Genomic DNA, 57,671 nt, shown 5'->3' on the forward strand with positions numbered 1-57,671 from the left:
CCCTGCCCGTCCGGGGGGCGCCGCCGGCCGCGGCCGTCACTTGCCGGCCCCCTCGGTGTCCGGTGCGCCGGCGGGTGTGAAGTGCAGGGTGATCCTGCGCCGGCAGATGCGCCACCCCTGCTCGCCGCGGACGATCACATCCTCGTAGGTCACGCTTCCGCACTCGCCGTCCGGGCCGACACCGATCCCCTTGGACCGCGCGTGGACCCGGCCGTCCCCGGCCTCGGTGAGGACGATGTTGCTGACGTGGTGGCCGATGGGCGCGCCCGGCTTGCCCGCACGCGTCCGCGCCATGTCCCGGAAGGCGGCCAGTCCGCGCAGCTCTCCGTGCCCGAGGTTCGAGGTCTCGTAGACGATGTCGTCGGTGAACAGCTCGTCCAGCCTGTCCAGTTCGCCGTTGTCGACCAAGTGCCCGTGCAGGGCGAGCAGTTCGGAGATGTCCAGACGGTCCTCGACACTGAGCGTCATCGCCGGTCCTTTCGTGAGATCCCGCTATGGTGCGGCCGTTATACGGGGAGAGATCCCCGGCCGCCCCGGCACAGCACCGGTCGCACCCCGGCACGGCCCGGCGAGTTCATTCCGCTGGAGCAACCGCGCGGCGGTCGTAGCGGAGCAGCACGACCCCGTTGCCGAACTCCCGGGTCTCCGCCAGACGGAGTGCGGTTCGGTTCGCCGAGCCCTGAAACAGGGGTTTGCCCCGGCCGATGAGGACCGGATGGACGTAGATGCGGTACTCGTCGATCAGGTCGTGCCGCATGAAGGTCTCGGCGAGATCGGCGCCCCCGAGACACAGGTCCCCGCCGGGCCGCGCCTTCAGGGCCCTGATCTCCTGCGCGTCGACCTCCCGCCTGATCGTGGTGTTCCAGTCCGCCCGCTCCAGGGTCCGGGAGAACACGATCTTGGGCATGTCCCGCCAGATACCGGCGAACTCCGCCTCGGGGCCGGTGACCGCCGGATCGGAGTCGGCGGTCGGCCAGTGGTCCGCCATGAGCTGATGGGTCACCCGGCCGTCCAGGAAGCCGCCCATGGTCCTGAGCTCGTCATTGAAGTGACGGTGCAGTTCGTCGTCGACCAGGTGCCAGTCGATCTCGCGGTCCGGCCCCTCCATGAAGCCGTCGAGGGACACCGACATCATCAGGATGATCTTCCTCATCATGCTCCTCTTCCGCCGGAGGCGTCGCGCCACACGGTTGCCCGGCACCAGAACAGTTGACGCCCCGGCCGCGCGCCCGGCAACGAGTGACACGCTTCGCGGGCGCGGTCCGCGCCGGGCTCGGCGTACGGTGGTGCCCCGAAGAGAAGAGGTTCCGAGTGAGAGTCGGTACGGCCCGGTCGGCCGCGGTGCAGTGGGTCACCGAGCACGCCCGGCCCGATCCCGGTTTCCGTGGCGCCTTCTTCAGCGGCTCCACGGTGGGCCTGCCGGACGACGCCGAACTCTCCCCGTACTCGGATGTGGACATCGTGGTCGTCACCGCCGACCCCGCCCCGCCCGTCAAGCCCGGCAAGCTCCGCTTCCGGGAGGCGCTGCTGGAGGTCAGCCTTCTGCCGTGGGACGAGCTCGCCTCGGCGGACGAGGTGCTCTCCTCGTACCACCTGGCGGGCAGCTTCCGCCGGGACACGGTCGTCGATGACCCCACGGGCCGGCTGCGCGAGCTGCGGGCGGACGTGTCGCGCCGGTTCGCCGAGCGGCCCTGGGTGCGCCGCAGGTGCCGGGACGCCGAACGCCGGATCGAGACCCGCCTCGCCGCCTTCGACACCGCCGCGCCCTTCCACGAACAGGTGATGTCCTGGCTGTTCCCCACCGGGGTCACCACCCATGTCCTGCTGGTCGCCGCGCTGCGCAACCCCACGATCCGGCTCCGCTACCCGGCGGCCCGCGAAGTCCTCGACGCGTACGGACAGGCACATCTGTACCCGGAGCTGCTGTCGCTCCTGGGGTGCGCACGGCTGTCGGCCGCCAGGACGGGGCACCACCTGGACGAGCTGGCCCGCACCTTCGACGCCGCGGCGGAGGTCGCCCGTACGCCGTTCTTCTTCAGCGGCGACATCACCGCCGGGGCCCGGCCGGTCGCGATCGACGGCAGCCGGTATCTCATCGAGCGGGGCGACCATCGCGAAGCGGTGTTCTGGATCATCGCGACCTTCGCGCGATGTCACACCGTACTGGCCGCGGACGCCCCCGAACTCCACCTGGCACGCCTCCCGTCCTTCCTGGAGGCGGTCGCCGATCTCGGCATCACATCGACCGACGACCTCCTCCGCCGGGGCGAGCAGGTCATCGGCTTCCTCCCCGGGCTCCGGCGCGCCGCCGGACAGATCCTGGCGGCCAACACCGGCATCACCGGCTGACGCGGGCGGCGGGCCGCGAGACCGGCGCGGGCGCGGCAGGACGGCGGAGCGGATCAGTAGTGGCCGGTCCGGCCGTCCAGGAGTTCCCTGATGGCGTCCAGGTGGCCCGCGTGCCGGGCGGTCTCCTCGATCATGTGGAACATGATCCAGCGCAGGCTCGCGCCCGACGCCTCGAAGTCCGGGTGCCGGCCCACGTCGTCGAGCGACCGCCCCTCGAAGATCTCGTTCGATACCGAGACCTGCCGGTCGTAGTCGTCGAGGAGCTTCGCGAGCGGAACGCCCTCGACCCTCATGTCGGCGTCCTCCGGCCCGTCGAACACCGGCCCCACGGCCGGCCGGCCCAGCAGGACGACCTCGAACCAGAGATGCTCGGCCCAGCGGAGGTGTGACATGACACCCGCCATCGTCATGAGCGGCGAGGACGGCAGAACGGCGCGGTGCGCGTCCGCCTCCGACAGCTCCTCGCACTTCCAGCGGGCGGTCGCGCGCTGCGTGTCGAGCCAGCCGACGAGCTGGGCCCGCTCGTCCGCTTCGAAGTCCGGGCGCATACGGGAGGGGTACGAGGAGAGCGACATGGACCTCGACGCTACCCGAGGCGATGTCACACCTCACACCGCTTTCCGGCGGATGCGACCGCCGAACTCCCCCTCCACCCGGGCCTTTCGCCCTGATACCTTGGCCACCATGTTCCTCTCCCGTGCGTAGGACCCCGTACTGACCGCACCCCTGATTCCGCCGGGTGCGGCACTTCGGTGTCCCCGCATACCCGCAGCGCCCTCTGCCGCGCTGCCCTCACGAGGAACATGTCGATGCTTTCCCCATCACCCGTGTCTTCGCGCACGCCTTCGTACGCCGCCGTCCTGCGTACCCCTCACGCCGCCCGCACCTTCGGTGCCGCTCTGCTGGGGCGGCTGTCGTACGGGATGGTCTCGCTCTCGCTGATGCTGGCGGTGAACGCGAGCACCGGCTCGTACTCCGTCGCCGGTGCCGTCATGGCGCTCTACGGGGCGACCAGTGTCTTCCTCTCCCCCAGCCGTGCCGCGCTGATCGACCGGCACGGGCCGCGCCGGGTCCTGCCGCCGATGGCCGGGATCTACGCGGCACTGCTCGCCGCCCTCGCGTACGCCACCTGGCGGCCGGGGGCCTCGGCGTTCCTGCTCGGGGCGTTGGTCTGCGCCGCGGGAGCCTTCACACCGCCGCTGGGGCCGGTGATGCGGACCCTGTGGAGCGGTCTCGTCGCCGACCGGGAGCTGTTGCGGCGCGCCTACAGCCTGGACGGTGTCGCCGAGGAACTCCTCTTCGTCAGCGGTCCGTTGCTGGTGGGGGTGGTGGTGAGGTTCGCCCCGCCCGCGGCCGGGATCGCGGTCAGCGCCGCGCTGATCCTCGTGGGCACGATGGCGCTGGTGTCCTCGCCGGCGGTACGCGGTACGGACGCCGCGCCGTCGGACGGCAGGGCGGCCGGACGGGATGACGCGCCGGCCGGGCAGCGGCTGCTCTCCATCGTCGGGCTGCGGCACGCGGTGATGGTGACGGCGGCCGTGGGGTTGTGCCTCGGGGGCCTGGACCTGCTCGTGGTTGCGTTCACCGAGCAGCATCACCGGGGCACGGGAGCGGTGTCGTGGGTGCTCGCCGCGCTGTCGGCCGGAAGCGCGGTCGGGGGGATCGCCTACGGCGCCGTCTCCTGGCGGGCGTCGAACCGGGTCAGGCTGCCGCTGCTGGCCGCCGGTCTGGGCGCCGCCGTGGTCGGGGCGGGGCTGTCGCCCGGTGTGTACGTGCTGGCCGCCCTCGCCGCGGTGGCCGGGCTGTTCATCGCGCCCGCGCTGACCACCGCGTATCTCATCGCGGATGAGTCGGTGGGCGCGGGCAGCCGTACCCGGGCGGGTGCCTGGGTGAACACGGCGGTCAACGCCGGGTCGTCGGTGGGCGCCGCGGTGGTGGGTCTGCTGGTGGACCGCCTGCCGCCGGCCGTCTGCTTCGCGGTCGCGGCGGTACCCGCCCTGTTGTGTGCGGCGGTTGTGACGCGCGGCGCGGTCAGCCGTTCTTGACCGTGGAGACGGGCACACCGGGTTCGCCCGGTGTGCTCCAGTCCTCCCACACGGCGGCCAGTTCCGCCTCGATCGCCGGTGCCACCGTGTCCAGCAGCCGTACCTGTGCCCCCGGCCCCGCCAGGTCCGTGCGGTACGGGTGCGGCCGGCCGCCCGGGTCGGTGCCGAGTGCGGTGACGGAGCCGATGATGCGGTTGGGGCCCAGGATTCCGGGGAGTTCCCGCATGTCCGGGTCCATGAGGTCCAGGTCCTCGACCAGCAGCTCGCCGCCGTCGTAGGTGGCGTGCGTGATCGCCCGGACACCGCCGCCCCGCTCGCCGGAGCGTCCCAGGACCAGGGTGTCGCGCCACAGCATCCGTGCCCCGGCCGCCAGTGCGACCGTCATCGAGCGCTCGACCACGGCACCGGTCGAGACCACGAACGGCCGTGCGTCCCAGCGCAGTTCGCCGCCCTCCGCGATGTCGATCCGGGCCCGCCAGCTCGACGTGCCGCCGCGATGGTCGTACGCGACCAGGCCGGACGGTTCGACCAGCTCCAGCCGGGCGCCGGGGCCGACCGAGATGTCCAGCAGCAGATCGTCTCCCGCGAGCAGGCCCGCCCGGGTGCCGACCAGAGCGATCCGCAGCCGGTCGGGGGACGGCAGCAGGGGCCGGGGGGCGAGGAAGGCACCCGGGCGCAGTTCGCGGGCGATGTGGCGGCCCGAGCCGTCGCGTTCCACGGCGACGACCGTGGAGCCGTTGGGGTCGGCGGCGGGATCGGCAGTTGTGGACGTCACGAGTGGTCGTGGCCGTGGCTGTGCGGAGCCATCGGGCCCGGGTCGGTGGGGACATGGGTTCCGGAACGGTGGCGTATCAGCAACTCCCGTACCCAGTCCGCGAGTTCGGCCACCGACGCCGGGTCGTGCTTGGAGAGCGCGAGGACCGGCAGGCCGTCGCGGGCCCGCGACGCGTCGGCGACCATCGCCGGTACGTCGACCTCCACGTGGGGCGCGAGGTCGGTCTTGTTGATGATCAGGAGGTCGGCGCCGGTGATGCCGGGGCCGCCCTTGCGGGCGACATCGCCGCCGCCCGCGACGTCGATGCAGAAGAGCTGGGCGTCGGCGAGGGCCGGGCTGAAGGTGGCGGTGAGGTTGTCGCCGCCGCTCTCGACGAGCACCAGATCGAGCGGTCCGTACGCCTCCTCCAGGTCCTCGACCGCGTCGAGGTTGGCACTGACGTCGTCCCGGATCGCGGTGTGCGGGCAGGCGCCGGTCTCGACGGCCCGGATGCGCTCGGTGGGCAGAACCCCGGCCGAGCGCAGGAACCGGGCGTCCTCGTCGGTGTAGATGTCGTTGGTGACGACGGCCATGGCGAGTTCACCGGCCAGCTCACGGCAGAGGGTGGCGAGGATCGAGCTCTTGCCGGTGCCGACGGGGCCGGCCACACCGAGGCGCAGGGCGCGACGCGGGTGGTCGTGCGGAGGGTGCGGGGTGTTGTGGTCGATGTGCTGGTCGGGCGTGGTGCCGAGGTGCTGGTCAGGCAAGGAAGAGTCTCCGTTCTCGTTGTGCGTGTTCGAGCGCCCACTGTTCGGTGAGCGGGGGTGTACGGGCGGGCAGCCCGGCCGGGGTCCGTACGGCGAGGGCCTCGGCCACCGCGGCCGCCGCGTGCGGCTCGGCGTCGAGGATCCAGGCGACCGAGTCCAGCGGGTCGCCGGGCAGCAGCTTGAGCGCCGCGGAGGTGATGGTCTGCAGTTCGTCGTAGACGACGCCCCGCGCCAGCTCCTCCTCCGTCACCTTCATGACGGCCCCGAGCGCGCCGAGTGCCACCGGCCGCAGCGGACGGGGGCTGATCCCGGCCAGGGCGGTGACCGCCGGGTGTCCGGGATCCAGCCTGCGGGCCAGGCGCCGCACACCGCGGCCGAGCGTCGCCGATGCCTCGCGCAGGGGCGCGGCCGGGGTCCGGGCGGCGAGGGCCTGTTGTACGGGGCCGTAGTCCACCGGGTCCTGCCCGGCGGCCCGCAGGGCGAGTACCGCGGCGGCTGCCTCGGTGACGGCCGCGGTGTGGAGCCGGGCCCGCAGCAGGGCGGGGATCCGGTCCCGGGTGAGGCCCGCCGCGACGGCCGGTTCGAGTCCGGCGCTGTAGGTGTACGCGCCGACCGGGAGCCGTCCGTCGCCGAGCAGCAGGTGTGCCAGGCCCGTCATCAGAACATGGAGTACCGCTGGGCCAGCGGCAGTTCGGTGGCGGGCGCGGGCTCCACGAGCTCTCCGTCGATCCGGATGGCGAAGGTCTCCGGGTCGACGTCGATGTCCGGGAGCGCCGTGTTGTTCGGCAGGTCCGCCTTGGTGAGGTGGCGAGTGGGGCGTACGGCGACCAACTCCCGTACCAGGCCGAGCCGTTCGGCCAGTCCGTCGTCCAGGGCCGCCGGGGAGACGAAGCTGACCGAGAGGTGCGGGGCGGCCTCGGCGGCGGCGGTGGGGCGCAGCAGGACGGGCTGGGTGGTGGGGATCGCGGCGTTGGCGTCGCCGAGCGGCGCGTACACCACCATGCCGCCCTTGATGACGGCGGCGGGGCGGATGCCGAAGAAGGCGGGATCCCAGAGCACCAGGTCGGCGAGCTTGCCCGGTTCGACGGAGCCGACGACATGGTCGATGCCGTGGGCGACCGCCGGGCAGATCGTGTACTTGGCGACGTAGCGGCGGGCGCGTTCGTTGTCGGCGGGCAGCTCGCTGCCGCGGTCCCCGAAGCGCTGCTTCATGGTGTGCGCGACCTGCCAGGTGCGGCAGATGACCTCGCCGATGCGGCCCATGGCCTGGGCGTCGGAGGAGGTGATGGAGAGCGCGCCGATGTCGTGCAGGACGTCCTCGGCGGCGATGGTGGTGGCGCGGATGCGGGACTCGGCGAAGGCGAGGTCCTCGGGGACGCGTGGGTTGAGGTGGTGGCAGACCATCAGCATGTCGAGGTGTTCGGCGACGGTGTTGACGGTGTGCGGCAGCGTCGGGTTGGTGGACGCCGGAAGGATGTTGGGGTGGGAGGCGACGGTGATGATGTCGGGTGCGTGACCGCCGCCCGCGCCCTCGGCGTGGAAGACGTGGATGCCGCGTCCGGCGATGGCGTCGAGGGTTCCTTCGACATAGCCGGCCTCGTTGAGGCTGTCGGCGTGCAGGGCGACCTGGAGGCCGTGGGCGTCGGCGGCCTTCAGTGCCGCGTCGATGGCGGCGGGGGTGGCACCCCAGTCCTCGTGGACCTTGTAGCCGCCCGCCCCGCCGAGCGCCGCCTCACGCAGGGCCTCCTCGCCCACGGTGGAGCCCTTGGCGAAGAGCATGACGTTGAGCGGAACCCGGTCCAGGGACCGGTGCATCATCGCGAGGTTCCAGGCGCCCGGGGTGACCGTGGTGGCCTTGGAGCCCTCGGTGGCGCCGGTGCCGCCGCCGATGACGGTGGTGGTGCCGGTGGCGAGGGCCTCGTGCAGGGTCTCCGGCATGAGGAAGTGGACGTGGGTGTCGACGGCTCCGGCGGTGAGGATGCGGCCCTCGCCGGAGACCACGTCGGTGCCGGGCCCGATGACCAGGTCGGGGTGGACGCCGTCGCTGATGTCGGGGTTTCCGGAGCGGCCGAGCGCGACGATGCGGCCGGCCCGGATGCCCACGTCGGTCTTGACGATGCCCCAGTGGTCGAGGACGACGGCATTGGTGATGACGAGGTCGAGGGCGCCGTCGGCGCGTGCGGCGGTGGACTGGGCCATGGATTCGCGGATGGACTTGCCGCCGCCGAACACGGCCTCGTCGCCGCCGAAGCAGCGGTCCTCCTCGACCTCGATCCAGAGGTCGGTGTCGGCGAGGCGGACGCGGTCGCCGGTGGTGGGGCCGTAGAGCGACGCGTAGGCGGCGCGGGTCATCTGTGCCATGTCACATGCCATCCGTTCGGGCGGCCCGGGTGCCCGGCACGACGATGCCGGGCACCTTCCGGCGGCCTCCCAGTTCGACGAGGGTGACCTCGGCACCCACTCCGGGCTCGAAGCGCAGAGAAGTACCGGAAGGAATGTCGAGCCGGAATCCTTCGGTCAGGAACCGGTCGAAGGAAAGCGCCGGATTCGCGTCGGGGAAATGCAGATGCGATCCGATTTGAATGGGGCGGTCGCCGTCATTCACCACGGTCACATGCAATTGAGTACGAGTGTCATTGATTTTCAGTTCGCCGGGTCCGGTCCGGATCTCACCCGGGATCACGGGATCGGCGAGGTGATCGTGACGAGCTTGCGCCCGTCCGGGAAGGTCGCCTCGACCTGGACGTCATGCAGCATCTCGGGAACACCTTCCAGCACGTCAGCGCGGGTGAGGACAGCCCGTCCCGCGGTCATCAGATCGCTGACGCGGGCACCCTCGCGGGCGCGTTCCACGGCCCAGCAGGAGAGCAGCGCGACGGCCTCGGGGTAGTTGAGCCGAACGCCACGATCCCGCCTGTCACGAGCGACCATTCCGGCGACGCTCAGCAGCAATTTCTCCGTGTCGGACGGAGTGAGAAACATTGGGAAACCTCCATGGCGGCAGTCCCCGGAATTCCCGGAAGCGCCCTGGCCACGTTCCTCTTATAAGCCTCCCGGCCACGCCGTGGCAACTTGCGGCGCTCCGCGATAAGTCCCTTTCTGCCCTTATCGCCCACCATATACGGGCAAAGTAGACAAATTTTGTCCATCAAGAAACAGTAAAGAGAGGCGGCCGCACACCCCGACGTGGGGTGCACGGCCGCCTCAAGAGCAAAGCTCAGCAGGTCACTTCAGGCCGAAGGCCCGGATGATCTCCTGGTCGACGCCCAGCCCGTCGGCAGCCTCGGCGTGCGCCTTCAGCGAGACGAACGAGCCGGCCTTCCTCGGGGTCTTGAACCGGGCGGTCCAGGAACCGGCCGCGTCCTTGTGGAGCTGCACCGCCTCCCAGGTCTTCCCGTCGTCGTAGCTGACCGACAGCGACGCCCCGCTGGCCTTCACCGCACCGTCCAGCCACTCCTGCGTACCGGAGGAGAGCCCGACCTCGGTCCACTTGCCGGCCTTGACGTCACCGGCCAGGTCGGTGTCGACCCGGTAGTCCAGCTGGAGCATCGGGATGTCGGCCTGGAACGGGCCGTTCTCGTCCATGGCACCCGAGACGAAGTTCCACTCGGTGTGGGTGCGGGTCGACGTCCGCCACTGGTCGCCGTCGCGGGCGGAGTCGAGGACGAAGCGGTACGGCAGCTTCTCGGGCGAGACGTCCCAGGCGAAGCCGGCCCGGCCCGCGACCTTCTTGATCAGGGTGTCGCCCTGGTAGAAGGCCGTGGTGGTGGTGTCGTACTCGTCCTCCGGCATGGAGCCCGAGTGGCCCGCGCCCGAGTCCGTCCATGCGGTGAAGTTGAACTGGATGTCGTTGTACACCGACCGGAACGGACCCCAGTAGCCGGTGCCCAGCCGGGGCCGGGTGATCGGCGCGAACCATTCGGCCGGGTAGGTACGGCCCGCCGTGTAGTCCAGCTCGCCGCTGCGCATCTCCTGCGCGGAACCCGACTCGTCGGCGTTGAGGACCGAGTGGTTCTCGTACCAGAACGAGGCGCCCGGCAGCGGGGTGACCCACTCGTCGCGGGTGCCGGGGAACTTCTCGTACTCCTCGAAGCCGATCCCCGGTCCGTAGTCCGGGATGTCGTAGCGGTAGCCGCCGCCGAGCACGCCCTTGTGGCCGTAGAAGGTGTTCTTCACCTTCGCCAGCTGACGGGCCGACGGGGCGTACGCCAGCGAGCGGTCCGGGACGACGCCGTCGTGGCGGTCGACCAGGTCGTACACGTAGCGGGCGAACTTCCGCTGCTCGATCGTCACCTTCGAACCGTGCCGGGCCGACTCGATCAGCTTCTCGCCCGCCAGGCGCTGGACCGAGGCGACCGGGACGGCGGTCTCGGTGCCGTAGGGGGCGTACGTCTCCATCGCGACGCCGTCGCCGTCGTTGACGACGAAGAGCGCCTCGGCGCCCGCGGCCACCGCGTTGGCCACCCGGTCGGCGGGGGCGACCGCGTCGCTGCGGCGGATGACGACCGCCTTGCCCTTGACGTTCAGGCCCTTGTAGTCGGCCTCGGCGCCGTTGCCCGCGAAGACGGAGGCGAGCTTCCGCGTGCCGCTCTCCGCGACCGGCGAACCGCCCTGCACGGTCACCGGGACATCACGGCCGCCGGCCGTCAGGTCGATCAGCTTCTCGCCCTGCCGCCAGCGGGTCAGGAACGAGAAGCTGCCCTGGGTGACCTTCTTGGTGGGGCTCGCCCACAGCTGGTCGTACGTCAACGGGATCTGGTACGCGTCGCGCTGGACGGTGCCGTCCGGTGCGGTACGTGCCATGTCATACCGCAGCTGCCGGGTCTCGGTCTCCTCGGGCGTCCGCACGCTCACCTTGCGGGCCTCGGAGGCGTCGAGGGTGACCGTGGACGGCTTGTCCAGGATGATCTCGGGGGCCGCGAGGAAGGCGAGGGCCTTGGAGTCCGCGCGGTCACCGGCGATGTCGGCGGCCGTCCACGCGGCGTAGTTGCCCGGCGGGAGCCGGAGCGTGGTCTCGCCCGACACCTGGACCGGCATCAGCTGGGGGTCGCCGAGAGCGCCGAGGACGACGACGCCGTCCATCGGCTTGCCGCCGCGGTCGCGGAGCTGAAGCTTCAGGTCGTACAGCTCCTGCTCCTTGTTCAGGGCGAAGCCGGTGTGGGCGAGGGTGGTGCCCGCCGCGTCCTTGGCGATGACCTGGCCGGAGAACTGGGTGTTGTTCGCGACCTTCGACGGGTCCAGCGAGAGCACGGCCTCGGCGGTCGAGCCGGCCGGGACGGTGAGCTGCTTCGCCGAGAGGGTGTACGCGTCGGCGTCCGTGTCCGTCGCCAGGTCGAGCGTGACGTCCTTCGCACCCGTGTTGCGGTACGTGATGGTCCGCTCGGCGACCGGGTCGGACGGGGAGTGCGGCCAGTCGTAGGAGGCGACCGCGACGGAGCCGGTGGCCTCGATCGTGGTGTCGACCGCCGCCTTCACATCGAGCCGGCCGGTGCCCTGCTCGTACGGGGTGTACCGGGCCAGTTGCTCGGACGAGCTCATCAGCGCGTCCTTGATCCGCTGACCCGACCAGTCGGGATGACGCTGCTTCAGAATCGCCGCCGCGCCCGCGACATGCGGGGTCGCCATCGACGTACCGGACATCGACTGGTACATGCCGTCGATGCCCGGGACGGACTGCGAGGCGGCCGCGTTGATGTCCACGCCCGGTGCGGAGAGGTCGGGCTTGAGTCCGTACGACCTGACCAGCGGGCCCATCGAGGAGAAGTCCGCGCGGTTGTCCTGCTTGTCGACGGCGGCGATGGTGAGCGCCTTCTGCGCCGAGCCCGGCGAGCCGATGGTGCCCGCGCCGTAGGCGTTGCCCGCGGCGATCACGAACAGCGGACCGCCGTCGGCGGAAAGGGCGTCGACCGCCTGGGACATGGGGTCGGAGCCGTCGTCCGGGATGCTGGAGCCGAGGCTCATGGAGACGACGTCGGCGCCCTCGGCCTTCGCCCACTCCATGGCCTCGATGATGCCGGAGTCGGCACCGGTGCCCTCGTCGCTGAGCACCTTGCCGACGATCAGGCCGGCGCCCGGGGCGACGCCCTTGTTGACGCCCTCGGAGGCCGCGCCGGAGCCCGCGATCGTGGAGGCGACGTGGGTGCCGTGGCCGTTGCGGTCGACGACCTCCTCGCCCGGCACGAAGCTCCTGGTCTCCAGGATGCGGTCCTTGACGTCCGGGTGCGTCGCGTCGATGCCGGTGTCCAGGACGGCGACCTTGGAGCCCTTGCCGTCGTACCCCTCGGCCCATGCCTGCGGGGCGTTGACCTGCGGCACGGAGTCCTTGAGCGCCGCCTCGGCCCGGCCGTCGAGCCAGAGCTTGGTGATGCCGCCGTCCAGCGAACGGGCCGCGGGGGTGGTGGTTATGCCGTTCCAGAAGGTGCGGGCGGTGCCCTTGTCCGCCTTCAGCGCGGCGCCGTGGATGCTTTCGAGGGTACGGACCTTCTCGGCACCTCGCGGGGCGGCGGGCAGCGAACGGCCCTTGCCCGCCGGGTAGGTGGCGATCACCGGGATGCCGCCCGACCGCTTGTCGTCGTACCCCATCTTCGCGAGCGCGGAGACATTGAACAGCCTGCGGTCCAGCTTCCCGGCCGCGAGCAGCGCGGTGGCCTCGTCGGGCAGTACGTAGATGTCGTCACCGGCCTGCTGGACGTGCACCCCGCCGACCGCGCCGTCGGGGCGGTCCACGGTGACGGTGTCCTGATTGCCGGCGCCGTCGGTGTAGTGCACGACATCGCCCGTGAGCAGGGTGATGTCGTACTCCTGGACGGAGGGAGCGCGCCGCTCGGCGGGCCGGGGCGCGTCCGTACCCGCGACGGAGGCGGCACCGGCCGCGGGGACCAGCGCACCGCTCATGAGGGCGACCGTGGTCGCCAGCAACAGCGCTCTGCGCCCCGTACGGGCGGATCTCGCCCGGCCGGAGGCGGAGGAAGGTGAAGGAGTCATGCTGCTGATCTACCGGCAAAAGCATGGCTACGGCCGAGTTAGCACCTGGCGTGAAACCGCCGTGGCGGGAACCCGCCCCGAGCGGCCGGGCTCCGGAAGCCGGTTCAGGCCACGGAAGTGATCACTCCGGTGGGCGGCTGACCGGCCTCGTGATGGATCGGGGTGTGCGCGCCCTTGAGCGGTACGCCACTGCCGCCGCGCCGGTCGGCGACGATTTCCGCGGCGATCGAGAGGGCGGTCTCCTCGGGGGTGCGCGCTCCGAGGTCGAGGCCGATCGGCGAGTGCAGCCTGGCCAGTTCCAGCTCCGTGACTCCGACGTCGCGCAGCCGGTCGTTGCGCTCCAGATGCGTGCGGCGCGACCCCATCGCCCCGACGTAGGCGACCGGCAGCCTCAACGCCAGTTCCAGCAGCGGGACATCGAACTTGGCGTCGTGGGTGAGGACGCACAGGACGGTGCGCGCGTCGACCTCGGTCTCCGCGAGATAGCGGTGCGGCCAGTCGACGACCAGTTCGTCGGCCTCGGGGAAGCGGGCCTTCGTCGCGAAGACCGGGCGGGCGTCGCACAATGTCACGTGGTACCCGAGGAACTTGCCCGCCCGGACCAGCGCCGAGGCGAAGTCGATGGCCCCGAAGACGATCATCCGGGGCGGCGGGACGCTCGATTCGACGAGCAGGGTGACCGGCTGCCCGCAGCGCGAGCCGTCGGTGCCGATGGTGACGGGGCCGGTGCGGCCGGCGTCCAGCATGGCGCGGGCATCGGCCGCCGCGGTGCGGTCCAGCTCCGGATGTCCGCCGAGCCCGCCCTCGTACGAGCCGTCGGGGCGGACGAGCAGGGGGCGGCCGAGGAGTCCGGCCGGCCCGTCGGTGATCCTGGCGAGTGCCGCCGCCGTCCCCCGGGCGGCGGCGGCGAGCGCGGCGGCGAACACCGTCCGTGCGGGGGCGTCCGCACGGACCGGTGTCACCAGGATGTCGATGACGCCGCCGCAGGTCAGTCCGACCGCGAAGGCGTCCTCGTCGCTGTAGCCAAACCGTTCGCGCACCGCGGCGCCGTCGGCCAGCGCCTGCTCGCACAGTTCGTAGACCGCGCCCTCCACACACCCGCCGGAGACCGACCCGATCGCCGTGCCGTCGCGGTCGACGGCGAGCGCGGCTCCGGGCTGCCGGGGCGCGCTGCCGCCGACCGCCACGACGGTGGCCACGGCGAATTCGCGTCCCTGCTCGACCCACCGGTTGAGCTCCTCGGCGATGTCCAGCATGGCGTTTCTCCTTCTACGGGTGTGCGGAGGGGCGGGCGGGGCCCGGTGCGGACCGGTACTACTTGGCGCCGATCCAGCTCTCGATCGGGCTGAGCGCGAAGTACACGACGAACACTCCGGTCAGTACCCACATGAAGACGCCCACCTCACGGAACTTGCCCTGCGCCGCCTTGATCGCGGCGAAGGAGATCACTCCGGCGCCGACACCGGCGGTGATCGAGTAGGTGAACGGCATCAGTGCCACGGTGAGGAAGACCGGCACGGCGACGGCTCGGTCGCTCCAGTCGACGTGGCGGGCATTCTGCATCATCATCGCGCCGATGACGACGAGCGCGGCGGCGGCGATCGGCCCCGGCACGATCTGGGCGAGCGGGGTGAAGAACAGTCCGGCGGCGAAGAGCACACCGGTGACGACGGAGGACAGGCCGGTCCGGGCACCTTCGCCGACGCCGGTCGCGGACTCGATGAAGACGGTCTGGCCGGAAGCCCCGGAGACGCCGCCGATCGCGCCGCCCGCGCCGTCGATGAACAGCGCCTTGGACAGGCCCGGCATCCGGCCCTTGCTGTCGGCGAGTCCGGCCTCGGTGCCGACCCCGATGATGGTCGCCATCGCGTCGAAGAAGCCGGCCAGCACCAGGGTGAAGACGATCATGCCGACGGTCATCACGCCGATGTCGCCCCAGCCGCCGAACTCGACATGGCCGAAGAGTCCGAAGTCGGGCATCGAGACCGCGCTGCCCTGCAGCTCGGGGGCGCTGCCGCCCCACGCCTTGGGGCTGATGTCGGTGACCGCGTTGACGATGACGGCGAGGACCGTGCCGACGACGATGCCGATCAGGATCGCGCCGGGCACATTGCGGGCCTGGAGCATGAAGATGAGCAGCAGGGTGACGCAGAAGAGCAGTACCGGCCAGCCGGTGAGCTGTCCGCCGGTGCCGAGCGTGACGGGGGCGCCCTTGCCGACGAAGCCGGCGTTGACCAGGCCGATCAGCGCGATGAACATGCCGATGCCGATGGTGATGCCGTGCTTCAGGGCCAGCGGTATCGCGTTCATGATGATCTCGCGCAGCCCGGTGACGACCAGCAGCACGATCACGGCGCCGTACATCACGCACATGCCCATGGCCTGCGGCCAGGTCATGTGGGGTGCCACCTGGGTGGCGAGCACGCCGGAGACGGAGAGTCCCGCGGCGAGGGCGAGGGGCACCTTGCCGATGAAGCCCATCAGCAGGGTGGAGACGGCCGCGGCCAGGGCGGTCGCGGTGATCAGTCCGGCGTGGCTGAGCCGGTGGCCCGCCGCGTCCGGCCCGGACAGCAGGAGCGGGTTGAGCAGAAGGATGTAACACATCGCCATGAAGGTGGTGATGCCGCCGCGCACTTCGCGTGCGACGGTGGAGCCACGGTCGGAGATGTGGAAGTACCGGTCGAGCCAGGACCTACCGGCGGGGACGCGCGAGCCTGGGCCCGCGTCCTCCGCACTCGTCCTGGGCTCCACTGACTGCTGGGTCATGATGCCTGACTCCCAAGGTTCACAGGGGCACCCGCGATGAAGAATCGATATGCGGGATTTGGGATGACTGCGCTGGCGGCACGACCCGGGGGACGGCCCGAGACGAACTGTTCATGCAGAGTGGAATGTGACGTGTGACGTGGTACCAGCCGCGTCACGTGGTACTGACGCCGCGACGTGGCGCATGTGCGGCGTCACCCGCACTGCGGGCACTGCTGTGTTGCCGTACTGCTGTGTTGCGGCACTGCTGTGTTGCGGCACTGCTGTGTTGCTGTACTGCTGTGTTGCGGTGTCGCGCTGTTGCGGTACTGCGGAACTCCGGGCGGTGCGGGCGACGGAAGTGTGACGTTCCTGGGAGGCACGCACCGCCCGGAGAGTTCGGCCGGAGCCGCGGCTCAGGTGCCGGTGAGGTGCTCGGGGCGTACCGGCGTCCGGTTGAGCTCCAGACCCGTCGCGTTCCGGATCGCCGCGAGGACGGCCGGGGTCGACGACAGGGTGGGGGCCTCGCCGATGCCACGGAGCCCGTACGGGGCGTGCTCGTCGGCGAGTTCGAGCACATCGACCGGGATGGTCGGGGTGTCGAGGATGGTGGGGATCAGATAATCCGTGAAGGACGGGTTGCGCACCTTCGCCGTCTTCGGGTCGACGATGATCTCCTCCATGACGGCGACGCCCAGGCCCTGGGTGGTTCCGCCCTGGATCTGGCCGACGACGGAGAGCGGATTGAGCGCCTTGCCGACGTCCTGGGCGCAGGCCAGTTCGATGACCTTGACCAGGCCCAGCTCGGTGTCGACCTCCACGACCGCGCGGTGGGCGGCGAAGGAGTACTGGACATGGCCGTTGCCCTGTCCGGTGCGCAGATCGAACGCCTCGGTGGGGCGGTGGCGCCACTCCAGCTCGATGTCGACCGCCTCGTCCTCCAGTACGTCGACCAGGTCGGCCAGTACCTCGCCGCCGTCGGTGACGACCTTGCCGCCCTCCAGGAGCAGATCGGCGGTGGCCCAGGCGGGGTGGTACGTACCGAACTTGCGTCGGCCGATCTCCAGGACCTTCTCGCGGACGGCCTCGCAGGAGTGCTTCACGGCGCCGCCGGTGACGTAGGTCTGCCGGGAGGCGGAGGTGGAGCCGGCCGAGCCGACCTGGGTGTCGGCCGGGTGGATGGTGACCTGGGCGACGCCGAGTTCGGTGCGGGCGATCTGGGCGTGCACGGTGACACCGCCCTGCCCGACCTCCGCCATGGCGGTGTGCACGGTGGCGACCGGCTCACCGGCGATGACCTCCATGCGGACCCGGGCGGTGGAGTAGTCGTCGAAGCCCTCGGAGAAGCCGACGTTCTTGAGACCGACCGCGTAGCCGATGCCGCGCACGACGCCTTCGCCATGGGTGGTGTTGGACAGTCCGCCGGGCAGTGCCCGTACGTCGGCCTGTTCGCCGGCCACCTCCCACTGCCGCTCGGGCGGCAGCGGCCTGGCCTTGACCCGGCGCAGCAGTTCGGCGACCGGGGCGGGCGAATCCACGACCTGTCCGGTCGGCAGCAGGGTGCCCTGTTCCATGGCGTTGAGCTGCCTGAACTCGACCGGGTCCATGCCCAGTTCGGCGGCGAGCTTGTCCATCTGCGCCTCGTAGGCGAAGCATGCCTGTACCGCGCCGAAGCCGCGCATCGCGCCGCACGGCGGGTTGTTGGTGTAGAGCGCGATGGCCTCGATGTCGACGTCGTCGATGACGTAGGGGCCGACGGAGAGCGAGGAGGCGTTGCCGACGACGGCCGGAGAGGCGGAAGCGTAGGCCCCGCCGTCCAGCACAATGCGACATTTCATATGTGTCAGCTTGCCGTCACGGGTGGCGCCGTGCTCGTACCAGAGCTTCGCCGGGTGCCGGTGGACATGGCCGAAGAAGGACTCGAACCGGTTGTAGACGATCTTGACCGGCTTGCCGGTGCGCAGGGCGAGCAGGCAGGCGTGGATCTGCATCGACAGGTCCTCGCGGCCGCCGAAGGCCCCGCCGACGCCGGAGAGCGTCATGCGGACCTTGTCCTCGGGCAGGCCCAGGACCGGGGCGATCTGGCGCAGGTCGGAGTGGAGCCACTGGGTGGCGACGTACAGGTCGACGCCGCCGTCCTCGGCGGGCACGGCCAGTCCGGACTCGGGGCCGAGGAAGGCCTGGTCCTGCATGCCGAAGACGTACTCGCCGCTCACGACGACATCGGCGTGGGCCGCCGCCGCGGCCGCGTCGCCGCGGACGATGGGCTGGCGGTGGACGATGTTGGGGTGCGGTACGTGCCCCGCGTGGTGGTCGTCGCGGCCCTCGTGGACGAGGATCGCGTCGGGGGCGGTCGCGGACGCCTCGTCGGTGATGACGGGCAGTTCGCGGTAGTCGATCCTGATCTTCGCGGCGGCGCGGCGGGCCGTCTCCGGGTGGTCGGCGGCGACGAGCGCCACAGGTTCGCCGTGGTGGCGGACCTTGCCGTGGGCGAGGACGGGGGTGTCCTGGATCTCCAGGCCGTAGTTCTTCACCGTGCTCGGCAGGTCGTCGTAGGTGAGTACGGCGTAGACGCCGGACGTGGCGAGCGCCTCCGAGGTGTCGATGGAGACGATCTCGGCGTGCGCGACCGTGGAGCGCAGGGTGTGGCCCCAGAGCATGTCCTCGTGCCACATGTCGGAGGAGTACGCGAACTCGCCGGTGACCTTGAGGATGCCGTCGGGGCGCAGCGTGGACTCGCCGATGCCGCCCTTGGTGCGGGTGCCCTGGTTGATGCTGGTGGGGTTGCCGGTTACGCCCATCGTCAGACCGTTTCTTCCGCGCGGGCGGCCGCGAGGCGGACCGCGTCGAGGATCTTCTCGTAGCCGGTGCAGCGGCAGAGGTTGCCGGAGAGCGCTTCGCGGATGTCCGCGTCGGACGGCTCCGGGTTGCGCTCCAGCAGCTCGTCGGCGGCGACCAGCAGGCCGGGAGTGCAGAAGCCGCACTGGACGGCTCCGGCGTCGATGAACGCCTGCTGGACCGGGGAGAGTTCACCGGTTTCCCGGCTGTCCTCACCGGCCGGCTTCGCCTCCCACCGCCGGGCCCTGTCGAGCGCCGTGCCGCACGCGCCGGGGGCGCAGCCGCTGCCGGGGTGCTGCTCGGAGCGGTGGGCGGCGAAGTCCGCGAGGCCCTCCACCGTGACGACCTCGCGGCCCTCCACCTGGCCGGCCGCGACCAGGCAGGAGCAGACCGGGACGCCGTCGAGGCGGACCGTGCAGGAGCCGCACTCGCCCTGCTCGCAGGCGTTCTTCGAGCCGGGCAGCCCCATCCGCTCGCGCAGCACGTAGAGGAGGGATTCGCCCTCCCAGACGTCGTCCGCCTCGTGCCTGCGGCCGTTGACCGTGAAATTGACGCGCATGATCAGGCAGCTCCTTCGGTGCTGCGGCCGTTGCCGCGGTACGACTCCCAGGTCCAGCCGAGGGTGCGGCGGGCCATGATCCCGACCGCGTGCCTGCGGTAGCTCGCGGTGCCGCGCACGTCGTCGATGGGGTTGCAGGCGCCTGCGGCGAGCGCGGCGAACTGTTTGGCGACGGACGGCGTGATGATCGCGCGGCTGTCCCAGAACCCGCCCTCCTCAAGTGCGGCGTTCAGGAAGTCCTCGGCCTCCTTCGCCCGTACGGGTGTGGGGGCGGCCGATCCGATTCCGGTGCGCACCGTGCGGGTCTCGGGGTGCAGGGCCAGGCCGAAGGCGCAGACGGCGATGACCATCGCGTTGCGGGTGCCGACCTTGGAGTACTGCTGCGGACCGTCGGCCTTCTTGATGTGCACGGCCCGGATCAGCTCGTCCGGTGCGAGGGCGTTGCGCTTGACGCCGGTGTAGAAGGCGTCGATCGGGATCATCCTGGTGCCGCGCACGGATTCGGCCTCGACCTCGGCGCCCGCGGCGAGGAGCGCCGGGTGGGCGTCCCCGGCGGGCGAGGCGGTGCCCAGGTTGCCTCCGACGCCGCCGCGGTTGCGGATCTGCGGCGAGGCGACGGTGTGCGAGGCGAGCGCCAGTCCGGGCAGCTCGGCGCGCAGATGCTCCATGATGTGGCTGTACGGGACGGAGGCGCCGAGCCGTACGCTCTCCTGGCCCACCTCCCACTCGGACAGCTCTCCGATGCGGTTCAGGTCCAGGAGGTATTCGGGCCGCCGGTGGTCGAAGTTGATCTCGACCATCACATCGGTGCCACCCGCGATGGGCACAGCCGTCGGGTGCTCGGCCTTGGCGGCGAGCGCCTCCTCCCAGCTGGCGGGGCGAAGGAAGTCCATGAGTGGCTCTCTTCTTCTCAATCGGGTCGTTCGCTGGGGCTGGGGACGGCCGGCCCTCGACTGGTCTTCCGTGTCGTTCATGTGTTGTTAACGCGGTGTGGGGCCAAGTACACAAGCCGTGGTCCAACCGGTGCAGTCACCGAAACCATGAAGGAGTTGGCTGGTCGATCTCCTCGTCTTGTAGATTCGAACGAATGGCGGGGATCGGTGACCTCACCGCAATACCCAGTTTTCACCCGCACCAACGAAAGAGATCGGCGGCGACGAGATGCGGCTGCGCGCACTGCTGGAGACCGACGCGCTGGGCCTGCGGCTGCTCGGCGGCGAGGACGAGCTGGACCGTTCGGTCCGCGGCGTGATGACCACGGACCTGCGGGATCCCAGCCGCTACCTGTCGGGGGGCGAGCTGGTCCTCACGGGTCTGGCCTGGCGCCGGGACGCGGCGGACTCGGAGCCGTTCGTACGGATCCTGGCCGGCGCCGGTGTCGCCGGGCTCGCGGCGGGCGAGGCGGAGCTGGGCGACATCCCCGCCGATCTGGTGGAGGCCTGTGCGCGGCACCGGCTGCCACTCTTCGCCGTCCATGAGACCGTCGCGTTCGCAACGATCACCGAGCATGTCGTGCGCCAGGTGTCCGGTGAGCGGGCGGGCGATCTGGCGGCGGTCGTGGACCGGCACCGCAGGCTGATGACCTCGGGCCCGGCGGGCGGCGGGCCCGAGGTGGTGCTCGATCTGCTCGGGACCGACCTCGACCTGCACGCCTGGGTGCTCTCCCCCACCGGCCGGCAGATCGCGGGCGCCGGTGAAACGTCACTGCCCGGCCCGGTCGGCGCCGCGCTCGCCGGCCACCATCTGGCCGCCACCCGCACCGGCCGCCGCGCCCCGCACCGGGCCACGGTCGACGGCACCGCGTATTCGCTCTTCCCGATCCGGAACACCGGCCGCGGCGCCCTTCCGGCCTCCCGCGACGTCCGTGAGTCGGTGCTCTCGGACTGGCTGCTGGCGGTCGAGGCGGACGCGAGCGACTGGCCGCCGGCCCGGCTGGACCTGCTCCAGGGCGTCACCCAGCTGATCGCCGTCGAGCGGGACCGCCGCGACGCGGCCCGGACGGTACGCCGCAGGCTCGCCCAGGAGGTCCTGGAGCTGGTCCAGACGGGCGCCCCGCCGGCCGAGATCGCCGCCAGGCTGCGCGTCGCGGCGCCGGTGCTGCTGCCGGGGCTCGGGAGCGCGCCGCACTGGCAGGTCGTGGTGGCGCGGGTCGATTGGGGCGACGTGGAGGGCCGGGCCGCGGGCGGCGCCCCGGCGGGCTCCGGCGCCTCGGGCTCCGGGATCGCGGGCGGCCCGGTCGCCCAGGCGCTGCTGGAGGAGATCCTGGTCGACCCCGCGGTCAGCGGCCCCGACTCGGCGGACCGGATCGCGGTCGCCCACACGGGCGAGGAGGCCGTCGCCCTCGTACCGCTGCCCGCCGTGGGCGCGCCCGCACCGGCCCAGGACGGCGAGCGCGCCGAGGGGCTGGACAAGGACCCGGCGCTCCATGCCGATGTGCTGCTGGCCGCCGTCCGCGAACCGCTCTCCGCGGGCCTCGCCGACGACGGGCGGCTGACCCTGGGCGTCAGCGCGGCCGTCCATTCGCCCGAGGGGCTGCGCGGCGCCCTGGAGGAGGCCCGGCACGCCCGCCGGGTGGCGGCGGCCCGCCCCGGCCGGGTCTGCGCCGCCGGGCACCACGAGCTGGCCTCGCACGTGCTGCTGCTGCCGTTCGTGCCGGACGACGTGCGCCGCGCGTTCACCGCACGCCTGCTCGATCCGCTGCGCGACTACGACCGGCGCCACCGCGCGGAGCTGATCCCGACGCTGGAGACGTTCCTGGACTGCGACGGTTCGTGGACCCGCTGCGCGGCCCGGCTCCACCTGCACGTCAACACGCTGCGCTACCGGGTCGGACGAATCGAGCAGTTGACGGGACGTGACCTTTCGCGGCTGGAGGACAAGCTCGATTTCTTCCTCGCCCTGCGTATGAGCTGATCTCCCGGCCCTGTCACGGCTGTTGGCTGCTCCGTTCGTTTGTGAAATCTTTCACCTGAGATTGGACGAACCCCTGGCCCGGCATGCGGATCCGTGCTGAGATGCCGCCAGACCCAACAGCTCGATGGCGCGCTCGGGGAGGGCAATGTGGCGCATACCGCCATGTCTGGTTCCGGAACGACAGCAGATGACGATCCGCCGCTCCAGACAGCGGTATGGCGGCTGCGGTCACGCGCCTGCTGGACGGACGCCGCCGCGCTGCTCGAACCCGGCGCCGCCACCGATCCGGCCGCCGCGCTCCAGCGGACCGCCCTGCTGACCGAACGGTGCCTGTACACCGGAAAGGGCTGGACCGACGCCGAGGACGCCCTGCGCACCGCGGAGGCACTGGCCCACGACGACGCCGAACGCGGCGCGGCCGCCTGTGAACGCGGCCATCTGGCCTACGCGTCGACACTCCTGGGGGTGCGGGACCGGGCCGACGAGGCCAGCGTCGCCCTGAGCCGGGCCGCGGCGCTGCTCGCCCCGTCCGCGCCGGGCCGCCCGCTGCTGGATTTCCGGCGGGGCCTGATCGCGCAGAACATCGCCGATTCGCCGCAGGCCGCGCGTGCCGCGTACCGCAGGGCCCACGCCGGCGCCACCGCCCAGGGCGACGCGCTGCTGCTCTCCTCCACCTGGCGCCATCTCGCCCTGCTGTCCCTGCGCGAGGGCGAACTGGCGGAGGCCCGGCACGGCTTCGCGGAGTCCCTGCGGATAAGGGAGGAGCTGGGCTATCTGATCGGTACGGCCCCGGCCCTCATCGCCCTCGCGGACTCCGAACCGGAGCCCGAAATGGCGACCCGGCTGCGCGCAGAGGCGGGCCGGCTGTTCCGGCTGCTCGGCGGCGTACCGACGTGGCTGGCCCCGCATCTGGACCCGCCGCCCGCGGAGACCGCCGAGGCGAACTGAGGCCGGGGGCCGGCCGGCCCGGACGCTCAGCCCTCGGCGCCCGCGAAGTGCTCCCGGACGAGCGACTGGACGACGGGCAGGTCCTGGGCGATCAGGGCGTCGAGCAGCGCGGTGTGTTCGGCGGCGTCGGCGAGGAGGTCGGCGCGACGGGTGGCGGGGTTGCTCCCCAGCGGCCACTGGGAGCGGCGGTGCAGCTCGTCGGCGACCATCACCAGCTGTTCGTTGCCGCAGAGCGCGAGGACCGCGCCGTGGAAGGCCCGGTCGGACTCGGCATAGCTCGCCCGGTCACCGACGGCCGCGGCGGCCACCGTGGCGTCGGCCAGCGGGCGCAGGGAGCACCAGGTGCCGGGCGGGACGGTACGGGCCAGCCGCAGCATCACGGGAACCTCGATCAAGGCCCGCACCTCGGCCAGCTCGGCAAGCTCGCGCGGACCACGCTCGGAGACCCGGAATCCCCGGTTCGGCACGACCTCGACCGCGCCCTCGATGGCCAGCTGCTGCATCGCCTCGCGGACCGGGGTGGCGGAGACCCCGAACCGGGCACCGAGGGCCGGAGCGGAGTAGACCTGTCCGGGTACCAGCCGGCCGTCGACCAGGGCGGCGCGCAGCGCCTCCAGGATCTGGCCGCGCACGGAGTGCCGCTGCACCACCGGCCGCGGGGCGAGCGGCTCGCCGTGGGTGTGCTCGCCGCGTGCCTGTTCGGGCACCCGGACGACCGCCGGGGCGGTCGCGGGCGCGGCAGTTCCGTACGCCTCACGCGCTCTGCCCAGCTCCACTCGGACCTCCTCGGCCTGCCGTGGGCGCGGCTCGCGTGCGCCCTGCCCCTTGTGCACGATAGGCGCAGGACGCCGCAGTTCAAACATCGATCCGTTCGGGTAAGGTAAGGCTTACCTGCAAACGGTCGCGATTCGGTGGTCCCTGCATGACACTCCCCGCCCTGCTCCCCGGCACCACGGCGTCCGCCGTGACGGACGCGTACGCGCGTCTCGCGGAGGTCTTTCCGGGCCTGCGTGCCCAGGTGCTGACGGATGACGAGACCGCTCCCGGCGGTGCCGGCTGGGTGGGCGCGGCCGAGCTCGCGGCGGGGGGCCCGGCGCTCGACGCCTTCCTCGACTGGGACCACGCCCAGGTGGTCCGGGACTACGGGCAGGAGCCCCGCCCCGACGTGGTCGCCAGCTTCGGACTGCACCGCTACGCGTGGCCCGCCTGTCTGCTGGTGACGGTGCCCTGGTTCCTGTACCGGCGGGTGCCCCGGGTTCCCGTCGGGGATGTGTCGTTCCAGCGGGCGCTGGGCCATCTGACCCTCCGGGTGAAGGAATTCGCCTGTCTGCCGGACGATCCGGCCGCGGTGCTGCCGGGCGCCCGGGTGGTGCCCGACGAGGCCGCGCTGCGGGCCGAGGTGCTCGCGGCGGTGGCCGACCACATCGGCCCGGTGCTCGACGGCTTCGGACCGCGGATGCGGCGCGGCAGGCGCGCACTGTGGGGCATGGCGACGGACGAGATCGTCGAGGGCCTCTGGTACGTCGCCCATCTGCTCGGCGAGGAGCGGCGGGCGATGGCGGAGCTGGAGGCGCTGCTGCCGGGCACCACGAAGCCCTACGTCGGCTCCGCGGGCTTCCGCGAACTGACCGGGCCGAACGGCGAGTCGCTGCCCACCCGCGACCGGGCGAGCTGCTGCCTCTTCTACACGCTGCGCCCCGAGGACACCTGCGTCACGTGCCCGCGCACCTGCGATGCCGACCGGGTACGGAAGCTGACGCCCGGTCACTGATCAACACCACCCGCGCGAGTAGTACAATTCGAACGCAACTCGTCGGACGCGTATGGTCATTCGACCGGATCCCCGTCATCCGTACGCCGTGCCGACCCAATGGCGTTCTCTTGCCCCGAAACCCCCCTGTGCATGATGGGGTTTCGGCAATCATGGCGCCCGAAATGCCCTACGCAACGCAAGGGACCGCGCATGAGACTGACCGACATATCGCTGAATTGGCTGCTTCCGGGCGCCGTGCTGCTCGTGGGAGTCCTGGCGGCGGTGGCGGTGGTCGCACGCGGCAAGCGTGCCGCTGACACATCCGCGGCCGACGACAGCTGGGAACGCAGCGAGGAGCGTCGCAGACGCAAGGAGGCCATGTACGCCTCCGCCTCGTACGTCCTGCTGTTCTGCTGTGCGGCGGTCGCCGCCGCACTCTCCTTCCACGGGCTCGTCGGCTTCGGCGAGCAGAACCTCGGCCTCTCCGGGGGCTGGGAGTACCTCGTCCCGTTCGGCCTCGACGGGGCGGCCATGTTCTGCTCCGTACTGGCGGTGCGCGAGGCCAGCCACGGTGACGCGGCGCTCGGCTCGCGCCTGCTCGTGTGGACGTTCGCGGGCGCCGCCGCCTGGTTCAACTGGGTGCACGCGCCGCGCGGTATCGACCACGCGGGCGCCCCGCACTTCTTCGCGGGGATGTCGCTCTCGGCGGCCGTGCTCTTCGACCGGGCGCTGAAGCAGACCCGCAGGGCCGCGCTGCGCGAGCAGGGCCTGGTGCCCCGCCCGCTGCCGCAGATCCGGATCGTACGGTGGCTGCGCGCCCCCCGGGAGACCTTCGGCGCCTGGTCGCTGATGCTGCTGGAAGGCGTACGCACCCTGGACGAGGCGGTCGACGAGGTACGTGAGGACAGGCGGGAGAAGGAGCAGAACCGCCTGCGCAGGAAGGACCAGGAGAAGCTGGACCGGGCCCACATCAAGGCGCTGAACCGGCAGAACCGGGCGTGGCGCCGGGTCGGCCGGGGCGGCACCCAGGTGGATGTCCAGGCCCTCGCCGCCACGCCGGGCTCGGCGCAGTCCGTCGTGGAGCCCGCCATATCCGAGCCGGGACAACTGCCTCTGCGCCCCCGGCCATCCCTGCAAGCCGTGACGGGTCCGAGCACCGGCAGCTCGGACCGGAGCCCCGATGATCCGGTCACCGTCGACCTCACCGCCGAGGACGACACCCAGGCACTGCCCCGGCTCGATTCGCTGGAGCGGAAACTGAAAGATCTGGAGCAGCAGTTCGGCTGAGGCCGGCAAGGCCCTGACGGCCCGGTCCATCCCGGTCCGTCAGGGCTTTTCGCTGCCCCGACACGTCCGTCGGGGCATTTCGCCGCTCCGCCGGATTTTGACGCTCGGTCAGAGTCTTTCGCCGTCCAGCTCGAACCAGACGACCTTGCCCAGCGTGTGAGCGCCGACGCCCCAGGCGTCCGCGAGACTCTGCACCAGGAGCAGCCCCCGGCCGTGCGTACCGTCGTCGGCGTTCGGTACGTACGACAGGGGCAGTCCGGACACGAAGTCGCGCACTTCCACGCGTAACTTGGCGGGCGCCACGCTCACCGTGACGACCGCGCCGTGCCGGGTGTGGATCAGCGCGTTGGTCACCAGCTCGCTGAGCAGGAGCTCCGCCACCCGGGTCGGCTCCTCCTTCCACCGGTAACGCAGGAACTCCCGTAACGCACATCTGACTTCGCCCACGGCCGCCAGATCGGTGTGGGCCAGCCGGCGATGCAGCCGGACCGGCTGCCGGTCCCGCGCTTCCGGCTCGTGTGCCCCCGGCTCGTGCGTGGCCTCGCCCTTCATGGAATCGGCATCTCCCTGACGCTCCATCGTCTCCCCCGCCCGCACAGTTCATCGCCCCCTGCTCGTGGTCCCGGTTTCCCGTGGTGTCCGCCGCTCGTCGAACTCCTTCGCGGAACACGTTCACGGGGATGCATGCCCCACAGACGGGCCGCCACGCTTGTCGACTCATCAATAAGTGAACAGAGAACCGGAACCGGCCCGCGGGCCACCGGACATCTGTCCGTCACATTTCCTACCTCCGGGTTAACTTCCAAAAAATTCACATCGGTTGGCGTTGACGGGACCGCGTCTACGCGCGTCATCATGGTGGTCATGCGAATCCCCCCACGGATCACCACGCTCGGTGGCGCAGCCGCCCTCCTGTCCGTCCTCCTCGTCGGCGGCCCGGTCACCTCGGCCACCGCCTCGACCCCGTCCACCGATTCGGTGGGCAGTATCTGTTACTCGGCACTGCCCTCCCAGGCACATGACACCCTCGACCTGATCGATGCGGGCGGCCCGTTCCCGTACTCCCAGGACGGCACCGTCTTCCAGAACCGGGAAGGCGTCCTGCCCGACCGGAGCACCGGCTACTACCACGAGTACACGGTCATCACGCCCAACTCCCCGACCCGCGGCGCGCGTCGGATCGTCACCGGCGAGCAGTCGCAGGAGGATTACTACACCGGTGACCACTACGCCACCTTCGACCTGATCGACCAGGGCTGCTGAAGCCCGGCCCCTCCGGACCGATCCGCGCCGTAGCCCCCCACCTGCGGCGCGGATCAAAGACCGGGGACACAGACGGACTTGTACCCTCCACCCATGACCGTGACCTATGTGATCGAAGGCTCCCGGGTCACCGGCCTGGAGCAGTTCTGGAAAGTGATCGGCGAGGCGGTGAACGGCCCGGACGGGTATTTCGGCCGCAACCTCGACGCTCTCGCGGACTGTCTCGGTGGCGGCATGGGCACGCCCGACGACGACGATTTCGTCTTCGAATGGCGTGACCACGCCTCCTCCGCGCGGGCCCTGGGCCATGCGGAGACGGCGCGATATCTGCGGCAGATCCTGAGCCGGGCGCATCCCACCAACCGGCCCGCGATGGGCAAGCGGCTCGACGAGGCCCTGGCCGGGCGGGGTCCGACGCTCTTCGACCTGATCGTGGAGATTCTGGCGGACGGCGCGGACCGCGGCACGCTGCGGCTGTCGTGAGCCTCGGGCCGTGTCCGACGGACGCGGCCCGGGGGACGGACGGCACCGGCCGGCCGAGCGGGACCATCGCTCGGCCGGCCGATACCATGGGGGCCGGAGGGATCAGAATTCGGTGGTGACCTTGGCGCCGTCGAACTTCTCGGTGCCGTAGAGGCTGATGAAGTGGTAACCCGGCGCCGGGTTGTTGACGGTCAGAGTGTGCTCGTTGCCCGCCCCGACGGACTTGTCGGTGTAGACCGCGGTCGTCGCCCAGTTCTCCGAGCTGTAGTAGAGGTCGGCGTCGCCCGTGCCGCCGGAGGCGGTGATCTTCAACTGGGTGGTGCCGGCCGGGATGACGACGGCCAGGTAGGCGTAGTCGCCCTTGACGGCCTTCAGCTCGCTGCGCATGCAGTTCTTGCCCAGCATCCTGGTGTCGGCATCCTTGCACTCGGTGATCTCACCGGGCGGGTTGGTGGACCCGCTGCCGCAGGCACCGGCCGCGCAGGCGGTCAGCCAGGTGTTCCAGTCGGCGTCGTAACTGCTCCCGATGGTCGAGGTGAGCAGGGTGCGGGCACCGTCCCAGTCGCCCTTGCGGTAGAGGCCGAGCAGGGTGTCGACGTCCGCGCGGTGCGACTCCAGCATGTAACGGACGGCCAGATAACCCCAGTTGTACACGCGGGTCTGGTCGGCGTTGTCGTAGGTGGTGTCGAACAGGGTGCGCAGGGTGTAGGTGTGGTTCGCGGCCTGGGCGGCGGCGTCGTCGTAGTTGACCTTGCGGTAGGAGTACGAGACGAACTCCGCGAAGCCCTCGACCCACCAGACGGTCGGCGTGGTCATTCCGGCGGCGAAGTCCCCGTACATGTTGAACCGGCCGTCGAGGTAGTGCGTGTACTCGTGGTTGAGGTTCCAGATCTGGAAGTCGGGGCGGGCCCACTCGGCCTCGTAGGCGATGAACCGGGGCTGGTTGCCCTCGGCCTTGGGGTCGCCCTCCAGGTACATGCCGCCGTTGTTGGTGTCGATACCGAAGATCACTCCGGCGTAGGTCTGGTAGTCGGTGCTGGAGTCGAAGGCCACGACCTCGATGGTCTTGTTGTTGTCGTCGGCGACCGCGCCGTTGTCCCGGGCCACCTCGTGGAAGTAGGCGTCCTGGGCGCGCAGGCTGGCGCAGCTGGCTTCGAGCTCCTCCGCGGTCATGTCCTGCGCCCGGATGGTGATGCTGTCGCTACAGGTGTGCTTCACCGGCAGGACGGCCTTCTCGAGACGCTGCGCGAGGTCACAGGCGCCGTAGGCCGCGCAGTTGTCCTTGTCGTAGGCGTCGACCATCTTGGCCAGATTGACCCAGAGCGGGGCGGTGGGGCCGTCGATGGAGCTCTTGCCCATCAGGTCGATCGCGAGCGGGCTCGCCTTGGCGCGCAGCGAGTCCTCCTTGAGGAAGCGGCCGAGTTCGAGTCCCGCGTTGGAGACCAGGAACGACTGCTTGGTGCCCAGCAGGTCGAGGTGGTTCGCGGCGAAGTCGCGCAGGGAGGTCAGCACGCTGGAATCGGCCTCGATGGCGCTGATGAACTCAGGCACCTGGTGACCGCGGAACATGATCGTGTATACGCTGTTCACGGCGTTGACCATGTACCAGGAGCCGTTGTACGACTCGTCGTAGTCGGCCAGCATCCGCTTGACGATGTTCAGGTAGCGGGCGTTCTCCGCGGCGCTGTCGACCAGGATGATCGCCTCGGACAGGCTCTCGCCGTTGGCGTCGGTGACGTCGAAGGCGTGCGAGGAGCCGAAGAAGCCGTCGAGCGCTCCCTGGATGGCCGTGCGCAGGCGCGGCCCGTACTCTCCGACGGTGTCGGGGTCGTAGTACTGCACGTAGTAGCCGGCCCGGAGGAAGAGGACCAGCTGGGGCATGCCGGTGCTGTCGTCGCCGGGGTAGGAGGCCGACGCGTCGCGCATGGCATCGGCGATGGTGACCATCTGGTCCTCGCGGAAGGCGTTGTAGCCGTCCTGGCCCTTGAGACGGAACAGCGTGTTGACGCAGTCGGTGGTCGCCGCCTTGACCTTCTCGACCAGGGCGCCACCGGTGTTGTTGGTGAAATCGGTGACGTTGCACTCGGCCGCCGCCTCGCCGGACTTCTTGGCGCGGGCCCGCTTCTCGGCCTTCATCGAAGGTGCCGGGTGGCTCGGAAGCGCGGCGGCCGGGTCGTCGTAGTCCCGCTTGAGCGCGTCCTTGGACGCGGAGAGCGGCGGCCGGTCGGCGGCCTTGAGCGACTTGCGTTCGACGTGAGCGGCATCGTCGGCGGGTGCCGTCAGCGCCTCGGCGGTGGGGCCGCCGGGGTCCTCGGTCCGGGGTTCCGCCCGCTTCTGGACGGCGTCCGAGAGGTGGGGGGTCACGGTCGACACGGCGGGGTGTTGCTCGACCGCCTGGCTCGGTGCCGTGAACAGGCCCACGCCCAGGCATGCCGCCAGGACCACAGTGGACAATCCGGTTATTTTCTGCCGAACCCTCAGGTTCTTCACGTGCCGCCTCCCAGCGGAGTGGTGACCGCGCAACAAGGCGCGGCTGTGGGGGAATGCAAGAGGTAGGTGCCGGACCGGGTCTGAACTGCACTGGCGTCGTGACATGAGCACGACTCCCTTCCCCTTGCGCGCTGTACAATGGCACATGTCACATGTTCTTCGGAACCCCTCTCGCGCACATTCATCCGCGCGACAACTTCTCGTCGCAGCACGGGATATGACACGCGACCCCGAACGCACCGGCCGCCACCACCGGTTTCCCGACCACCGCACCACCGTGTCCCCGGAGAGCCGGCATTCCGACCCCGGCCCCACAGAGCCCCCGAGGAGCAATGCCCGTGTCCCGTTCCTTCTCCGCGCCCCGCACCGGCAGCCACGATCTGCCGGTGTCACCCGCTCTGGACGCCTTCATGAGCACCGGGTGGGCCAAGTCCCCGCTGCCGGAGGATCTTCGCGTCCCCTCCATCGGTGCCACCCCCGCCCGCCGCGCCCGGCTGGCGGCCCGCTTCCCGGGCGAGCGCCTGATCATCCCGGCCGGTGCGCTCGCCGTCCGCTCCAACGACACCGATCACCGCTTCCGGCCGCACACCGGCTATGCCTGGCTCACCGGCCTCACCGGCGAGGACCAGGCAGGTCACGTCCTCGTCCTGGAACCGGACGGCGACGAGCGGCACGAAGCGGTGCTCTACCTGCGGCCCCGGTCACCGCGTACCGGTCAGGACTTCTACCGCGACCGCAGATACGGCGAGTTCTGGGTCGGACGCAGGCCCGATCTGACGGAGGCCGCCCGGCTGACCGGCATCCGCTGCGCGCATCTGGACGCCTGGGAGAAGCTGCTGACCGGGCCGCAGCCGCCGGTACGGGTGCTTTCCGGGGTGGATCCGTCCGTCGATGAAATCCTGCGTTCCTGCCGCGCGTTTCCGGTCGGGCGCTCGGCGCCGGCCGGGCTCGCAGCCGTGCTCAGCGAGCTTCGGCTCGTCAAGGATCCCTGGGAGACGGCGCAGTTGCAGCAGGCCGTCGATGCCACGACGATGGGGTTCGAGGATGTGGTGCGGAGCCTGCCGCAGGCGCTGCGCCACCCGCGCGGCGAGCGCTGGATCGAGGGCGTCTTCGATCTCCGGGCCCGGTCGGAGGGGAACGGCCCGGGCTACTCCACCATCGCCGCGGCCGGGGCGCACGCCTGTGTACTGCACTGGATCCGCAATGACGGACCGCTGGAGCGCGGGCAGTTGCTGCTCCTGGACGCCGGGGTGGAGACCGATTCGCTCTACACGGCCGACATCACCCGCACCCTGCCGCTGTCCGGCCGCTTCTCCCCCGTGCAGCGCACGGTGTACGAGCTGGTGCTTGCAGCGCAGGACGCGGGCATCGCGGCCCTGCGTCCGGGGGCACGGTTCCGTGACTTCCATCTGGCCGCCATGCGGGTCATCGCCGAGGGTCTGCACGAGTGGGGCGTGCTGCGGATGCCGGCGGACGAGGCGCTCCACGCGGACAACGGCTTCTACCGCCGGTACACGCTCTGCAGCAGCGGCCACATGCTCGGCATGGATGTGCACGACTGTGCGCAGGCGCGTGCCGACGCCTATCTGGACGGGCGCCTGGAACCCGGTCAGGTACTGACGGTGGAGCCCGGGCTCTACCTCCAGCCCGACGACGAGACGCTGCCCCGGCCGCTGCGCGGGATCGGGGTGCGGATCGAGGACGACCTCGTGATCACGGCGGACGGCGCCCGCCTCATGTCGTCCGCGCTGCCCCGCACCGCCGACGGCATCGAGGAGTGGATGGCCGCGCTGCTGGAGTCGCGGGCCTGAGGGCCGCTTCAACGGCCGTCCGGTGGACGGCCGTTGAAGAACGGAGCAGGTGGCGGCCGAGGGCGTCCACGGAGGAACGGCAAGCGGTGGATCAGGCCTCCGCGGCCGGCATCCTCACGCTTCTGATCCGCTTGCCTCCCGCGCCCGTGTCGTTGGGCTCATCCTCGGCCCAGAGGTTCCTGACATGTGACATATGAGCGAGCATGCACCGCTCCGCGCCCTCCGCGTTCCCCGCGATCAAGAGGTCGAGCAACTGGCCGTGTTCCTCCGCCGACTGGACCAGCAGCCCGCTCTCGTCGAGCCGGTTCAGCCCGAAGAGACGCGACCGCTTGCGCAGATTGCCGACCTCCTCCACCAGGCGGCGGTTTCCCGCCAGGCCGAGCAGTTCGAGATGGAAGCGGCGGTCGGCCTCCAGATAGCCGATGATGTCGTGCTCGGCGGCGGCAGCGACGATCGCCTGGGCGAGCGGCCGCAGCGCCTCCAGCTCCCTGGTGCGGCCCATCCTGGCGATGCGGCCGATGGTGGGGACTTCGATCATGACCCGCAGCTCGGTGAAGTCGTCGAGGTCCTGTTCGGTCAACTCCGTTATCCGGAAGCCCTTGTTGCGCACCGCTTCGACCAGGCCCTCGCGTGCCAGATCGAGCATGGCCTCGCGGACCGGGGTCGCGGAGACTCCGAAATCCGCGGCGAGCGCGGGGGCGGAGTAGATCATGCCCGGCCGGAGGTCGCCCGCGATCAGGGCCGCCCTGAGGGCGTTTGCCACCTGGTCACGCAAGTGCTCCTGCGCGGAGATGGCGTTGAGCGTCGTCAGGCGGGCCATATCTGTTCCTCCAGCGCCGTGCGGGGCCTCAGAATACAATGTCACGTTTCTACTGGGGCCCATCGCTCCGGTGCTGTGGACAACTCGCTCAGGGCGCCGTATTACGGTGCACCGCGGCGGCGACGGCAAGGTCCTCCCAGCCCATTCCGACGCTCTTGAAGAGCCGTGGCCGCCCCTCGAAGCCGGCCGGCGCTCCGCCGCGAGCACGGCCCGTCACCAGCTCGGCCAGGTTGGCGTGGATGTCCTCGGCCCGGAAAGCTCCCTCCGTCATCGGGATCAGCAGATCACCCGCCTCCGACAACGCGGCCGACCGTGATTCGACGATGACGGCGGAGCGGGCCACCAGAGCGGTGTCGACCTCCCGGGCATCGGGGGTGTGCGAGCCGACCGCGACGACCGTCGCCCCGTCCGGCACGAGGGCACCGTCGAACAGCGGAGTGGCGGAGGTGGTGCAGCAGAGCACCAGATCGGCCGTGGCGACCTCCGCGTCACCGGGCGCCTGTGCCGTACCGGCGTCCACGCCGAGGCGCCGGGCGTGCGCCGCCAGCGCTTCGGCCCGGTGCGGAGTGCGGCCGACCACGGTGACCCGTTCGACCCGACGTTCCGCGAGCACCCCGTCGAGGTGCCCGTACGCCTGGGGGCCCGTCCCGAAGAGCACCAGGTGGTGCACGACGGGACCGGTGAGGTGGCGGATCGCGAGTGCGGACACGGCCGGTGTGCGCAGGGTGGTGAGCGCGGCACCGTCGAGCAGGGCGAGCGGCAGCAGGGTGGGGGCGTCGAGCAGCAGATAGCTTCCGGTGATCCGGGGCAGGCCGCGGGCCGGATTGTCGCGGGCCACCCCGGCGATCTTCACGCCGGTCACCTGCTGTGTGGTGGCGGGCATGATCAGCAGCTCACCGCCGGGCACTGTGACATGGTGCCGGGCGGGGGCCGTCTCCGGATCCAGTCCCCCGCTCAGCGCCGCCTCCAGCGCGTCCACGGCACCGGTCGGTCCCAGGGCCTCGATGTCGGCGGCGCCGAGCAGGGGGAGATTCACAGCAGGAATCCTTCGGGGAAGGGGTCGGACGGGTTCAGGAAGAATTGTGCGGTACCGGTGAGCCAGGCGCGGCCGGTGACGGTGGGGACGACGGCCGGGAGCCCGCCCACGGTGGTCTCCTGGACGAGACGTCCGGTGAACGAGGTGCCGATGAACGACTCGTTCACGAAGTCGGTGTCCAGGGGGAGTTCACCGCGTGCGTGCAGTTGCGCCATGCGCGCCGAGGTGCCGGTCCCGCAGGGTGAGCGGTCGAACCAGCCGGGATGGATGGCCATCGCGTGCCGGGAGTGGCGGGCGTCGGACCCGGGCGCGATGAACTGCACATGCTTGAGGCCGTGGATGTCCGGGTCCTCGGGGTGGATGGGCCGCTCGGAGGCGTTGACCGCGTCCATCAGGGCGAGCCCGGCGGCCAGGATGTCGTCCTTGCGCGCCCGGTCGAAGGGCAGCTTGAGGTCGTTCAGCTGCACCATCGCGTAGAAGTTGCCGCCGTAGGCCAGGTCGTAGCGCACTGCCCCGTAGCCGGGTACGTCCACCGTCCGGTCGAGCGCGACGCTGAACGCCGGGACGTTGGTCAGGGTCACCGCGGTGGCCGCCCCGTCCTTCACCTGTACGTCGACGCTGACGAGCCCGGCCGGGGTGTCCAGCCGCACGGTGGTGACGGGTTCGGTGACCTCCACCATGCCGGTCTCCACCAGAACGGTGGCCACCCCGATGGTGCCGTGCCCGCACATCGGCAGATAGCCGGAGACCTCTATGAAGAGGACTCCGTAGTCCGCGTCCGGCCGGGTGGGCGGCTGGAGGATCGCGCCGCTCATGGAGGCGTGGCCGCGCGGCTCGTACATGAGCAGGGTGCGCACGGCGTCCCGGTGCTGCTGGAAATGGATGCGCCGCTCGGCCATCGTCGCACCGGGGATGGTGCCGATGCCTCCGGTGATGACGCGGGTGGGCATGCCCTCGGTGTGTGAGTCGACGGCATGGAAAATGTGACGTGTCTGCAAGGCTCCCCCTGGTTCGTCACGACGGACACGAAGAACACTCGAATCGGACGGAACGGCACATAATGAAACGGGCCGGGCCGCGCGCTCCGTCCGGGCGCACGGCGGCCGCTCCTGCCGCGTCGGGCGCCGGTCTCAGTTCAGGCCCCCGGCGAGTGCCTTCTCCGTCGCGGCGCGCACCGCGGCCACGTCGTCGTCGGGGAGGGGGAACCGCGGCGGCCGGGTACGGCCCCCGTGACGTCCGACGACGTCCATGGATGCCTTGATGGCCTGGACGAACTCCGGCTTCGAGTCCCATCGAAGCAGCGGGTGCAGTTCCCGGTACAGCGGCAGGGCGGTTGCCATGTCACCGGTGACAGCGGCCCGGTACAGATCGACACAGCAGGACGGCAGCATGTTGGGGCAGCCCGCGATCCACCCGACGGCCCCGGCGAGTGCCAGTTCCAGCAGCACGTCGTCGGCGCCCACCAGCACGTCGAGCCCGGGGGCCAGTTCGGCGATCTCGTAGGCCCTGCGGACGTCACCGCTGAACTCCTTGACGGCCACGATGCTGCCGTCCTGGTGGAGGCGGGCGAGCAGCTCCGGCGTCAGGTCCACCTTGGTGTCGTACGGGTTGTTGTACGCGACGACCGGCACGCCGACCTCGGCCACATCCGCGTAGTGGGCGCGCACCGCCGCCTCCTCACAGCGGTACCCGTTGGGCGGCAGGAGCAGTACGGAACCGGCACCCGCCTCCGCGGCCTGCTCCGCCCAGCGCCTCGACTCCGCGCTGCCGTAGGCGGCGACGCCCGGCATGACGCGGTTGCCGTCGCCCGCGGCTTCGACGGCGACCCGGACCACCTGCTCGCGTTCGCTGTCGGTCAGGGTCTGGTACTCCCCCAGTGAGCCGTTGGGCACCACTCCGTCGCAGCCCGCCTCGATGAGCTGCCGCACGTGGGTGGCGTAGGCGTCGTAGTCGATGGTGCAGTCGTCACGCAGGGTGATCGGGGTGGCGACCATGACCCCGTGCCAGGGGTGGGTGCGCGAGTCGGTGTTCGTCTGCATCGTGGCTCCTTGAGAGGTGTGACATGTCACGGTGTGGCGGATACGTGGAAACGCGGAAGTGGGAAGCGGAGAAAGAACAAGGGACAGCGGCCGGCGTACGCCGCCGGGCTGCGAGGCGGCGACCGGCAGCGGGACTACCCGGGGCCGGACAGGTCGGCGAGGGTGGAGAGTTTCACGGGGCAGGCCAGCGGGCGCCGGTCGGGTCCGCCCGGCTCCTGTCCGCCGCCGTGCGCGGCGGCGAGTTCCCGGACGGCGAATCCGCACGTCCGGCCCTGGCACCACCCCATTCCGGCCCGGGTGAGCAGTTTGACGGTCCTGGTGTCACCGGCTCCGAGCTCCTCGCAAGCGGTACGGATCCGGCCCGCGGTGACCTCTTCGCAGCGGCACACCTCCGTCCCGTCGGTCAGCCACTCGCGCCAGCCGGGCCCCGGCCGGTGCACGGCCCCCATCAGCGCGGCGAAGGCCCGCAGACGACGACGGGAGCGGAGCAGCGCCACGGCCCTGCGCGCTTCCGGCCCCCGCACTCCGTCCCGTACCTCACGGACGATGGAAAGTGCCGCCAACTCACCTTCGCACAGGGCGAGTTCCAGACCGCCGATGCCGCCGGACTCACCGGCCGCCCAGACCCCGGGAACGGTGGTCCTGAGCTGTTCGTCGAGGGTGATCGCGTGCGTGCCGTCGGGGCCCGGCCGCGTTCCGCAGCCGGCTGCCACGGCAAGGTCGAGCTGCGGCACCAGCCCGTGTCCCACGGCGAGCGCGTCGCAGGCGATCCGGCGGCCGGTCCCCGCGACGGGCCGCCACCGGCGGTCCACCCTGCTGACGGTGACCGCCTCCACCCGCTCGTCCCCGTGCACCTCGGTGACCGCCCGATGGCTCAGCACCCGCACCCGGGCACGGACCAGCTCCGCCGCGAACCGGGCCCCTTCCGCCGCCTTCCCCGGATTGGCCGCCAGCACCCGGGGGGCACGGGCGTACGCCCCGTACCCGGCGGCCTCGACCAGCGCCGGGACCTGCGCCCCCGCGCGCGTCAGCGAGACGGCGACCGCCTGGAGGAGCGGTCCGCTCCCCGCGACAACGATCCGGCTTCCCGGCAGCACCAGCCCCGATTTCAGCATCGCCTGGGCCCCCGCCGCGCCCACCACTCCCGGAAGTGTCCAGCCGGGGAAGGGCAGTTGGCGTTCCTGGGCGCCGGTCGCGAGGAGTATCCGGCGGGCCCGGACGGCGGTACGGGCCTCGTCGTCGGCTTCCCCGGTGATCGCGTGCAGGATCCAGTCCCCGCCACCGGTCCGTTCGACTGTCCACACCTGGTGGCCGGTGAGGTGGCGGATCGTGCCGGTGTCGCGGTGTGCGGCCAGCCGTGCGGAGAGTTCCGTGAAGGTGTGCCAGTCGTGGTGGAGGGCCCCGGGACGGGTGGCGCCGAGTCCGTCGGCCGGGATGCGGTAGTACTGCCCGCCGGGTGCGGCGGCCGCGTCCAGCAGGACCACGTCGAGCCCGTGGTCGGCGGCGGTGACGGCGGCGGCCAGGCCTGCCGGTCCGGCGCCCACCACGGCGAGTCCGGCGTGATCGGTCTCCCGCGCCCCGGGCTCATCGATCGAGTTCGGCATGGCCGTCGCCCTCCTGCGTGATCACCGTGTCGCCCGGTCCCGCGGGCAGCAGGCAGGCGCGCTGGTTGGGTCGGCCGTTGACGGTGGCCAGGCAGTCGTAGCAGGCGCCGATCCCGCAGAAGGCGCCTCGTGGCCGGCCGTGGACCCGGGTGGTGCGCCAGGTCAGGATGCCCGCCGACCAGAGTGCGGCGGCGATGGTCTGGCCCGGCAGTGCGCGGACCGGGCGGCCGTCGAAGGTCAGCTGGAACTCCGTCTCGGGCGCGGCCCCGACGAGTTCGGCGGGGGTACGTGCGCGGGTGCGTCTCACTGGGTCCTCTCCTGGGGCGCGGGCGCCCCGCTCGCCACCGTCATGTGACATGGCATGTGGCATCGAAGCGGTCGGGGGCGAAGGGTCCGAGATCGAGTGCGGGCCGCTCTCCCCGGATCGCGTCCGCGACGAGCAGTCCGGTCGCGGGCGCCAGCCCGATCCCGGCGCCCTCGTGGCCGCAGGCGTGGAAGAGCCCCGGCACCCGGGGGTCCGGTCCGATCGCGGGCAGGTGGTCGGGCAGGTAGGGGCGGAATCCGTGGTAGGCACGCATCACCCGTACGTCGGCGAGCGCGGGGAAGAGGGCTGCGGCGCCCGCCGCCAGCCGGGCGATCACCGGAACGGACAACGTCCGGTCGAAACCGACCCGTTCGCGGCTGGCCCCGATGAGCACCGGCCCCGCGGGGGTTCCCTCCACCACGGGCGAGGTCTGGAGCGCCGCCGACCCGCTCGACACGTCGGCCACGTACTCCGCCGCGTAGACCTTGTGCCGGATCAGCCGGGGCAGTGGCTCGGTGACCAGCACGAACCCTCTGCGCGGCAGGACCGGCAGGTTCACCCCGGCCAGTGCGGCCAGGTCGCCGCCCCAGGTGCCCGCCGCGTTGACCACGACGGGGGCGTGCAGCTCGCCCCGTGCCGTGCGTACCCCGCGTACGGCGCCCTCCCGGTCCCGGAGGATCTCGATCACTTCCTCCCCCGGGCGCACCAGCGCACCCGCCTTAGCGGCTGCGCGCAGCAACTCGGCCGCCGCCAGCGCCGGTTGGACCTGGGCGTCCTGCGGGTAGTGACAGCCGCCGGCCAGGTTCGGCGCGAGGTGGGGCTCGATGTCGCGGAGTCGGTCGGAAGTGATGTGGCACGCCTCGACGCCCGCGGCCCGCTGGCCGTCGGCCGTTGTGGCCAGGGTGGCCAGGGAGTCCTCGGACGCCGCGACGACCACACCGCCCTTGAGTTCGTACTCGATGTCCGTGGGCAGTTCCTCGGACAGCTGCCGCCACAAGGAGGCGGAGAGCAGGGCGAGTTCAAGCTCCGGTCCGGGCACTTTGTCGGAGACCAGGAGGTTTCCCTCGCCGGTTCCGGTGGTGCCGCCGGCCACCGGTCCGCGGTCGACGACGGCTATGGAGAGTCCGGACCGGGAGATGTAGTAGGCGCAGGCGGCGCCGACCATTCCGGCCCCGACGATGACGGCATCCAGGGGGCGTCTCGTGAGCACGACAGTAATATGTCACATTGCTCAAGGGTCGCCAAGGGCGCGCACAGGGCCGGTTGATCAACCGTCACTCCCCCGCACCGCCCGCAGGGGTGCCGGATCGGCCGCCGGGGAAGTGGAGCCATGAACACCCGCAGGCGCCGACCCCTTGGAGCCGTGATGCACGACGACCGCACCCTGGTGGAGGACCGCCTCGAACGGGCCCTTCACCAGTTCATCCGCCCCGCCCAGTACCCGGCCCGCACCCCGCTCGCGCTCTCCGTCCGGCACATCCCCGGTGAGCCCGTTCCGGTGGCTCAGGTCCTCCAGGAATCGTTCGAGCCGTTCCGCACCGGCAGCGAGTGGGGGAAGCCCTGGTCCACCAGCTGGTTCCGGCTGGAGGGGACCGTGCCGGAGAAGTGGGCGGGGCGTCGGGTCGAGGTCGTCGTGGATCCCGGCTTCTCCGGTCAGGGGCCGGGGTTCCAGGCCGAGGGCATGCTGTACGGCACCGACGGCGTCCCGATCAAGGGCATCCATCCGCGCAATCGCCATCTGACGGTGGCCGCCCCGGCGGCGGGCGGCGAGCCGGTCGCGCTGCTGCTGGAGGCGGCGGCCAACCCCGCTGTACTGGAACACGGCTTCGCGCCGACATCGCTCGGGGACGTGCGGACGGCGGGCGACCGGCCGCTCCACCGGTTCGCCGCCGCGGACCTGGCGGTACTGGACGAGACGGTCTGGCATCTGGTCCTGGACATCGAGGTGCTCTGCGAACTGATGCGGGAACTCCCCGTGGAGCGCTCCCGGCGGTACGAGATCCTGCGCGCTCTGGAACGCATGCTGGACGCGCTGGATCTGCACGATGTGGCGGGCACGGCGCGGGCCGGCCGGGAGGAACTGGCCGAAGTGCTCTCCCGCCCGGCCGCGGCGAGCGCTCACCGGATCTCAGCCACCGGTCATGCACACATCGACTCGGCCTGGCTGTGGCCGCTGCGCGAGACGGTGCGCAAGGCGTCGCGCACCTTCGCCAATGTCACCGCGCTGGCCCAGGACTATCCGGAGCTGGTCTTCGCGGCCTCGCAGGCCCAGCAGTACGCCTGGGTGAAGGAGCACCAGCCGCACATCTGGGAGCGCGTCAGGCAGGCCGTGGCCGACGGGCAGTGGGCGCCCGTGGGGTCGATGTGGGTGGAGTCCGATGCCAATATGCCCGGCGGCGAGGCACTGGCCCGGCAGCTGGTGCACGGCAAGCGGTTCTTCCGGCAGGAGCTGGGGGTGGAGACCGAGGAGATCTGGCTGCCGGACAGCTTCGGCTACACGGCGGCCTTCCCGCAACTGGCCCGTCTCGCGGGGGTGAAATGGTTCCTGACCCAGAAATTGTCCTGGAACCAGAGCAATAAAATGCCACATCACACCTTCTGGTGGGAGGGCATCGACGGGACCAGGGTCTTCACCCACTTCCCGCCCGTGGACACCTACAACGCCCAGTTCCACGGCAGTGAACTCGCCCATGCCGAACGGAACTTCGCGGAGAAGGGGCTGGCCACTCGCTCGCTCGTCCCGTTCGGCTGGGGTGACGGCGGGGGCGGGCCCACCCGCGAGATGCTGGAGAAGGCACGCCGGCTCAGGGACCTGGAGGGCTCACCGAAGGTCGCCGTCGAGCGGCCGGCGGCGTTCTTCGCGGCGGCCGAGGAGGAGTACGGGGCACAGGCTCCGGTCTGGTCGGGCGAGCTGTACCTGGAGCTGCACCGGGCCACGTACACCACCCAGGCCAAGACCAAGCAGGGCAACCGCCGCAGCGAACACCTGCTCCGTGAGGCGGAGTTGTGGGCGACGGCCGCAGCCCTGCGCAACCCCGGCGAGCGCTACCGCTATCCGTACGAGGCGTTGGACCGGCTGTGGGAGACGGTCCTGCTGCATCAGTTCCATGACATCCTGCCCGGCTCGTCGATCGCCTGGGTGCACCGCGAGGCCCGCGAGACCTACGAGCGGGTGCGGGCGGAACTGGCGGATCTGGTGGCGGACGCGGTGGCGGCGCTGAGCGGGGCCGAGGGTCTGGTGGCGCTCAACTCGTCCCCGTACCACCGCCGTCAGGTGGTCGAGCTGGACCCGGAGGCGGCCGCGGTGCTTCCGTCCGGCGCGCGGGTGCAGCACCTGGGCGGCGGCCGTACGGTGGTGCTGGCCGACTCACCCGGGCTCGGCGCCGGTCCGCTGAACGGCTCGGCGGTGCCGGAGCACCCCGTCTCCGCGACCGGTTCGGCGGCCGAGGGTCTCGTGCTCGACAACGGGCTGCTGCGGGTGGTGATCGACGCCGACGGGCTGATCGCCGCCGTCCGCGATCTCGGTGCGGGGCGGGACGTCCTCGCTCCCGGCCACCGGGCCAACCTCCTCCAGCTGCACCCCGACCACCCCAACCGCTGGGACGCCTGGGACATCGACCGGCACTACCGCCGCACCCGGACCGACCTCACCGATGCGGACTCCGTCGAGCTGGTGGAGGAGGGGCCGTTGCGGGCCGCGGTCCGCGTCCGGCGGTCCTTCGGGCAGTCACATGTCACACAGGAGATCCGGCTGAGCGCCGGCAGCCGTCGGATCGACATCGAGACCGAGGTCGACTGGCGGGAGTCGGAAAAGGTCCTCAAGGCGGCGTTCCCGCTCGATGTACACGCCGAACGGTCCACCTCCGAGATCCAGTTCGGCCATGTCCACCGCCCCACGCACGACAACACCGGCTGGGACGCCGCCCGCTTCGAGATCTGCGCCCATCGCTGGCTGCGGGTCGCCGAGCCGGGGTACGGCGTGACATTGCTCAACGACTCGACGTACGGACACGACGTGACCCGGACCCCGCACGCTTCGGGCCTCGGCACGACCGTACGGCTGACGCTGCTGCGCGCCCCGCACAGCCCCGACCCCGGGACCGACCTCGGCCGGCACCGGTTCGGATACTCGCTGGCGCCGGGCGGCGAGATCACGGACGCGGTACGGGAAGGGCTCGCGCTCAATCTGCCGCTGCGGGCCGCGGTGGCGCCGGTACTGCCGTCGCTGGTCGACACGGGACATCCGGCGGTCACGGTGGAGTCGGTGAAGCTCGCCGAGGACCGCGGCGGCGATGTGATCGTGCGGCTCTACGAGTCGGCGGGCGGCCGCGCCGGCACCACACTGCGGGTCGGGTTCCCCGTCGTCCGGGCCCAGGTCACCGATCTGCTGGAGCGGCCGTTGCGCGAGGCGGACACCGACGAGCACGGTCTCGTACTGTCGCTCCGGCCGTTCCAGATCCTGACGCTGCGCCTGACTCCGGCGTGACGGTCGCCGCACACCGACCCGCCCTGCCCCGGACCTCGTTCAGGGGCGGGGCACGTTCCGCAGGTTGGAGCGGGCCATCTGGAGCATCCGGCCCACTCCCCCGTCCAGCACGATCTTGCTGGCGGAGAGCGCGAAGCCGGTCACCATCTCGGCGCTGATCTTCGGCGGGATGGAGAGGGCGTTGGGGTCGGTGACGACATCGACGAGCGCCGGACCCTTGTGCTTGAACGCGTCCTTGAGCGCGCCTTCGAGCTGCTTGGGCTTCTCCACGCGAACGCCGTACGCCCCGCAGGCACGGGCGACCGCGGCGAAGTCCGGGTTCTTGTTGGTCGTGCCGAACGACGGCAGGCCCGCGACCAGCATCTCCAACTCGACCATGCCGAGCGAGGAGTTGTTGAACAGTACGACCTTCACCGGCAGGTCGTACTGCACCAGGGTCAGGAAGTCACCCATCAGCATGGTGAATCCGCCGTCGCCGGACATCGAGACCACCTGGCGGTTCCGGTCGGTGAACTGGGCACCGATGGCCTGCGGAAGTGCGTTGGCCATCGAGCCGTGGCTGAACGATCCGATGACGCGGCGCTTGCCGTTGGGGGTGAGATATCGCGCGGCCCACACATTGCACATACCGGTGTCGACGGTGAACACGGCGTCGTCGTCGGCGAGTTCGTCCAGCACCGAGGCGACGTACTCCGGATGGATCGGGACGTGTTTCTCGACCTTGCGGGTGTACGCCTTGACCACGCCCTCCAGCGCTTCGGCGTGCTTCTTCAGCATCCGGTCGAGGAACTTGCGGTCGGTCTTCTCCTTCACCTGCGGCGTCAGGCAGCGCAGGGTCTCGCGGACATCGCCCCAGACCGCGAGATCCAGCTTGGAGCGGCGTCCCAGGTGCTCGGGGCGCACATCGACCTGGACGATCTTCACATCGGTCGGGAGGAAGGCGTTGTACGGGAAGTCGGTGCCGAGCAGGATCAGGAGGTCGCACTCGTTGGTCGCCTCGTAGGCGGCGCCGTAGCCGAGCAGACCACTCATGCCGACGTCGTACGGGTTGTCGTACTGGATCCACTCCTTGCCGCGCAGCGCGTGCCCGACCGGGGCCTTCACCCGTTCGGCGAACTCCATCACCTCGGCGTGGGCGCCCGCCGTGCCGCTGCCGCAGAACAATGTCACACGCTTCGCCCCGTCGACCATCCGGCGGAGTTTGTCGATCTCCTCGTCACCGGGCCGGACCGTCGGCCGCGAGGTGACCAGCGCGTGCTCGATGGACTTCTCCGGGGCGGGCTGCGATGCAATGTCACCCGGCATCGTGACGACGCTGACCCCGCCCCGGCCGATCGCGTGCTGAATCGCCGTCTGGAGCAGCCGGGGCATCTGCTGCGGGTTGGAGATCATCTCGTTGTAGTGGCTGCACTCCTGGAAGAGCAGTTCCGGGTGGGTCTCCTGGAAGTAGCCCAGTCCGATCTCGCCCGACGGGATGTGCGAGGCGAGGGCGAGTACCGGGGCCATGGAGCGGTGGGCGTCGTAGAGGCCGTTGATGAGGTGCAGATTGCCGGGGCCGCAGGATCCCGCGCAGGCCGCCAGCGAGCCCGTGACCTGGGCCTCCGCGCCGGCGGCGAAAGCTGCGGTCTCCTCGTGCCTGACCTGGATCCAGTCGATGGCCCGGTTACGGCGGATGGCGTCGACGACCGGGTTGAGGCTGTCGCCGACGACACCGTACATACGCCTGACGCCCGCCCGGACGAGGATGTCGACGAACTGCTCCGACACGTTCTGCTTGGCCATGGGTGCGTACCCTTTCCGCGCTTCGGCTTCCGGACTCCGCATCCATCAACCCATGGCGCACGCGGTTACGCCTCCCAGACGCCCACACTCGTACGGTCGTCGGAGTACCCCTTCACCCGGAGCTGGGTGTCCGCGAGGAAGGCCACGAGCCCCGGTGCCTCCTCGGTCGCCCAGCGTCCGGCTAGCTCCTCGGCCAGCGCCGGCTCGCCCCGCAGCGGTTCGGCCAGCCCGGGGCTGCACAGCAGCAGGGCGTCTCCCTGCCGGGCCACCGAACCCCGGAAGCGGAACGGTTCTGCGGGCGGGTCGGGCGGAGACTCGGCATACGGTCCCGAAGGCGTGGTGATGGCCAGGTCCATGGTGAGGTGGTCGCCGTCGGGCCCGCCCTCGGAAGACGGGGCCCCGGGCCCGGTCCTGGGGTCCGTGGCACTGTCCCCGGCATCCCCGGCGCCCCCGGTGTCCCCGACTGCCGGGATTTCCGGTTCGAGGTCGTGCCAGACGCCGTCGCGCAGCCGGAAGAGGCCACCGGCGCCGATGCCGAAGAAGACCCGCGTACGGCAGTCCGGATCCGCCGGCAGCAGGAGGCAGCGCAGCCCCGCCGTGTACTGCTGCGGCGCCACCCCCAGCTCGGCGGCGCGGGCCCGCAGCTTGCCGTACGTCCGGTCGGTGAGGCGGTTGAGCCCGGACTTGAGGTCCCCTCGGCGGCCCGCCCTTATGTCCTCGGAGAGCCGGACGTGGCTGCGGCCGACCGCTGCGCCGATCCAGCGGCAGGCGTCGGCGGCAGCCAGGTGTGCCGAGCCGGCGGCGCGGGCGCCGGTGGCGACGGCGACCAGGACCAGGGCGCGTTCGTCGGTGCCGAAGCGTGCCGTGAGCAGCGCGTCGCGGCGGGGCTCGCCGCGAAACCGGGCGGAATCCCCGCGCACGGAGACGGCGCGCAGGGTGTACGTGCCGTAACGGGCGCCGTCGAGCACGGTGTCGGCCACCAGGCCGTCCAGCTCCTGCGGGGCGGTGGCGGGCAGCGCAGTGGGCTCGGGGTCGTACGTGGGCGGCCGGTCACCCACATGGCCGATCACGGGGCGGGAAGCGGGGCCGGCTTCGCGCCCGGCCTCCGGCGCGGGTGCGGTGGAGGCGGCGGGTGCGGTGTACGCAGCAGCCGGCGCCGGCGGGGCGGCGGGCCTCTCGGCCACCGGCCGCCTCGGCAGAGGCGGCGCCGAAAGCGGCGGCGGCGTGGCCTGCTGCTCCGGAGCAAGCCGTTCCGCCGCAGCCGGGGCGGTGGTCAGCTGCTCAACGGCCCGCGTCGGCTCAGGCACGGGCTCAGGTACGGACGGAGGCACCGGCGGAGACGCGGACGGAGGCACGGATAAAGGCACGGACGGAGACACGGACGGAGGCGGAGGTTCCGCAGGAATCGGCGGGGCGGCGAAGGTACGCGGTTGCGCCGGGCCGGACGGGGCCGTCCCCGGCCCGCCCACGGTCGCGACAGGCGGCTCCCACGGAGCACGCTCCCGTACCGTCTCCCCCCACACCGGCCGGGATCCCACCACCGGATCCACCACCGGAACAACCCCGGGCGCGACCACCGGGTCCGCCTCGGGCATCACCGCGGAAGGCTCCCCCGCACCCCCGTCGGATCCCCCATAGGCCCGAGCCCCGGTCCCGGATGCGGCCCCGCCACCGGGCCCCTCGTCGAATCCCCTTCCGGACGTCCTGCCCCGGCCCCCAGCCCCGGCCCCGCCCGGACTCACCGCGTCCGACGCCGAGTCGAAGCGGTCGTCGAGACTGTCGGCCGCGTCGCTCGTCCCGGTGTCCCGGGCACTCTCGTCGTACAGCCTGCGCCACCAGTCGTCCTCGTTGGCGGCGGGCTTCTCCCCCTGCTGACTCATGCCCTTATTGTCGACCGCGAGGGCCGTACGAAAACGGGTCATCCGGAAAAAGTGGCCGCGAACATGGGTCCGCCGGGCGCCCCCACCCCCCACGGGAAGGACGCCCGGCGGACCGGTCAGTTGGTGATCAACGCACGGCGTACGCGTCGTTCACGGTCTGGATGACGGAGTTGCCGTTGGCGTCCGTCAGTTCGGTCTTCAGGGTGACCGGCTTGCCGGCCGCGCCCGCGTGGTTCACGGTCGCGGTCCAACGGCCGCCCTGCTGTGCGGTGGTGGCGTCGTTCCAGGTCTCCCCGCCGTCGTACGAGTACGAGACCTTGGCGGCGACCAGCTTGCCGGGCGTGTAGCCGGCGTGGCCGCTGACGCTCAGGCCGATCTTCTGGCCGTCCTTCGCCGCGAGGGTCTTGAGCCCGTCCGTGTCCAGGTCGTAGCCCGGGAAGAGCAGCGGGATCCCCTGGGAGTAGGCGTTCTCGTCCCGCTTCGAACGGAACTTCCAGGTGGTCTCGGTGCGGGTGGACCGCTTCCACACGGCGGCGGGCTGACCGGTCCTCGTGGTCATCATGGTGAGCTCGTACGCGGCGTCCTCAGCCGGGACGGTGAACACCCCGGACGGCCAGCCGGACTCGCCGAGGACCTGGTCACCGCTGGTCAGGCGCATGCCGCCCATGTCGCCGAAGGAGCCCTGGAGACCGGCGTGCTCGCTGTCGCTCCAGAAGCCCGGGGCGACGCCGATCAGGTTGTCCTGACGCTCGGCGGCGAGCAGGAGCTTGCCGGCGGCGTCGCGCGGGGCGGCCGGGGCCGGGATGCCCCGGTACCAGTTCTCCGTGCGCTTCGAGCCCGCCTGGTAGGTGCGCGGCTGGTCGACCATCAGCTCGCCCCAGGGGAAGCTGGAGGAGAGGTACCGCACCCAGGCGGTGTCGCCCGCCGAGTAGAACTCGGTGCGCTTGCCGGGGGCGGCGACGACGTCACCGGCCGCGGAGAAGGCACCGCCGTACGGCCGGTTGATGATCATCGTGTCGACGTAGTCGGCGGCGACGCCCATGGCCTCGTAGTTGGCCGTGACCTTGCCGAGCTTGGTGTCGCGGACCTTGTAGGTGCGGTCCGAGGTGATCGGGCCGGTCTCGGGGAACGCGAGGTTGTAGACGAACGGGCTGACCGCGGTGGCCTTCCAGTTCAGCTCGACCGGGCCGTCGGCCAGGGCGGCCTTCAGCGCGCCGGCCTCGCCCGCCTCGATGCCGAGTGCGGGCAGCGCGGAGGGGGCGTAGCCGACGGACGGCTGCCAGGGCCCCGCGGAGGGGCGGTGGGCGATGACGGCCTTCGCGCCCGCGGCCTTGGCGTCGCGCGTCAGGGCGTACACGTTGTTGTCGCCGTCGCCGACCTCGACCAGGGCGATCTTTCCGGCGACGCCCGCGGCCTTCAGCTCGTCGGGGGTACCCGTACCGGCGTCGACGAGCGCGGCCTCGCCCTTGCCGTCGAGGTTGACGGAGCCGGTGCTCGCCGTCCTCGGGTGCAGTTCGGCGCCGCCGACGACCGACAGCTTCTCGATCTGCGGGGCGTAGGCGCGCCAGAAGCTGGCGAACTCGAAGTCGCCGTCACTGGCCCTGCCCTGCACGTCGGCCAGGTAGTTCTTGACCGCGGAGCCACCGGTGATGGAGCCGGAGTGCAGCCAGACATCGTCCCAGCTGCGGCCGAACGCGAGCGTCGTGGAACGGTTCTCGGAGGCGCGGTCCTCGGTCTTCACCTGGATCCGGTGGGCCTTGCGGGCGTCCAGGACCAGGGTGGTGTCCTTGGTGACGTTCAGCTGCGGCCGCGCGAGGTAGGCGACGGACTCCTCCATGTTGCCGGTGGCGTCCGCCGGGTCGGGCGAGGAGACGAAGCTGGACACGAAGTACGCGCCGGGGCGCACCTGGTAGACCTGGTCGGTGGCGCCGTCGTTGAAGCGGCGCTCGCCGCTGGAGGTGTCGGTACCGATCACGTCGAGCGAGGAGATGCCGGCGGCGGGCTTGCCGGTGCGGTCGACGAGCTTGACCCGCAGGGTGACGGTCTCGGCCCCGACGTACAGCGAGAACGGGGTGGAGACCTTGGCGCCGCCGGGGCCGGTGGCCAGCACGCGTCCGGTGACATCGCCGTACTGGGCGGCCTTCAGCTTGGCCGTCGGGTCGATCCGCAACGGGACCTTGACGGTGGCTCCGGCCGGGACCGTGACGGTGCTCGCGCCGGGCTTCGCCACCGAGGAGCGGACGGCTGAGCCGTCGTTGCCGGTGACGCCCTGGACCTTCAGCGACAACTTCACCGGCTTGGTGCCGGAGTTGGTGTACGGGATGTCGACCGTGGTCCGGTCGGAGCGGTCCTGCGGCCAGTTGAAGGTACCGCCCTGGACGGCGGGGGCGCCGACGAGGGTGGTGTCGATGGCGGCCTTGACGTCGAGGCGGCCGCCGCCGGTCTCGCGTACGTCGCCGGGGATGTCGCTCTTCGCGGACGAGACGAGGGCTGCCTTGATCTGCTGGGCGGTCCAGTCGGGGTGACGCTGCTTCACGATCGCCGCTGCGCCCGCGACATGCGGGGTGGCCATCGACGTACCGGACATCGACTGGTACGCGTAGACGCCCCGGCCGCCTGCCGCGGCGGCCGAGATGTTGACGCCGGGGGCGGTGATCTCGGGCTTGAGGGTGTGCGATCCGATGACCGGGCCACGGCTGGAGAACTGTGCCGTGGTGTCGTCACGGTCGACGGCGCCGACGGTCAGCACGCTCGGGGCGCAGCCGGGCGAGGAGACGGTGTTGAACGTCGGGCCCGCGTTGCCGGCCGCGATCACGAACAAGGTGCCCTTGTTCTGCGCGAGTTCCTCGGCGGCGACGCTCATCGGGTCGGTGCAGTCGGTCGGTTCGGGGCTGCCGAGGCTCATGGAGACGACGTCGGCCTTCTGGTCGACGGCCCACTGCATGCCGGCGATGATCCAGGACTCGGCGCCGGAGCCGCTGTCGTTGAGGACCTTGCCCGCGAGCAGGTCGGCGCCGGGGGCGACGCCCTTCTTCTTGCCTCCGCTGGCCGCGCCGGAGCCGCCGACGGTGGAGATGGTGTGGGTGCCGTGGCCCTGGCGGTCGTCGGTGGAGTCGGAGTCGGTGAAGTTCTCCGAGGCGGCGACCCGACCCTTGAGGTCGGGGTGCTCGGCGTCGACACCGGTGTCGAGGACGGCGACCTTGGTGCCCTTGCCGTCGTATCCGGCGGCCCAGGCGAGGTCGGCACCGACCTGCTTTGTCGACTTGTCGAGGGTGGCCTGAACCTTGCGGTCGAGCCAGAGCTTCTTCATGCCGGAGGTCGAGAAGGAGCGGGCGCCGCGGGTGACGTCCGCCCAGAAGTCGGCGGCCTTCTCCTTGTCCGCCTTGAGCGCGACACCGTCGATGGCGTCGAGCGCGAGTCCGCGCTTCGCGCCGCGCGGGGTGGCGAACGTGGAGCGGGCCCGATCCTTGCCGTAGACCGCGATCAGCGGCAGCGACTTGGTGTGCCCGTCGTCGTAGCCCTGCCGGATGAGGCCGGTGACGTTGAAGAGTTCTTCGTCGACCTTGCCCGCGGCGAGCGCGGCGGCGGCGGTCTCGGGGTAGACGTAGAGGTCCTTGCCGGACTGCCTGGTCTGCACCAGGGGAACGGTGCCGTCCTCGCGGGGCAGCGCGGCGGCGGAGGCGGCCCCCGAACTGTCCTTGCTCACCAGGATCTTGTCACCGGTGACCAGCGTCACGGTGACCGGCTTGTCCTTCTTGGCTTCGGCGGCCGAACTGCCGGTCAGTGCTCTCTTCCCTGTCGCGTCGTCCTGCGGCGCTGCCGTGGACGGTGCGATCGCGGTGACGGCCAGGACGGCGGCGGTGGCCGCCCCCAGCGCCGTACGCGATATCGGACGCATCGCTCTCCCCAAGTGAATCCGGAACCAACCAGCGCAAACCGCAGTCTTCCGGAGGTTGTTGGTACTTCGGTGGCGCCACATTGGCAGAGCGCCGGGCGATAAAGGGATGATGTACACGGCGGGTTTACGCCGTGGCCGCTTTCCGCCATGGACGGACACCCGTCGACAGCGACATCGTGCGGAATCAACGCGTCCGGGAGGGGTCCGGGGATGCTTGGAGCCATAGGGCTCGACGAGATACAGGAGTCGGCGTACCGCGCGCTCGTGGCGGTGGGAGCCGCGGAGGTCTCCGATCTCGCGCACCGGCTGGCGCTTCCCGAACCGGACACCGAGCGGGCCCTGCGCAGGCTGGAGCAGCACGGTCTGGCCGCGCAGGCGTCGGCGCGCACCGGGCGTTGGGTGGCGGCCCCGCCGGGCGTGGCGCTCGGGGCGCTGCTGACCCAGCAGCGCCATGAGCTGGAGCAGGCGGAGCTGGCGGCGGCGCTGCTCGCCGAGGAGTACCGGGCGGAGGCCGCCGAGCCGGCCGTGCACGATCTGGTCGAGGTGGTGACCGGGGCGAGCGCGGTCACTCACCGCTTCCACCAGTTGCAGCTCGGTGCGGCGAGCGAGGTGTGCGCCCTGGTCACCGGGAAGCCGATCGCGGTCAGCGGAATGGAGAACGAGGCGGAGGAGCGGGCCGCGACGCGCGGGGTGTCGTACCGGGTGGTGGTCGAGCGCGAGCTGCTCTCGCTGCCGTCCGGGATCATGGAGCTGTCGGCGGCACTGAGCCGGGACGAGCAGTGCCGGGTGATCGACCGGGTGCCGACCAAGCTGGTCGTCGCCGACAGCGCCCTGGCGATGGTGCCGCTGACCGGACGCGGCGCCGAGCCCGCCGCCCTGGTGGTCCATGCCTCCGGGCTGCTGGAGTCGCTGATGGGGCTCTTCGAGGCGGTCTGGCGCGAGGCGATGCCGCTCAGGCTGGGCGAGAGCAACCGGCCCGAGGACGAGGCGACGGGGCCCGATCCGACGGACCTGGAGATCCTGTCACTGCTGCTGGCCGGGCTGACGGACGCGAGCGTGGCGAAACAGCTGGAGCTGGGGCTGCGGACCGTACAGCGACGGGTGAAGGGCCTGATGGAGCTGACCGGCGTGTCGACCCGGCTGCAGCTGGGCTGGCACGCGTACGAGCGGGGCTGGGTCGCCCGCACACCACGGTTCTGAAGCGGCCCGGCACGGCGGCCGCGGCTGCGCACCACCACGGCTGCGACCCGGCCCTGAGCTGGGCCGACGGCCACCGTCCCCGGGTGCGCTGACGGGCGGGACCGGCCGGACTCCGGCAGGCTGGTCAGATGAGCGTGTGGCAACTCGTCGCCGTCGGCCTCGTCATGCTCCTCGGCCTGCTGGGCGTGCTGGTGCCGGGGGCGCCCGGGCAGGCGATCGTCTGGGCCGCCGTGCTGTGGTGGGCGCTGACCGACATGACGCCGGTCGCCTGGGGCGTGCTCATCGGCGCCACGGCGCTGCTGCTGCTGAACCAGGCGCTGAAGCCGCTGCTGCCGCCGCGCCGCCCGCGCGAGACGGGGGCGCCGCGCAAGACCCTGATGCTGGGCGGGGTCGGCGCGATCGTGGGCTTCTTCGTGGTGCCGGTGATCGGCGCGGTCGCCGGTTACGTGGGGACCATCTACGGGGCGGAGCGACTGCGGCTCGGCAGCCACGGGGCGGGGTGGACATCGGTGCGCTCGGTGATGCGGGCGACCGGCTATTCGGTACTCGTCGAGCTCTTCGCGTGCCTGCTGGTGGCTGGAGCCTGGCTGGGCGCGGTGATCTGGGGCTGATCACGTCCCGCCCTTGCGACATCAGGCTGGACGCTGTCCAGATACACGGAAACACATCGGATCTCTCCTGCTCCATTGACGCAGCATTGACCCACGCCTACCTTCCCTGAGGGTATAGCTCGGATGAATTGAAGCGCCTGCGTACGAGTCGCCAGGAGAAGCCTTGCCCACAGCACCGGACCCCTCCCGCCCGCCCCGCACCGAAGCCTCTTCCCCGTCCCGGCCCGCCCCTTCGCGCAGATCGGTGCTCGCCACCGGCACCGCGATCGGCGGCGCACTCGTGGCGGCCGGCACCTCCGTCCCCGCCCTCGCCGCCGCCCCGGCCGCCCCCGCCCCCACCCCCACCACCGTGCGCTCCCCCGACGACAGCTGGCGCACCGTCCTCGACGACGCCGACCTGCTCTGGCAGAAGCTGCCGAAGACCTGGTACGAGGGCCCGTACCTGGGCAACGGCCGCCTCGGCTCCGGCATCTACGCGGAACCCGGCGCCACCACCCGGGCCGTCCGCTTCAACGTCCAGCACTCCGAGGTCCAGGACCACCGTCCCGAGTTCGGTTCGCTCTTCGGCCTCGCCCGCCTCCCCATCGGCCACTTCACCCTGGAACCGGTCGGCACCATCACCGGCATCGAGTGGTGGATGCGGCTGCGCACCGCCGAATTCGAAGGCACCGTCACCACGACCGCGGGCACCCTGGAACTCCGCGCCTTCGTCCACTCCACCAACGATCTGCTCGCCGTGGAGATCACCCCGAGCCCGGGCGAGCGGGACTTCCGGTGGGTCTTCCACCCGGCCGAGGCGATCAGCCCGCGTGCCGCCTTCAAGCCGGTCCCGGACGGCTACACCGGAAATCCCGAGGCGGTGATCGAACAGCACGGCGGGACCACCGCCGCCGTCCAGCCGCTGCTCGCGGGCGGCGAGCACGTCACCGCCTGGCGCGAACGCACCCGGGGCGCGGCCCGCACCCTGTACGTCTCGGTCGCACACTCCCACCCCGCAGCAACGGCCCGCGACCGTGCGCTGCGCACCGTCAGGACCGCCTCCGCACTCCCGTACGGCCCGCTCGCCGCACCCCACCGCACCTGGTGGGACCGGTTCTACCGCAAGAGCTTCCTCTCCCTGCCCGACGCCCGGTTGCAGCGCTTCTACTGGATCCAGCTCTACAAGACCGCGTCGGCGGCCCGCAAGGACGCCCCGGTGATGGCCACCTCCGGCCCCTGGCTGGAGCCCACGCCCTGGCCCAACACCTGGTGGAACCTCAACGTCCAGCTGGAGTACTGGCTGATCCACGGCTCCAATCACCTGGAACTGGACGCCGTCACCCGAGCCCTGAGCGAATTCCGGGACCAGCTCTCGCGCGAGGTCGCCGCCCCCTACCGGGCCGACTCGGCAGGCATCCCCCGGACCACCGACCCCCAACTGGTCAACGGCGCCTCGGTGACCGACGGCGGCTACGGGGTCGGCATCCCCGGACAGGACCCGCCCACCCCCGAGGTCGGCAATCTGACCTGGGCGCTGCACAACGTCTGGCTCTCGTACCGCCACACCATGGACGAGTCGATCCTGCGCGACACGCTCTTCCCGCTGCTGCGCAAGGCCGTCAACTACTACCTGCACTTCCTCACGCCGGGCGCGGACGGAAGGCTGCACCTGCCGGCGACGTTCTCCCCCGAGTACGGAGTCAACGCCCCGGACTGCAACTACGACCTGATGCTGCTGCGCTGGGGCTGCCGCACCCTGCTCGAATCGGCCGGCCGGCTCGGCGTCCGCGACCCGCTGACCGCCCGCTGGCAGGAGGTCCTCGCCCGGCTGGCGCCGTACCCGGTCGACGGCAACGGGTTCATGATCGGCGCCGGGGTGCCGTTCGCGAAATCGCACCGTCACTACTCCCACATGCTCGCGGTGTACCCGCTGTACGAGCTGACCGGCGCGACGGCCGACGAGCGCGCCCTGATCGAGAAGTCACTCACCCACTGGGTGGGCTTCGAAGGCGCCCTCCAGGGCTATACGTTCACCGGCGCCGCGTCGATGTCCGCGCTGCTCGGCAAGGGCGAGGACGCGCTGAAGTACCTGGAGGAGCTGATGAGCCGCTTCATCCAGGCGAACACCATGTACAAGGAGTCGGGCCCGGTCATCGAGACCCCGCTCTCGGCCGCCCAGTCCCTGCACGACATGGTCTGCCAGTCGTGGGGCGACACGATCAGGGTCTTCCCGGCACTGCCCGCCGACTGGCGGGAGCTGACCGTGCACGGCTTCCGGACCCAGGGCGCGTTCCTGCTCAGTGCGGTACGCCAGGAGGGCCGGACCCGCTGGGTACGGCTGACCAGCGAGGCCGGCGCACCCTGCGTCGTGCGCCATGGCATCGACGGCCCGGTGGAGATCCGCGACCGGCACGGACGGCCGCTGGACCACGAGACGGCGGCCGACGGCACGGTACGCATCCGCCTCCGCAAGGGCGACTCGGCCCTGATCACGGCGCGGGGCGACCGACCGGACCTGACCATCCGCCCGGTGACGGCGAACGCCCCCGCACCGCGCTGGGGCCTGCCTGCGTAGGCCCGCTCACAACAGCCCCAGGTGACGCGCCGCGTAGGAACGCCAGGGCCGCCACCGGTCCGCCTCGGGCCTGCCGTCCGGATCCACATCCGGATCACCGAGCGCACGCATCCTGATGAGCGCCGCGGCTGCCGGGCCGATCCCCGGCAGCCGCAGCAGCGCCTGCTCGGCCTCGTCGCGGTCGGCCCCGGCGTCCAGCCGTACGTCCCCGTCGGCCAGCGCGGCCGCCAGCGCCCGCAGCTCCGGGCCGCCCGCCGCACCGGCCAGCACCCCCGGCTCGGGGAACACATGCGTCAGCCCGCCGCACGGCACGTCCAGGACCTTCCCGTACGCCTCCACCAGCCGCTCCGACTCCGCCCGCCCCACCAGCGTCCGTACGGCGAACTCATCCGGGTCCGCAGCGCCCGGCGAACGCAGCCCGGGGCGGGCGGCCACGCCCGGTGCGAGCAGCGGGTCGGCGCCGAGCCGGTCGTCGACGGCGTACGGATCGGCATCCAGGTCGAACAGGCGCCGCAGCCGCTGGACGGCCGTCGTCAGGTCCCGCAGGTCCGTGAGGTGGATCCGGGCATCGAGCCAGGCCCCGTCGGATCGTTCGTCCACAGCCACGATGCCCGTGCCGTACGGAAGCCGCAGAGTGCGCCGGTAGGTACGGTCACCCGTCGCACCGCTGATCTCCTCGATCCGGGCGACCGGCTCGCCGGCCAGGAGATCGAAGACCTCGCGGGCCGCGTACGGCCCCCGGTGGGCGAGCCGCAACGGGATCCCGGTGGTGCGCGCCTCCCGGACCGCCGCTCCCAGCCCCGTCCCGGCCTCGGCCCGCAGCGCGCTCGGGGTACGGGCGTAGATCTGCCGGATCGTGTCGTTGAACTGGCGCACACTGGCGAAGCCGGCCGCGAAGGCGATCTCCGTCACGGGCAGCCCGGTCGTCTGGAGCAGCACCCGCGACGTGTGGGCCCGCTGGGCACGGGCGAGGGCGACGGGACCGGCGCCCAGCTCGGCGTTGAGCTGCCGCTGCACCTGGCGCGAGCTGTAGCCGAGCCGGTGCGCGAGACCGGGCACGCCCTCCCGGTCGACCACCCCGTCGCCGATCATCCGCATGGCGCGGCCCACGACATCGGCCCGCACATTCCATTCCGCCGAGCCCGGCACGGCGTCCGGCCGGCAGCGCCGGCAGGCCCGGAAGCCCTGGCCCTGCGCGGCGGCCGCGGTCGGGTAGAAGCGGACGTTCTTGCGCTTGGGCGTGACGGCGGGGCAGCTCGGCCGGCAGTAGATCCCGGTCGTCTCGACGGCGAAGAAGAACTCCCCGTCGAAACGCGCGTCGCGGCTGCTCACCGCCTCGTACCTGGTCTGTTCGTCCATCACACCGTCCAGTGTGCGGCACCCACCGGTGCCGCACTGGCGGTTTTCGGACGTGGACCGGCGGGTCCGCGACCATGGCCGGCCGCGGACCGGGAACCACCGTCTACCGCACCCGGCCCCGCTTCGCCTCCATGGCGAACCGGCCCTCGGCGCCCTTGCGCTTCCACTCGCGCAGCATCTCCGACCGCATCCGGGCGTCGGTCTTGGCGACGATGCGCTGGTTCTCGCGGATCAGCTTGCGGAAGCTGTCGAGGCGCCGTTCGTGCAGCGAACCGTCCTCGATCGCGGCGAGCACCGCGCAGCCCGGCTCCGAATCATGGGCGCAGTCGTGGAACCGGCACTGCTCGGCCAGCTCCTCGATCTCCGAGAAGACCTGGCCGACACCGGCCTCCGCGTCCCAGAGCCCGACCCCGCGCAACCCGGGGGTGTCGATCAGCACGCCCCCGGAGGGCAGGAGCAGCAGGTTGCGGGTGGTGGTGGTGTGCCGGCCCTTGCCGTCGACGTCACGCGCGGCCTGCACCTCCATCACGTCGTGGCCGAGCAGGGTGTTGGCGAGGGTCGACTTGCCCGCGCCGGAGGCCCCGAGCAGCACACTCGTACCGCCCGAGACGATGGCGGCGAACACGTCGACACCCTCTCCGGTGGCGGAGCTGACGGGCAGCACCTGCACCCCGGGCGCGATGCCCTCGATGTCCTGGACGAGGTGCGACAGCGTGGTGGCGTCCGGTACGAGGTCGGCCTTGGTCAGCACCACGATCGGCTCGGCGACACCGTCCCCGGCCGGCCCTCCGCCTCCCAGCAGCGCGTCACCGCTGGAGCTGGACATGGCGAGCGCGAGGAAGCGCTCCACCCGCCCCAGGTCGAACTCGACCGCGAGCGAGAGACAGATGACGATGTGGTCCACATTGGTGGCGAGCACCTGGCCCTCGGAGCGCTGCGAGGACGTCGAGCGGACGAAGGCGGTACGCCGCGGCAGCAGCGTCCGTACGAACTGCGGATCGCCGTCGGGGTCGACCGCGACCCAGTCACCGGTGCAGACGATCCGCATCGGATCGCGCGGGACGACGAAGGCGGTGTCGGCGCGGAGCGTGCCCTGCGGGGTGACGACATCGCACTGGCCACGATCCACCCGCACCACGCGCCCGGGCAGCAGTCCCTGCTCGGCGTACGGTGCGAATTCGGCCGCCCACGCGTCGTCCCAGCCGTACGGGGACAGCGGATTCGACGCGGACGAACCCTGAAGAGAAGAAGCGGAAGAGGGGAAGGACGGGAAAGACAAGGGAAACCCTTCGAAGGGTGGCCCCGGCAACGCGCACACGGGCGCGCAGAGTTGCGGAGTAGGTCAGCCGGCGACCACGGGGGTGGGAATGATGCTCTTCGGGTTGTGGGCAGCGCCCAGCACAGTGACAGCCATCACGATCCTCACCTCCTGGTTCAAGCACGGGACCGACAGCCGGAGTTGATCTCCGCCGTCCGGAACAGTGGACACCCTAGCCCGCGCGCGTCGACCGGCTCAACACATTTGATCGAGGCCTTCGAACGCGTCTGTCCGAGCACTCCGGACGGAGACGGTCCGAGCCGCCTTCACCGGAGATATCCGACTATCTCCCTCGATCAGGTGAAACACATGCACAACGACCGGTCCGGGGCCGTTATGGTGCCGAGCATGACCTCACCCCAGACCGCCACCGGCACGTTCACACAAGCCCAGTTGGGCACCATCACACTGATCGGCTGGAGCGGCGAACACCCAGCCGACGGCCACGATGTCGCCTTCCTGCTCGTCTACTCGCTGGGAGACGGCACGGACGGCCCCGCCGTCGGCGAGGCGGCCATGCGGATGTCCCTGGAGCGCAGCGGACTGCCGGTCGGCACCGGCCCGGTGTACGCGGCCGAGAACCCGGGCCTCCCGGTGAAGCTGCTCGTCCAGGCCGGCCAGGCGGTCCTCACGCTGCCCCACTTCACGGCGCAGTACCCCGCCCCGCCCGAGTGGCTGGCCGCGGCCGGCCAACGGGGCGAGGTGCACGCCATGTTCGCCACCCGGCCGTGGCCCCAGGGCGCACCGGGCCGGCCGGTGAGCGAGGAGCTGCTGCGGTCCTTCGCGGGCGA

At 71.3% G+C, this 57,671-nt stretch carries 44 protein-coding genes (1 of these 44 running past the window's edge); 14 read left to right on the forward strand and 30 right to left on the reverse strand.

What is annotated here, in order from left to right:
- Positions 1–36: 36 nt before the first annotated feature.
- Both ACFVH0_RS31445 and ACFVH0_RS31450 read right to left on the reverse strand, forming a co-directional pair.
- Positions 37–468, reverse strand: a complete 432-nt coding sequence (locus tag ACFVH0_RS31445; RefSeq protein ID WP_385825735.1) for a nuclear transport factor 2 family protein — start codon at positions 466–468, stop codon at positions 37–39.
- A 106-nt stretch (positions 469–574) separates the two neighbouring features.
- Entirely contained in the window at positions 575–1,153 is a 579-nt protein-coding gene (locus tag ACFVH0_RS31450) for a dihydrofolate reductase family protein (RefSeq protein WP_385825737.1), read from the reverse strand.
- 158 nt (positions 1,154–1,311) lie between these two features.
- Here ACFVH0_RS31450 and ACFVH0_RS31455 point away from each other — a divergent pair, with 158 nt between their 5' ends.
- Entirely contained in the window at positions 1,312–2,349 is a 1,038-nt protein-coding gene (locus tag ACFVH0_RS31455) for a hypothetical protein (RefSeq protein WP_385825739.1), read from the forward strand.
- A gap of 53 nt (positions 2,350–2,402) precedes the next feature.
- Here ACFVH0_RS31455 and ACFVH0_RS31460 read toward each other — a convergent pair whose 3' ends face one another.
- A complete protein-coding gene (locus ACFVH0_RS31460; protein WP_385825741.1) occupies positions 2,403–2,924 on the reverse strand; it encodes a DinB family protein in 522 nt (173 codons plus the stop codon).
- Positions 2,925–3,158: 234 nt separating this feature from the next.
- Between ACFVH0_RS31460 and ACFVH0_RS31465 the strand changes: the two genes are divergently transcribed.
- Positions 3,159–4,394 (forward strand): MFS transporter, encoded by a 1,236-nt coding sequence (locus ACFVH0_RS31465; protein ID WP_385825743.1) that lies wholly within the window; start codon positions 3,159–3,161, stop codon positions 4,392–4,394.
- Here ACFVH0_RS31465 and ACFVH0_RS31470 read toward each other — a convergent pair.
- The 12 genes from ACFVH0_RS31470 to ACFVH0_RS31525 form a co-directional block, all read right to left on the reverse strand.
- Entirely contained in the window at positions 4,381–5,169 is a 789-nt protein-coding gene (locus ACFVH0_RS31470) for an urease accessory protein UreD (protein WP_385825745.1), read from the reverse strand. The genes ACFVH0_RS31465 and ACFVH0_RS31470 overlap by 14 nt on opposite strands.
- Positions 5,166–5,876, reverse strand: coding sequence for an urease accessory protein UreG (gene ureG / locus ACFVH0_RS31475; RefSeq protein WP_385825816.1), 711 nt, complete (start codon positions 5,874–5,876; stop codon positions 5,166–5,168). The genes ACFVH0_RS31470 and ureG overlap by 4 nt, the downstream gene beginning before the upstream one ends.
- Before the next feature lie 31 nt (positions 5,877–5,907).
- Complete coding sequence (locus ACFVH0_RS31480) at positions 5,908–6,573, reverse strand: urease accessory protein UreF (RefSeq protein ID WP_385825747.1); 666 nt, start codon at positions 6,571–6,573, stop codon at positions 5,908–5,910.
- Complete coding sequence (locus ACFVH0_RS31485) at positions 6,573–8,276, reverse strand: urease subunit alpha (RefSeq protein ID WP_385825749.1); 1,704 nt, start codon at positions 8,274–8,276, stop codon at positions 6,573–6,575. The genes ACFVH0_RS31480 and ACFVH0_RS31485 overlap by 1 nt, the downstream gene beginning before the upstream one ends.
- A 1-nt stretch (position 8,277) precedes the next feature.
- Complete coding sequence (ureB, locus tag ACFVH0_RS31490; RefSeq protein WP_385825751.1) at positions 8,278–8,598, reverse strand: urease subunit beta; 321 nt, start codon at positions 8,596–8,598, stop codon at positions 8,278–8,280.
- Positions 8,595–8,897, reverse strand: a complete 303-nt coding sequence (locus ACFVH0_RS31495) for an urease subunit gamma (RefSeq protein WP_385825754.1) — start codon at positions 8,895–8,897, stop codon at positions 8,595–8,597. Before ACFVH0_RS31495 ends, ureB begins: the two co-directional genes overlap by 4 nt.
- A 243-nt stretch (positions 8,898–9,140) precedes the next feature.
- Positions 9,141–12,809, reverse strand: a complete 3,669-nt coding sequence (locus ACFVH0_RS31500; protein WP_385825818.1) for a S8 family serine peptidase — start codon at positions 12,807–12,809, stop codon at positions 9,141–9,143.
- A gap of 194 nt (positions 12,810–13,003) precedes the next feature.
- On the reverse strand, positions 13,004–14,155 hold the full coding sequence (locus tag ACFVH0_RS31505) for an XdhC family protein (RefSeq protein ID WP_385825756.1): 1,152 nt from the start codon (positions 14,153–14,155) through the stop codon (positions 13,004–13,006).
- Between the two features lie 58 nt (positions 14,156–14,213).
- Positions 14,214–15,665, reverse strand: coding sequence for an NCS2 family permease (locus ACFVH0_RS31510; RefSeq protein WP_385825758.1), 1,452 nt, complete (start codon positions 15,663–15,665; stop codon positions 14,214–14,216).
- Positions 15,666–16,060: 395 nt separating this feature from the next.
- On the reverse strand, positions 16,061–18,445 hold the full coding sequence (locus tag ACFVH0_RS31515) for a xanthine dehydrogenase family protein molybdopterin-binding subunit (RefSeq protein ID WP_385825760.1): 2,385 nt from the start codon (positions 18,443–18,445) through the stop codon (positions 16,061–16,063).
- Positions 18,446–18,447: 2 nt separating this feature from the next.
- Entirely contained in the window at positions 18,448–19,041 is a 594-nt protein-coding gene (locus ACFVH0_RS31520) for a (2Fe-2S)-binding protein (protein ID WP_385825762.1), read from the reverse strand.
- Positions 19,042–19,043: 2 nt separating this feature from the next.
- On the reverse strand, positions 19,044–19,934 hold the full coding sequence (locus tag ACFVH0_RS31525; protein WP_385825764.1) for an FAD binding domain-containing protein: 891 nt from the start codon (positions 19,932–19,934) through the stop codon (positions 19,044–19,046).
- 268 nt (positions 19,935–20,202) lie between these two features.
- Between ACFVH0_RS31525 and ACFVH0_RS31530 the strand changes: the two genes are divergently transcribed.
- Positions 20,203–21,954 (forward strand): PucR family transcriptional regulator, encoded by a 1,752-nt coding sequence (locus ACFVH0_RS31530; protein ID WP_385825765.1) that lies wholly within the window; start codon positions 20,203–20,205, stop codon positions 21,952–21,954.
- A gap of 162 nt (positions 21,955–22,116) precedes the next feature.
- The gene (locus tag ACFVH0_RS31535; RefSeq protein WP_385825766.1) at positions 22,117–22,902 is read left to right on the forward strand and encodes a hypothetical protein; all 786 of its coding nucleotides are present in this window, start codon (positions 22,117–22,119) and stop codon (positions 22,900–22,902) included.
- A 26-nt stretch (positions 22,903–22,928) separates the two neighbouring features.
- On the opposite strand, the gene ACFVH0_RS31540 is transcribed toward ACFVH0_RS31535, so the two are convergent.
- Positions 22,929–23,678, reverse strand: a complete 750-nt coding sequence (locus tag ACFVH0_RS31540; RefSeq protein WP_385825768.1) for a GntR family transcriptional regulator — start codon at positions 23,676–23,678, stop codon at positions 22,929–22,931.
- A 146-nt stretch (positions 23,679–23,824) separates the two neighbouring features.
- Here ACFVH0_RS31540 and ACFVH0_RS31545 point away from each other — a divergent pair, with 146 nt between their 5' ends.
- On the forward strand, positions 23,825–24,673 hold the full coding sequence (locus tag ACFVH0_RS31545; protein ID WP_385825770.1) for a (2Fe-2S)-binding protein: 849 nt from the start codon (positions 23,825–23,827) through the stop codon (positions 24,671–24,673).
- A 192-nt stretch (positions 24,674–24,865) separates the two neighbouring features.
- Positions 24,866–25,942 carry a DUF2637 domain-containing protein gene (locus ACFVH0_RS31550; protein WP_385825772.1) on the forward strand — a complete coding sequence of 359 codons (1,077 nt, stop codon included), beginning with the start codon at positions 24,866–24,868 and terminating at the stop codon, positions 25,940–25,942.
- Positions 25,943–26,050: 108 nt separating this feature from the next.
- On the opposite strand, the gene ACFVH0_RS31555 is transcribed toward ACFVH0_RS31550, so the two are convergent.
- On the reverse strand, positions 26,051–26,494 hold the full coding sequence (locus ACFVH0_RS31555) for an ATP-binding protein (RefSeq protein WP_385825774.1): 444 nt from the start codon (positions 26,492–26,494) through the stop codon (positions 26,051–26,053).
- Between the two features lie 312 nt (positions 26,495–26,806).
- On the opposite strand from ACFVH0_RS31555, the gene ACFVH0_RS31560 reads away from it, so the two are divergent.
- Positions 26,807–27,205 carry a ribonuclease domain-containing protein gene (locus ACFVH0_RS31560; protein ID WP_385825776.1) on the forward strand — a complete coding sequence of 133 codons (399 nt, stop codon included), beginning with the start codon at positions 26,807–26,809 and terminating at the stop codon, positions 27,203–27,205.
- A 93-nt stretch (positions 27,206–27,298) separates the two neighbouring features.
- Complete coding sequence (locus tag ACFVH0_RS31565) at positions 27,299–27,688, forward strand: barstar family protein (protein WP_385825778.1); 390 nt, start codon at positions 27,299–27,301, stop codon at positions 27,686–27,688.
- 102 nt (positions 27,689–27,790) lie between these two features.
- Here ACFVH0_RS31565 and ACFVH0_RS31570 read toward each other — a convergent pair whose 3' ends face one another.
- Entirely contained in the window at positions 27,791–30,151 is a 2,361-nt protein-coding gene (locus tag ACFVH0_RS31570; protein WP_385825820.1) for a M9 family metallopeptidase, read from the reverse strand.
- A gap of 359 nt (positions 30,152–30,510) precedes the next feature.
- Between ACFVH0_RS31570 and ACFVH0_RS31575 the strand changes: the two genes are divergently transcribed.
- Positions 30,511–31,989 (forward strand): aminopeptidase P family protein, encoded by a 1,479-nt coding sequence (locus ACFVH0_RS31575; protein ID WP_385825781.1) that lies wholly within the window; start codon positions 30,511–30,513, stop codon positions 31,987–31,989.
- Positions 31,990–32,080: 91 nt separating this feature from the next.
- Here the strand turns inward: ACFVH0_RS31575 and ACFVH0_RS31580 are convergent, their stop codons facing one another.
- The 7 genes from ACFVH0_RS31580 to ACFVH0_RS31610 form a co-directional block, all read right to left on the reverse strand.
- Complete coding sequence (locus ACFVH0_RS31580; RefSeq protein ID WP_385825783.1) at positions 32,081–32,809, reverse strand: GntR family transcriptional regulator; 729 nt, start codon at positions 32,807–32,809, stop codon at positions 32,081–32,083.
- A gap of 88 nt (positions 32,810–32,897) precedes the next feature.
- Positions 32,898–33,845 carry an ornithine cyclodeaminase family protein gene (locus tag ACFVH0_RS31585; RefSeq protein ID WP_385825785.1) on the reverse strand — a complete coding sequence of 316 codons (948 nt, stop codon included), beginning with the start codon at positions 33,843–33,845 and terminating at the stop codon, positions 32,898–32,900.
- Positions 33,842–34,843 carry a proline racemase family protein gene (locus ACFVH0_RS31590; protein WP_385825787.1) on the reverse strand — a complete coding sequence of 334 codons (1,002 nt, stop codon included), beginning with the start codon at positions 34,841–34,843 and terminating at the stop codon, positions 33,842–33,844. The genes ACFVH0_RS31585 and ACFVH0_RS31590 overlap by 4 nt, the downstream gene beginning before the upstream one ends.
- Positions 34,844–34,975: 132 nt before the next feature.
- Entirely contained in the window at positions 34,976–35,884 is a 909-nt protein-coding gene (locus ACFVH0_RS31595; RefSeq protein ID WP_385825789.1) for a dihydrodipicolinate synthase family protein, read from the reverse strand.
- Positions 35,885–36,018: 134 nt separating this feature from the next.
- Positions 36,019–37,488 (reverse strand): NAD(P)/FAD-dependent oxidoreductase, encoded by a 1,470-nt coding sequence (locus tag ACFVH0_RS31600; RefSeq protein WP_385825790.1) that lies wholly within the window; start codon positions 37,486–37,488, stop codon positions 36,019–36,021.
- On the reverse strand, positions 37,469–37,795 hold the full coding sequence (locus tag ACFVH0_RS31605) for a (2Fe-2S)-binding protein (protein WP_385825792.1): 327 nt from the start codon (positions 37,793–37,795) through the stop codon (positions 37,469–37,471). Before ACFVH0_RS31605 ends, ACFVH0_RS31600 begins: the two co-directional genes overlap by 20 nt.
- A gap of 40 nt (positions 37,796–37,835) precedes the next feature.
- Entirely contained in the window at positions 37,836–39,002 is a 1,167-nt protein-coding gene (locus ACFVH0_RS31610) for an NAD(P)/FAD-dependent oxidoreductase (protein ID WP_385825794.1), read from the reverse strand.
- Between the two features lie 156 nt (positions 39,003–39,158).
- Here ACFVH0_RS31610 and ACFVH0_RS31615 point away from each other — a divergent pair, with 156 nt between their 5' ends.
- Positions 39,159–42,278 (forward strand): alpha-mannosidase, encoded by a 3,120-nt coding sequence (locus ACFVH0_RS31615; protein WP_385825822.1) that lies wholly within the window; start codon positions 39,159–39,161, stop codon positions 42,276–42,278.
- 39 nt (positions 42,279–42,317) lie between these two features.
- Here ACFVH0_RS31615 and ACFVH0_RS31620 read toward each other — a convergent pair whose 3' ends face one another.
- From ACFVH0_RS31620 to ACFVH0_RS31630, 3 genes are all read right to left on the reverse strand, one after another.
- Positions 42,318–44,060, reverse strand: coding sequence for a pyruvate dehydrogenase (locus tag ACFVH0_RS31620; RefSeq protein ID WP_385825795.1), 1,743 nt, complete (start codon positions 44,058–44,060; stop codon positions 42,318–42,320).
- A 65-nt stretch (positions 44,061–44,125) separates the two neighbouring features.
- The gene (locus ACFVH0_RS31625; RefSeq protein ID WP_385825797.1) at positions 44,126–45,982 is read right to left on the reverse strand and encodes a protein phosphatase 2C domain-containing protein; all 1,857 of its coding nucleotides are present in this window, start codon (positions 45,980–45,982) and stop codon (positions 44,126–44,128) included.
- A gap of 85 nt (positions 45,983–46,067) precedes the next feature.
- Complete coding sequence (locus ACFVH0_RS31630) at positions 46,068–49,838, reverse strand: S8 family serine peptidase (protein WP_385825799.1); 3,771 nt, start codon at positions 49,836–49,838, stop codon at positions 46,068–46,070.
- 210 nt (positions 49,839–50,048) lie between these two features.
- Between ACFVH0_RS31630 and ACFVH0_RS31635 the strand changes: the two genes are divergently transcribed.
- The 3 genes from ACFVH0_RS31635 to ACFVH0_RS31645 all read left to right on the forward strand — a co-directional run bounded on the left by ACFVH0_RS31635 (position 50,049) and on the right by ACFVH0_RS31645 (position 54,203).
- Entirely contained in the window at positions 50,049–51,038 is a 990-nt protein-coding gene (locus ACFVH0_RS31635) for a helix-turn-helix domain-containing protein (RefSeq protein WP_385825801.1), read from the forward strand.
- A gap of 128 nt (positions 51,039–51,166) precedes the next feature.
- Complete coding sequence (locus ACFVH0_RS31640) at positions 51,167–51,649, forward strand: DUF456 domain-containing protein (RefSeq protein WP_329588241.1); 483 nt, start codon at positions 51,167–51,169, stop codon at positions 51,647–51,649.
- 244 nt (positions 51,650–51,893) lie between these two features.
- Positions 51,894–54,203 carry a glycoside hydrolase family 95-like protein gene (locus ACFVH0_RS31645; RefSeq protein ID WP_385825824.1) on the forward strand — a complete coding sequence of 770 codons (2,310 nt, stop codon included), beginning with the start codon at positions 51,894–51,896 and terminating at the stop codon, positions 54,201–54,203.
- 6 nt (positions 54,204–54,209) lie between these two features.
- On the opposite strand, the gene ACFVH0_RS31650 is transcribed toward ACFVH0_RS31645, so the two are convergent.
- Together ACFVH0_RS31650 and rsgA are read right to left on the reverse strand one after the other, a co-directional pair.
- Entirely contained in the window at positions 54,210–55,562 is a 1,353-nt protein-coding gene (locus ACFVH0_RS31650; protein WP_385825826.1) for a DNA-3-methyladenine glycosylase 2 family protein, read from the reverse strand.
- 103 nt (positions 55,563–55,665) lie between these two features.
- Entirely contained in the window at positions 55,666–56,841 is a 1,176-nt protein-coding gene (gene rsgA, locus ACFVH0_RS31655) for a ribosome small subunit-dependent GTPase A (protein WP_385825803.1), read from the reverse strand.
- Positions 56,842–57,228: 387 nt separating this feature from the next.
- Between rsgA and ACFVH0_RS31660 the strand changes: the two genes are divergently transcribed.
- Positions 57,229–57,671, forward strand: the 5' portion of a protein-coding gene (locus ACFVH0_RS31660) for a DUF5949 family protein (RefSeq protein ID WP_385825805.1). 58 nt of this gene lie beyond the right edge of the window; only the first 443 of its 501 coding nucleotides appear in the window; the start codon lies at positions 57,229–57,231; the stop codon falls past the right edge of the window.

Source organism: Streptomyces sp. NPDC127117 (assembly GCF_042677325.1).
Taxonomy (GTDB): Bacteria; Actinomycetota; Actinomycetes; order Streptomycetales; family Streptomycetaceae; genus Streptomyces.

Coding starts and splice junctions, on each gene's coding strand:
- ACFVH0_RS31515 (WP_385825760.1), bottom strand. CDS start 18,445: ATGGGCGTAACCGGCAACCCCACCAGCATCAACCAGGGCACCCGCACC.
- ACFVH0_RS31535 (WP_385825766.1), top strand. CDS start 22,117: ATGTCTGGTTCCGGAACGACAGCAGATGACGATCCGCCGCTCCAGACA.
- ACFVH0_RS31595 (WP_385825789.1), bottom strand. CDS start 35,884: ATGCAGACGAACACCGACTCGCGCACCCACCCCTGGCACGGGGTCATG.
- ACFVH0_RS31600 (WP_385825790.1), bottom strand. CDS start 37,488: ATGCCGAACTCGATCGATGAGCCCGGGGCGCGGGAGACCGATCACGCC.
- ACFVH0_RS31480 (WP_385825747.1), bottom strand. CDS start 6,573: ATGACGGGCCTGGCACACCTGCTGCTCGGCGACGGACGGCTCCCGGTC.
- ACFVH0_RS31445 (WP_385825735.1), bottom strand. CDS start 468: ATGACGCTCAGTGTCGAGGACCGTCTGGACATCTCCGAACTGCTCGCC.
- ACFVH0_RS31460 (WP_385825741.1), bottom strand. CDS start 2,924: ATGTCGCTCTCCTCGTACCCCTCCCGTATGCGCCCGGACTTCGAAGCG.
- ACFVH0_RS31625 (WP_385825797.1), bottom strand. CDS start 45,982: ATGACCCGTTTTCGTACGGCCCTCGCGGTCGACAATAAGGGCATGAGT.
- ACFVH0_RS31635 (WP_385825801.1), top strand. CDS start 50,049: ATGCTTGGAGCCATAGGGCTCGACGAGATACAGGAGTCGGCGTACCGC.
- ACFVH0_RS31465 (WP_385825743.1), top strand. CDS start 3,159: ATGCTTTCCCCATCACCCGTGTCTTCGCGCACGCCTTCGTACGCCGCC.
- ACFVH0_RS31630 (WP_385825799.1), bottom strand. CDS start 49,838: ATGCGTCCGATATCGCGTACGGCGCTGGGGGCGGCCACCGCCGCCGTC.
- ACFVH0_RS31580 (WP_385825783.1), bottom strand. CDS start 32,809: ATGGCCCGCCTGACGACGCTCAACGCCATCTCCGCGCAGGAGCACTTG.
- ACFVH0_RS31530 (WP_385825765.1), top strand. CDS start 20,203: ATGCGGCTGCGCGCACTGCTGGAGACCGACGCGCTGGGCCTGCGGCTG.
- ACFVH0_RS31500 (WP_385825818.1), bottom strand. CDS start 12,809: ATGAGCGGTGCGCTGGTCCCCGCGGCCGGTGCCGCCTCCGTCGCGGGT.
- ACFVH0_RS31505 (WP_385825756.1), bottom strand. CDS start 14,155: ATGCTGGACATCGCCGAGGAGCTCAACCGGTGGGTCGAGCAGGGACGC.
- ACFVH0_RS31575 (WP_385825781.1), top strand. CDS start 30,511: ATGCCCGTGTCCCGTTCCTTCTCCGCGCCCCGCACCGGCAGCCACGAT.
- ACFVH0_RS31650 (WP_385825826.1), bottom strand. CDS start 55,562: ATGGACGAACAGACCAGGTACGAGGCGGTGAGCAGCCGCGACGCGCGT.
- ACFVH0_RS31450 (WP_385825737.1), bottom strand. CDS start 1,153: ATGAGGAAGATCATCCTGATGATGTCGGTGTCCCTCGACGGCTTCATG.
- ACFVH0_RS31560 (WP_385825776.1), top strand. CDS start 26,807: ATGCGAATCCCCCCACGGATCACCACGCTCGGTGGCGCAGCCGCCCTC.
- ACFVH0_RS31520 (WP_385825762.1), bottom strand. CDS start 19,041: ATGCGCGTCAATTTCACGGTCAACGGCCGCAGGCACGAGGCGGACGAC.
- ACFVH0_RS31485 (WP_385825749.1), bottom strand. CDS start 8,276: ATGGCACAGATGACCCGCGCCGCCTACGCGTCGCTCTACGGCCCCACC.
- ACFVH0_RS31495 (WP_385825754.1), bottom strand. CDS start 8,897: ATGTTTCTCACTCCGTCCGACACGGAGAAATTGCTGCTGAGCGTCGCC.
- ACFVH0_RS31545 (WP_385825770.1), top strand. CDS start 23,825: ATGACACTCCCCGCCCTGCTCCCCGGCACCACGGCGTCCGCCGTGACG.
- ACFVH0_RS31550 (WP_385825772.1), top strand. CDS start 24,866: ATGAGACTGACCGACATATCGCTGAATTGGCTGCTTCCGGGCGCCGTG.
- ACFVH0_RS31510 (WP_385825758.1), bottom strand. CDS start 15,665: ATGACCCAGCAGTCAGTGGAGCCCAGGACGAGTGCGGAGGACGCGGGC.
- ACFVH0_RS31565 (WP_385825778.1), top strand. CDS start 27,299: ATGACCGTGACCTATGTGATCGAAGGCTCCCGGGTCACCGGCCTGGAG.
- ACFVH0_RS31555 (WP_385825774.1), bottom strand. CDS start 26,494: ATGAAGGGCGAGGCCACGCACGAGCCGGGGGCACACGAGCCGGAAGCG.
- ACFVH0_RS31640 (WP_329588241.1), top strand. CDS start 51,167: ATGAGCGTGTGGCAACTCGTCGCCGTCGGCCTCGTCATGCTCCTCGGC.
- ACFVH0_RS31525 (WP_385825764.1), bottom strand. CDS start 19,934: ATGGACTTCCTTCGCCCCGCCAGCTGGGAGGAGGCGCTCGCCGCCAAG.
- ACFVH0_RS31615 (WP_385825822.1), top strand. CDS start 39,159: ATGCACGACGACCGCACCCTGGTGGAGGACCGCCTCGAACGGGCCCTT.
- ACFVH0_RS31620 (WP_385825795.1), bottom strand. CDS start 44,060: ATGGCCAAGCAGAACGTGTCGGAGCAGTTCGTCGACATCCTCGTCCGG.